This is a genomic window from Mastigocoleus sp. MO_188.B34, assembly GCF_030065675.1.
Classification (GTDB): Bacteria; Cyanobacteriota; Cyanobacteriia; order Cyanobacteriales; family Nostocaceae; genus Mastigocoleus.
Genome location: NZ_JASJDK010000071.1, coordinates 1 through 44,422 on the forward strand (window position 1 = coordinate 1; position 44,422 = coordinate 44,422).

Sequence of the window (44,422 nt, forward strand, 5' to 3'; positions counted from 1 at the left end):
TTGACTGAAGAATAATTTTCTTTTGTTATTTTTGTTGATATCTTTGAAACATTAATCATATCATTCACCATAGAGTTGATATTGTGTGGACAGCGAAAAAATTAAAGAGATACACACTAATGCTATTTATAGATATCTGGTAATTGGTAACTGGTAACTGAGAACTAGTATGCAATTTTATGAAAATATTACTGATTTCAATGAAGAGTAATAGTCCAAAAAATATTATATTTAATCCTCTTAAATCCTCCGATTAAGTTGGATTTTAATGTTATTTAATTCACAATTAATCATTAAGGATTAAAGTTTCAGAGGTCATAAATTTTGTTTGGGCAGTACCAATTAACTTATATAACTGAGTATTAAAATTGATTTTTAACCAGTTGAAAAGTGATAGATAATACAAAATTATGTTTATCTAAAAATATAGACCAAAAGGTAGAGGTAACTTTTTTCTAAATTTGCATTTTTTTCTAAATTTAGATTATTCTTTTTACAACAAATTTATATACAGTTTGTTTTTTCCCTATTTCGGATAAAAACTATTTTTTGCTGTTAATAATTTATTGGTAATATGAGATTTGAATCACGGTGATGTGAATATTATTTTTGTTAATTAAACTGTGATTTAGATCGCAATTATCGGAGGATTTCAGTCACTTATGTAGCAATACCAACAAATTTCTAAATAGATAGATATGAGGATAAAAAATATATCGTTAAGTTTGGGCTGCATAAAGATATATCTAGAAAAGTGTAACTACTTTGCTACATAATTCATGGATTTAAAGTTTTAAGTAGCGCTTTTATATCAATATTTTGAGACTAAATGGTGGCTAAGAATTAGACCTCTCCGGAAATTAAATATGTATAACCCAAAATCCTTGTAGAGACGTAGCAGAGGCGAAGCCGACGCCAAAGGCTCTGCTACGTCTCTACATTCTTTTCCGGAGATATCTATTTATTGTCTAATTCTATTTTTGAAGTACAATAAATCTTCCGGAAGACACATATCTCAAGGAAGATATTTCTTGAAATTATAAAATACTCCTGTCAGAATATCCGATGGTAAAAGGTATCAGCGAAGGGTTTATATGATATGCATCGACTGAAATAACACCATCACAGTTGGATTGGATCTGTTTGCTGTCGCACCAAAGCATCAAGCAGCATTGATAGAAGCGATCATTGAGGAACAAATTCCATCATGGACTTCCAATCCTTATTTTAAATCAGCCAGCGTGCATAAAAGCTTAGATGGAGTTAGAGTATTCACCTACAGTCAGTGGAATCCTAAATTTGACCATCGCAGTTTACCGCGTCCAACAGTTTTTAATGAATTTTTCCCACCTGATTCACTGTTACTGGAGGTGACCGCGAGTAGGTCAGTATCAGCAGAGGTAGAAATTGTCCCAGGGGAAAGGGTGACACATCTTGCTGAATTTCGGATGATACCAGCTAATCAACCCGAAATGGTCAAGCGCACCTCCAGCGAACTCGAACGCGCAATGAGTTCACCAGGGTTACTTTCAGCAACATTTCATCGTAGTTTGGATGGTAACCGGATGTTTAATTACGGTCAATGGGAGAGCCAAGAAGCGTTTGAAGCAATTCTCAAACAACCTGGTTTCAACCCAGATAAACCCTATTGGGAAGGTTTAGCTGGCAACGAATTTCATCTGTACAATGTTGTCCATGTAAAAACTGCAGCATAAGGGGAAGTCAAAATATGTCCTGCGTACACGCTTATCTTGTTTCGGCTAAAAACTTTGCTATATAAGGGTTATAGAATGTGCAAGTTGAGGTATGACATCAAGATGGATGCATTAACTGCTCTACCAATAATTGTTGTACTGCTAGAAATTTCCAATACGCTGACTAATTTATTTAATTCTGCTTTGTCAGCTTCTTTTAGAGAGTTGGTAGAATCGTGAGAAAGCATATGCAATACCAGCGTTTATTTGGTAATTTGTCTGTTTTGTAATTTATATTTCAATACGGTTATCCGCACTACGTGAACAGATAAGCTTAAATTTCTTGGTAGAGACGCGACAGAGGCTAACGCCGACGCCGCAGGCTCTGTCGCGTCTCTACAGTGGTATTTTTTTCAAAAAAAGTCTTAACTGAACTGTATTGATTTATATTTAGCAATTTTTATTGAGTAATTATTGATGGGAAGTCATGCTTTTCAAGTTTATTATTAGCAGCTTGCCAACGCTGCAAATCTTCCAGCAAAATCGGATTAATATCAAACCAAGACTGTTGTCTTGAGTTGTAATAACCTAATACTAATTTATTTTGTAAAAGCTCGTCACAAATAATAAACTCACCTTTACCAGGTAAGCTATGTGTCGTCGTTGTTAATTGACCAGTATGGTGGATTTTATCGAGTTCAGGATAATGGTAATCGCTTAAATTGTATTCTTTACGGATTTCTTGTACTGCTTCTTTTGCAGTTTCTAAATCTATTAAACCCAACCGATTCCGCAACCCGATTTCACAAGCAGTGCGCGCTAATCTCACCAAATCTCGCATTACACCGCCACTTTTCTCACAAATTAATTCCAGCGCATCGGGATTAAATAAACCTTTGTAGCGATCGCCTAAACTAATAAGACGTCTGTTGATAACATTAATCAGAATTTCTCGACCATTTTGATTGGGATTACTTGTGGGACGTAAATTTTCATCGCATTCAAATACTGGGGGATTATTTAAATCCAAACATTTCTGGAAACTTTCCATCGGCTGACGGAAATTTGGAGAATATCGCAAAAAAATTGGGATAGAGTAGATAATATGGGATTCTAATTCTACCAATAGGGGACTAGAAAACATCTCCAAAGCTGTTGCTAAGTCATGACGATCTAAACCATCAACAATAATCACTAATTTTTGCTGCTACTCTTTTTCTGCAGCTTGGATAATATTATTAACTTTAGTAATAATGTCACTTAATGAAGGACGGACATTGAGAGTTTTAGTTACTTCCCTAGTTAAACCACGTTTGAGAATTAATCCAGCTTTTGCAATAAAATCAGGTAACTTTAAACCGTCTTCTTCATTTGCTTTATCTTTATAAACTATAGTTTTGAGGCTATTTTGCAAATCACCTAATAATTTGTCTTTGTTGTGAAATAACCAATTAGGTTGAATCGCCTGACGTGCAATTTCTAAACCAATTAAAACTATAACTTCTGCATAGCCGATATTATATCTATCTAAAGCAGCTTGCGTATCAATCCAAATAACAGTGTAATTATTAGCTAGTTTTTGTTGGAGTCGTCGCAACTCAGTGGTTTTTCCTCCACCCCGATGACCCGCTAATAGAAATTTTGCTGGATCATCTTCCATTTCCAGCAAACTGACAAGTTTATCTACGGGACTATTGTCTCTCTGGACGTAAAAACTTTCCAGATCTTCAGGAGTTACTAGAGCTTCCTCTGGTTTAAATCGCTGGTAAGCAGTTCGCCAAAAACTGGTATTGATCATACTGATGATAGAGTGAACAGAAAATTCTGTGATTACACTTACCTAGTATAATTATTTTTTCATATAGAAGTTGCTAATAACTGCAAACTAAACAGTTATCTTGAGTTTATTTTCATGAACGTTAATTAAACGTTTTGAACTTTATTAGACCTCTCCGGAAATTAAATATGTGTAACCCAAAATCCTTGTAGAGACGTACCAGAGCCTGCGGCGTCGGCGTTAGCCTCTGGTACGTCTCTACATTCTTTTCCGGAGATGTCTATTCAAAGTAATTTGACCATACCCCCCATAAAATCAACATGTAAAGATACTGTGCAGACTTTAAAAAAACGTGTGACAGTTGTGTTAATTGTCAAGCGATCGCTCTTGTATCTTAATGTTATGTGGCGGTGCGTTACGGCGCGAGAATAAAGGTGACCAATGTCAGACATTTTTTCTTTCGCGCCTAAAACACCCTACTTCTTACTCCTTGCTGTTTACTTCTTACTCCTTACTCCTTACTCTTTACTCAATAATGCGTTCCTGTTTTCCGGTAATGAACGGCTGTAACCCCATCATTATTCAGAACTTGACCATTATCTACAGTTGCATATACCAACCAATGGTCGCCAACTTCCATCCGGTCTTTGACAGAACACTCAATATATGCCAAAGAATCCTTCAGGTAGGGAATACCATTTTCGGCTTCTTCGGTCGCAACATCTGCAAAACGATCTTGTCCTGGGGAAAAGGGTTTAAGGAAATGTTTCATTAACCCAAGATGATTCCCTTCCTGCAAAACATTAAGCACAAAGGAATTTCCAGAATGCATTAACGTTTCTACTGCGCGGTCTTTTGCAACAGCAACGGTTAAACCGGGGGGAGTAAAGCTAGCTTGGGAAACCCAAGAGGCTAACATTGCACCGGACATTTCTCCTTGTTTTGCAGTGACCACACACAGAGAACCAACAACCCGTCCCACTGCTTGTTCAAGATTACTTGCAGGTTGAATTTTGGCGCGAACCTTTTTAACTTTTTTCAAAGCTTGAGCGAAGTCAGTTCCTGCTTCTTCACAGGTTTGCAGGGTATGGTCATTAGGTTTAAATTTAACCCTAATTGCATCAAACCCAAATTTATAACCCGCATCTTTGAGTTTGCTCTCAATGATATCGACTGCTTCCCCGCTCCAACCAAAGGAACCGAATACCCCAGCTAGTTTATTTTTTGTTGCAGCGGATAAAACAATACCCAAAGCAGTTTGTATAGGTGTTGGTGCGTGACCCCCCAAAGTTGGAGAACCAATCACAAAACCTGCAGATTTTTCCACTGCTGTGCGAATATCTTCTGGATCGGCAAATTCACAATTAATTGATTCTACACTCACGCCGGATTTAGTAATCCCACGGGCGATCGCTTGGGCTATGGTAGCAGTATTACCGTAAGCTGAAGCGTAAATTAGAGCAACGTTGGTATCTTGTGTTGTCTGTTGTTTACTCCACTGACGATAGGATTTAGTAAGTTCGATTAAACCGTAACGTACTAAAGGACCATGTCCCGGAGCATAAAGTCGAGCCGGAAATTCAGATAATTTATCCAGTGCTTTTTCTACTTGACGGGCGTGGGGTGCCATCAAACAGTCATAATAATAGCGCCGGTCTTCTTGAAATGCTTGCCAACCTTCGTCAAAGACTTGGTCACCGCATATATGTGCGCCAAATAATTTATCAGAGAAGAGAATCTCTGTTCGGGAATCATAGGTGCAAATTTCGTCGGGATAGCGGGGGTTTGGGGTCGGAATAAAGCTTAATTGATGACCTTGACCCAAATCGAGGATTTCATCTCCCCGCATCACCTTAAGCGGTAAATCTTTTGTTTCTGAAGAATCTTCAGTCGCAAGAGCTTTGCGTAAACTTATTGCACCGGGGTTAGAACAAACAAAAGTTATTTGGGGTGCAAGTTCCCATAAAGCTTTTAAAGTTATCGCCCGGTTGGGATTTACATGACCGATAATTACATAATCAATTTTTGTAATATCGATTCTCGACTTTAGTCCATCTAGAAAAATTTCTGTAAAAGTTTCTCCCGGAGGGTCAATTAAAGCAACTTTATCGCTTTCTATTAAATATGTATTAGCAGTAGTCCCCTTAGCAAGGGCATATTCAATTTCAAATCTTAACCTTGCCCAACTGCGCGATCGCAATACTCTGGTATTAGTACCAACTGGGAAAACTTGAACGTCACGAGGTTTTGTTATTGACATAAGTGGTTGGGAATTGGCGACTAGGGATTATGGATTAGCGACTAGGGATTAGGGATTAGGGATTAGCGACTGGGAATTGGAGATAATAAGAAAATTCCTGACTCATTACTCATTACTCATTACTCATTACTCATTACTTATTACCCATATGGCTAACGCCACGCAATACCTACGGTACGCTTACGCTAGGCGCTAACGCCTATCGCCAATCCCCAATCGCCTAATAATGATTTCCTACTTTGCGGTGGTGAACTGCTGTTAAAGCATCGGGTTTGGCGACTCTTCCGTTAGAGATTGTGCTAAATATCACCCAATGGTCGCCACAATCCATTCTACAAGCTACTTCACATTCCATATATGCTAAAGCATCAGCAAGAATTGGCGAACCATTTCCAGCAGTTTGAGTTCTTACACCTTCAAAACGATCCGCACCAGGGGCGAAACGCTTGAGGAAATGTTTCATTAAACCTTGGTAATTACCTTCTTCTAAAACATTAAGAATAAATGTATCACCAACTTGCATCAGGGATTCAATCGCCCTATCTTTCGCAACAGCAATGGAAACTCCTAAGGGTTTAAAGCTGGCTTGGTTTACCCAAGATGCTAACATGGCGCTTTTAACGTCGCCTTTCTTAGCTGTAATAATATACAATCCGCCACTGAGTCTTCCCAAAGCTTTGTCAAGGTCAGCATCTAAAGATTTCATTTGTTTAATGCTTTTCTTGATGGTTACTAACTGTGCTAGGTCAGTACCCGATTCTTCACAGAGTTTATCAGTATTTTCTGTGGGTGTTTCTTTAATTTGAATCGGTTGGAAGGCTGTTTTTAGACCCAAATCCCGGAATTTATTCAGGATGGGATAAACGGGTTCATCGTCACCACCGCCAGTTTCAAATACACCTACAGCTTGTTTTTCTTTGGCAGAACCTAAAATTGTACTTAAGGCTGCTTGAATATTGGAACCACCGGAAGCTGGAGTCATTCCCAAGACAATTCCAGCACAACGTCCGACTAATTCTCTTAACTCTTGTAAATCAACTTCGCCACCCAAGTCTATCATTTCCACTGCTACGCCAGTCTTAGTAATACCTGTAGCAATACCTGCGGCTAATCGATCGCTGTAACCGTATTCAGAAACAAAAAATATCCCGACTGTGGTTTCTGCTTTGGTTTTGTTTTGACTCCAAGTCCGGTAGCGTCCCACTAATTCATCAACATTGTGCCACAAAAGTGGACCGTGACCTGTGGCGATCGCGCCAATGGTTTCCAACTGTCCCATCCGCTTTAAAGCAGACATGACTGAACGGGAGTTAGGAGCCATTAAGCACTCATAATAAAACTTATAATCTGGTGATATTGCCTCTAAATCGTCGTCATAGGTTGCATCAGAGCAATAATGCATCCCAAAAGCATCGCAAGTGTAGAGGATTTGGGTTTTATGGTCGTAACTAAATATTGTATCTGGCCAATGCAAGTTTGGCGCAATTACAAATTCGATTTCGTGTCCGTTTCCTAAATCGATGCGATCGCTATTTTTAACGATTTGTTTTTTAAATGGTTGATGTACGAGATTTTCCAGAAACTGAATTGCGACCTTAGAACCAACAACAGTAATATCTGGTGCAAGTTCTAAAACATCTTTAACTAAACCACTATGATCGGGTTCTGTATGGCTGATAATTAAATAATCAATATCTTTAGGATCTATCAGTCCCTTAAGGGTATCGAGATAAAGCTGACGAAACTTTTCGTGAGAGGTATCTACTAAAGCTATCTTTTCACCACGAATGAGAAACGAGTTATAGGTAGTACCATTTTGCAAACCAAACTCAATATCAAAGCGGTCCCTATCCCAGTCAAGAGAACGAATTGTTGTGGTGTCAGCAGCAATATCGGTAGTTTGTATAGTAAGTCTTTTCTCGCTTTTATCTGTAAGTACTACCATAACTCGTCTCCTATTAAATAAGTATTTATCCCTCCAATCTTATTCTGGCACGAGTTATTTGTAACGTTTGATTAAATTTTCTATGCATGAGTTAAGAAAGTTAAAACAAAGAGTTATGGGGATTGGCGTTAGCGAAGCGTGACGCGACAGCGTCATATGGGGATTGGCGATTGGGTAATGGTGACGGTTAATGTATATTAGTCGCTTGTACATTCTCTAATTTTCGTTAGTATATAATCGTGTTTCTAAATGCATAATGTTTGTTCTTATTTTGCAACAAAAAAGACCGACTGGTCTGTAAAAGACTTTGATTTTCCATATTAATTAGAGGGAGAAAAGTAATGAGTGATTTTTGTGGTCAGGTTGCTCTGGTAACGGGAGCATCGCGAGGTGTTGGTGCAAGCATTGCTCGAATGTTAGCTTCTGCTGGGGCTGATGTGGTAATCAACTACCGTAGCAAAAGTCATCGGGCGTTTGAAGTCGCTGATGCTATTCGTGCAAATGGTCGTAAAGCTCTGCTTACTCAAGCTGATATTACTGATGAGAGTGAAATGACCCAGATGATGAAATTAGTAGAGAAGGAATTTGGTCATCTCAATCTCCTTTTCCTCAACGCAAGTGGTGGAATGGAGAAGAATAAGCCTGATGATTATGCGATGCAAATTAATCTTACCGCCCAGTCCCGTGCGGTTGACTTATTCTTACCCTTGATACCAGAAGGTGGACGCATTGTTTTTATTACCAGTCACCTTGCTCATTTTTATGGTCAAAAACCTGGTTACCCAATGTATGAATCAGTAGCAAAAAGCAAAAAAGCTGGTGAAGAAGCTCTGCGTAATCGCATTCCAGAATTAACAGCCAAAGGAATTAAACTAGTTGTGGTTAGTGGTGACTTTATTGAAGGTACTATTACTCCTAAGCTAATGCAGCGCAAACACCCGGATTTACTCGAAAATCGCCGCAAAAGTGCAGGTTCTTTACCTAATATTGAAGATTTTGCTCGTGCTATTGTTAATGCGGCAATGGATAGCAACTTAGAAAGTGGAGCAACTGTTTTTGTCGGAAGTACTGAGTGGGAAACTGTTTGAGAAGCTATTCGTCATCCTTGTTAGATTTTGCTCTTTTGTTTGATTAGATTAAAATTACCGGTAAGCTTGCGAAAACGCCACATAAAAACTCCAGATGCTACGGTCACACCAATCGATTGTCCAATCCACAAACCTACACCACCCAAACCGAACTGAAATCCTAATAAATAGCCGGTGGTTAACCCAACTCCCCAAAATACTGCAATATTTAGCAACATTGGTATGCGAGTATCCTGCAATCCGTACAACGCTCCCATAGTTGTCTTTTGTACTCCATCAAATACTTGAACGAAAGCAGCTACTGTTAGGATTGATGTGGCAATTTTGACTATATTTGCATTTTCCGGATTATTCACATCCACATATAAACTGATTATTTGTTCTGGATAGGTAAATAACACAACTCCAGTAAACGCCATGAAAATAGCCGCCATAGAAATGCTTACATATCCCGAATTTTTTGCACTTATGATATTTTGCTGTCCCAACCACTGACCAACCCGAGCGGTTGTAGCATAAGACATTCCCAGGGGAACCATAAAAATAATCACAATGGTTTGTAAAACTATTTGATGTGCTGCAAGTACATCAGTTCCTAATACACCCATTAAGTAAGTTACAACCACGAATAATCCGAACTCGAAGGCGATCGCAATAGCCATTGGTACACCAATTCCTACTAATTTCCGAATCATTGGAAGTCGAACTGGAAGTTGAATTTGGGGTCTGAATCTACATAAGTCTGCAAAGATGCGGTAAGTCTGCAATTTTTTGTGTGCCATGATGTAGAACACCACAGCTAGAAACATTAACCACAGACTAACAGCACTTGATAAACCCAAACCTGCTAGTTCCATCCGGGGAAGTCCAAATTTACCAAACCCCAAAATGTAATTACCAAGAATATTGATAAATGTTCCCCCAATTACGATTATCATCACTGGAGCTGCTTGAGAAATTCCGGAGAGAACACCTCGCAGCATTGCGAAGCCTAAAGCCGGGAAAAACCCCCATAATATAATGTCTAAATATTGGTTTGCTAAGGTAATGGTGGTTGGTGATTGTCCAAGTTTGCCCATTAAACTATCAAAACCCCCCACCATTAACATTGTGGGAATACTAAGTATTATGGATAACACCATACCCTGACGAGCTATTAGTCCAACTCGTTTTTTGTGACCTGCTCCAAAAGCTTCAGCTACCAGGGGACTTACACCCATAACAACTCCACTGACAACACCCAGAAACATTTGAAAGGTTAAAGCTGCTAATCCTCCTGCTGCAAGGATTTCTGCTCCTAAATGACCCATCATGATAGAGTCAACAAAACCCGTAGCAGATTGAGCGACTTGAGCGCTTGCGAGGGGAACAGCAAGCTGGAGAAATCCCTTGATTTCACCACGGATGTTAGATTTGATAGGTAATGAGGTCATGATTAAGTATTTGAGAATAATTGCGATTCCTTGAGGCTTGATTAACAGTTTTATTTGTACGTAATATCGTTTCCGTTTGCTTTGGAATGATTTAAAAGGTGATTGAGAAAACTCTACACCTCTGTGCGTACAAAATATATAATTCCGATGCTCACGGATTTGATATAACCCAGGAAAACGCAAAATTAAGCCTGGAATATTTGTTTGTATAATTAGAATTTACGAAAATATGCTAAGGAAATCTCTCTAAATTTTGCTCAACTGTTAAAATCTTGCGATTGATTTTGATAGAGTAGTGCGTGTCAACTAATTTTACTTTACAATTTTCAACTACTCAGCAATCGCAACATGCTAGAAATCCAAGAACTTAAGTCACACAAAGAATTTCAAGAAACATTCCAAATCAAATCTGTTTCTACTAAACTGAAAACTTGCAAAGTCTTAAATGACCCCAAGAAGCAGGAGCTGCTTGAGAAACTGCTTGCAAAGTGGGATAAGGAGTTAGAGAAATTACTGAATTCGTGAATCAGCTTCAATTCAAATAGCTTTGAACCTGTTATATACTCTTGTTAAAACCCACTCTCTGACTGCATCACCAAATTCTTTGTCATCAATAATTTTGGTAAAAATATCCTGATTCAAATCCATTCGCTCAATCAGTTTATCTAGAAATATCTCCTCAAAGCCATATTTGAAATTCTGAATAGAATTATTTTTAGCCTGCTGTTCTAACTGCTTATCTTCAACCAGTGACTGTTCAATCTGGCTAAAGAAGTATTTGTCTGCTTCGGTAAAATCAGTAGCAAATTTTCTGTTCAAAATATCAACAATTTCAGACAGCTTGGCTTTTTCTTCTTTTTCTCTGGGTATTCCAGCTTCTGTGCTGGGTTGGAGGAAAGAGGAGGCATTTTTTTCTAAGACTATCCTACCTTCGCTAATCTTTTGCAATCGGTAATATTCCAAGGCTACTTCATCAGTCAGTTTAAAGATTTCGCTCTGCGTCCGTTTGGGTAACTTGGTTTGTAAAAGACGGGCATAGGCATAGAACTTTTCCAGTTCCTCGTCGGCAAAGGGCATGATTTGAGCCAAAAAGGCATATAAACGGATAAATACCCCCAGGCTGTTTTTAAATTCTTCTTGCTCCTCTTGCTCCAAATTTTCTTTGAAACGTTCTACTGCCTCATCTACAATCCGGTGCAGCTGGCTGTGGTCTTTAGTACTGGCTTTTTCTCTGGATTTGAAAAATACTTTAGCAAACTCATCTATTTCACTATATTCAATGACCTGATAACTATCTAGTCTGCTTTTTAAATCGTACAATCTGTTGGGGTCTGTAGTTGACTCAAGACTGGTTTGCTCGTAATAAGGCTGGAAGGATTGAATGATATCAGCTTCTTCATTGGCAAAGTCTAAAATAAAGGTGTCTTCCTTACCTAGACAAGTACGATTCAGGCGGGAAAGGGTTTGTACCGCTTTCACTCCAGACAGTTTTTTGTCCACGTACATCGTATGCAGCAAAGGCTGATCAAAACCAGTTTGGTACTTATCTGCTACTATTAGGAACTGGTATTCTTTCTCAAACTTTTCTGGTACTTCTTTGTCCCCAAAACCATTAATGTCCGTTTCTGTATATTTAATACCTGTTTCTTTGTCAGTAAAGGCGGTAAAAGCTACTAAGGCTTTTATATCTGTATAACCTTTACGTTTCAAATAGCTGTCAAACTCTTCTTTGTAGCGAACTACATGGGGGCGGGAAGGAGTGACTAACATAGCTTTGGCTTTGCCACCAATTTTGTGCATCACACACTGGCGAAAATGTTCTACTATCACTTCAATTTTTTGAGCCAAATTATGAGGATGCAGGGAAATAAATCTGGCTATAGCCCGACTGGCTTTCCTTTTACTGATTTGCGGGTCATCTTCTATGGCTTTAGATAGCTGGAAGTAAGTTTTATAAGTGGTGTAATTTTGCAAGACATCCATAATAAAATCTTCCTCTATAGCTTGGCGCATAGAATATAAGTGGAAGGGTTCAGGCTGACCTTGGCTGTTAATGGTGCCAAATACTTCCAGAGTTTTTGGCTTGGGTGTAGCGGTGAAGGCAAAAAAGCTTAAGTTTGGCTGCTGACCGCGATCCTGCATTGATTTTCTGATATTATCTTCTTCTGTATTGTCTGCCGCTTCCACTTCACTGGCACCATCTTCTGCTGCCGAGCTACTTAAATCGTTAATACTGAGGGCTTCTTTCATCTTTTTGCTGGTTTCTCCGCCCTGAGAACTGTGAGCCTCATCCACAATCAAAGCGTAATTGCGGCTGGGCAACTGGCTGATTTTATCTAAGACGAAGGGGAATTTTTGCAGGGTGGTAATAATGATATTTGTACCAGTTTCCAAAGCCTGGATTAACTGGGAAGAATCTTTATCAATTTTTCTGACAAAACCTTGTTTATGCTCAAACTGATAAATGGTTTCCTGTAGTTGTCTGTCTAAGACTTTTCTATCTGTAATGACAATTACTGAGTCAAAAACCCGCTTATCCTGACTGTTATACAAACTGGCGAGTTGATAAGCCAGCCAAGCGATAGAATTACTTTTACCACTGCCGGTAGAGTGCTGGATTAAATAATTATGTCCCGCCCCCTTGTCTTTAGCATCCCTGGTGAGACTGTGAACTACATCTAGTTGGTGAAAGCGGGGAAATATCAAGCTTTCTTTCTTAACACTTTTACCGTTAACTTCAATCGTATCCTGTTCCAGGTGCAAAAAACGTCCTATAATGTCCAGCCAGCTGTCTTTTGCCCAGATATTTTCCCACAAATAAGCAGTTTTGTAACCATTAGGATTAGGCGGGTTACCAGCCCCTTTGTTATAACCTTGATTGAAGGGGAGAAAGCGGGTGTTTTTACCGTCAATCCGGGTAGTCATCCAGGCTTCATCCGGATCGAGGGCAAAGTGTACTAACGCCCGTCGCTTGAATTGAAACAGGAGTTCGCGATTATCCCTGTCTGTCACATACTGATTTTTGGCATCCTGCACTTCCTGTCCGGTAAACTGATTTTTAAGTTCTATAGTGGCAACAGGTAAGCCATTAACACTTAGCACTAAATCCAGGGAATTGTTGTTCTTGCTGCTGTAATGCACCTGGCGGGTGACGGTAAGAATGTTTTTGTTGTATAGAGCTAAAGTTTCAGGATTGAGAGAACTGGGGGGTTTGAAGTAAGCCAGTTTGAAGCGTACCCCGTAATCTGTAATACCATGGCGAAGTACATCCAGCATACCCCGAAATTCTAATTCTTTGTAGAGGCGCTGGATAAATTTTGATTCTACCAGTAAGCCATGAATCCCTTCCAGCTTTTGCCACGCTTCTGGCTGGGAGTTTTGAACAAATTCCAGAACAGTAGGTTTGTCAAAGGCTAATTCGCGGCTAAAGTTTTCAGTGTAGCTAAGTTGATAACCACCATCCTTAATTAAGGAGTCAATAATAGCAATTTCAAAAGCTGTTTCACCTATCTGACTAGTCATCTTCACCTACTCCCCATTCTTTAAGTTCTCAATAAAAGACTGGTAGGCAGCCTCACGAAATACATAAATTAGTCTTTCCCGGTCATTTTCAGCAATATCTTCTTTTAAACAACCATTTTCGTAGCAGGAGCAGATAAACTCAAAGTCTCCTAACTGATTAAACTGGCTTAAATTGTCAATGATATTAGGTAATTTATCTTCAATAATAGTTAATGTGTCCGGGTCAAAGTAGCGAACGTCTGGTTTGCTGTGAAAGTCAAAGGCTCGTCCCTGGAAATAAGGTTTACCTTGTATAGATTCCCAGTAAATACCGAAAAATTCTGAAGTGCCTGATTTATAAACTTTAGCAATCTGAGTTGCCCCGTCTACTTCTCTAATATTTTTATCTCTGGACATCTGAACCAGAACCTGCAAAGGTTCCATGTCTAATTTGTCGTTCTCAAAATTTTTGTCTTTATATCTCTTAGAAGCCTTATCAGTTAATTCTTCTGGCTCTCCCATAAAAGCATAAATTCCAGTTTTACTTGATTCTTCAGTATATTCTTTAAATACAAATCCTTCTGCATCCTTAGAGTAGTAAAGTTCCCAGATACGAAAGCGGCCTTCTACCCAACTCCAGCCACCAAAAAGAAATTTTGCTTCAGATCTTAAACAATGAATATCTAAACGAGAAACTTCGTTTACAATTGTATTAACTAATGAAGTAAAAAGAGAAGAGAGATAATCTAATACCCCTTCAATATCAGTACGGTTACTTTGCAGTCTTTTACTTAATTTAATTGAAGAAATAAGGTTTAATATTAATGGATAAGCTCGGGCTGTGCTGCCAGCAAAACAAATTAAACAATCAGGTCTGGGTAACTCAAATAACTTAATTCCCTGATTCCACTTTTCCCCACCGGTTAAGGAACTGTCGGTAGCAAAAACTAACTCTTCGACATTATTCTTTTCCCGAATCCAGGCAGCACACAGAGTCATGCCACTTCCTCCTGCTCAACATTTATCTTACCTGTTACTGCCGCTGTGATGAGGGACTGGCGGTATTCCTGGAGACGGTTAATTTGAGTTCTAATAGCTAAAATAAGTCTATCTATATATTTATTTTGTTCCTGAACCCACCGACTTATTAAAATTTGTTCCTGTCTAGGAGGAAGAGGAACAGGACATTCTTCAAACCCTGTTTTATTGACATATGGAATAGTTGTTGCTGTTGCTACTGATTTAAAGTAAACACTTGAATTTATGATGCAGTTGCGAAGAAAATCTACCTCTATATTTATAGGAATATATGCTTGAAGTTGTTGATTAATTATTACAGTTGACTTCGTAATTGATGCTGTGCCAAAGGTTCCAGTACACCCTGTAACTACCGCACCTATTTGAAGTGGTTTACTCCCAGCTTCTATCAGAGCATCATCTGAAACATAAAATCCTTTATTGGAAGTTTCTATGAACATTGAGCCTATTTCATCTAAAGTAATCCAAGGATAACCATTGTCCTCATTAAGCCTTGGTTTGTTACGTTGAGGTACATATACAGATGCAACTCTTTTAGCGGCTACAACTTTCCAATGCTCTGGAATCTCCCCAATCCAAGGAATCCCAGAATCTTTCATTGCTACATTGGGATTTAGCCCCTTAGTGACTACGTGATTGATGAGGGCTGTACGTTTTTCTTCCAAAAGTTCAATGAGACGTTGTTTTTTGGCAATCAGCTCATCAATTGCAGCAGTTTTGCGATCTAGGAAAGTAGCGATCGCTTTTTGGATGTCTAAGCTTGGAACAGGAAAAGCAAAATCGCTTAATTGATTTTGATACAGGTGGTTAATAGTTGTACCTACTTTAATATAATCAATAAAAGTTTGAAAAATCTTTGATTGAAGTAGCCAGTACATGAAGTGATTAACGTAAACAGCCTTTAAGGGGCGAGTAACAAAGATACCACTATTTAATGTTGCAGGTTCATTTAACCCCTCAACTAAGGCAACTTTTCCAATTGTCCCATCCTTTGTAATCAAAAGGTCGCCTTCTTGGATCTGTATATAAGAATCTTGCTGATACCTTTCTTCTGAAACACGATAGCAGGTTTCCCAATTAACTCGCCCATTTTCAAAATCAGTTCCTGTTACTAAAAGCACACCTTGATTAAGATATTCACTAGATGTTAGACCATGCCAGCCGACACGAGCTTTTAAATAAGTTGCGTGCTTAATACGTTTGATAGACCAGTCAAGCCTGACATCTTTAATCCAGATGGGACGGAAATACTCTTCACTCATTACAAAATCTCCTCCAACATCCCCCTAATCTCTTCTTCCAACTCCTTAATTTCCAATTCAATTTCCTTTAAATCCCTTGGTGGTACATATTCGTAAAAATGGCGGGTAAAGGGAATTTCATAACCTACCTTAGTCTTACTTTCATCCACCCAGGCATCTGGCAGATGAGGCAGCACTTCCCGCTTCATATACTCATTAATATCATCCTTAAGCGGTACATTTTCATAGTCACGTAAATCTGTATCCGCTTCAGCATTTCCATCTTTATCAGTGCAAATATCAGCCGTTTCATCTCTTTCACTTAAACCATTCAAAATGGCTTTTTTTACTGGAGCAGAAACTTTACCATTTACCCCTTTGAGCGCCTTAGTTACATCTTTTTCAAACTCATTGCGGTTTTTATATAATTTATCTCCCAAAGTCTGCAATGCTTGCTTAATCTCAGCCTGCAACTTTTCTCCAGCTTTAATCTCTTCCTTCGCCGCCGCCTCTCCCTTCTTTTTAGAACTGGCTAATTTAGCAAATCCAGTCTCACTTTCCACTTTAGCTATCCGTTCTTGAGTAACCTGAAAATTCAGTCTGAGGGGTCGCTCTACCGTAATTCGCCAGTAACCAAAATCTTTGTTATCAAAAATCTTACTGACAACCACATCCTTTTCTTTCCCATCAACTTCCAGTCTACGCCTTTCATTATCTTGAAAAGCACCATAAATCTTGGTAATTTCGGCAATTTGGTCAGGCTTATTATCTTGCCCATCCCCAATTTCATTTCTTTTATTACCCAGAGAGCGGCTCATTTTCTTGTAATAATTGATAGCGTTAATTAACTGAATCTTGCCTTTTCTCTCTGGTATCTTTTTATTAGTAACAACCCAGATATAAGTATAAATACCTGTGTTATAAAACAGCTGATCGGGTAAAGCTACAATTGCTTCCAGTAAATCATTTTCTATAATCCATCTGCGAATCTCACTTTCACCACTTCCCGCACTGCCAGAAAAGAGAGGAGAGCCATTAAAGACAATGGCAATACGCGAACCACCATTATCCCGCTTCATCTTGGAAATCATGTGCTGCAGAAAGAGGAAGGAGCCATCGGAGATTCTGGGTAAACCTGCTCCAAAGCGCCCGTCAAACCCTTTCTTCTCATACTCTGCCCTCACGTGAGTCTGCACCTTCTTCCACTCCACCCCAAAGGGAGGGTTGGAAAGTATGTAATCAAAAGTCTCGCCTACCAAACCGTCACTGGTAAAGGTGTTGCCAAACTTGATATTGCTCACATTCTGCCCCTTTATCAACATATCTGATTTACAGATAGCGTAGGATTCAGGGTTGATTTCCTGCCCAAAAACCACAGGTTTGGCATCAATATTCAGTTCTTTAATATACTCTTCTGAAACAGATAACATACCTCCTGTTCCACAAGCGGGATCGTAAATGGTTTTCACAATTCCTTCCTGGGTCAGAATATCTCTGTCATTAATAAAGAGCAGATTAACCATTAATCGGATAACTTCGCGGGGTGTAAAGTGTTCCCCGGCAGTTTCGTTGGATAATTCGGAAAATTTGCGGATTAGTTCTTCAAAAACATAACCCATTTCCATATTTGAAACTACATTTGGGTGCAAATCTACTTCTGCAAATTTCTTTATAACTAAAAATAGTAAATCGGCTTCATCTAAACGGGTAATATGGTCATTAAAATTGAAATAATCTATAATTTCGCGCCCAGAGGAAGAAAAATAATTAATAAAATTCTTGAGATTAGGTGCCACATTCTCAGCATCTTTGGTCAGTTCCTCAAAAGTAAAACGGCTAGTGTTGTGAAAGGGAACTCCGGCTTTCTGGTTAAGTAATGGTTCTGGATTTTTTATCTTCAGCGACTTCACTTTATTCTCAAAGAAATCCAGCACTTCTTTTTTAGTTGGTTCTAAAACACAATCCAAACGGCGCAGCACCGTAAAAGGTAGTATGACCTTACCATAATCAGCTTGCTTGTAATCTCCGCGCAGCAAGTCAGCCACACTCCAAATAAAATTGGCTAGTTGTCCTACCTTTTCCGTTCTTGCCATTAAAAATCCCAACTCTAATTTATCTTTTGCGGCATCTTTGAGTTTAGCCAACTACTTATTTAAGCAGATTTATTACTAATAAAACTAGAAACAATAGAAACTATACATCAAATATCAACCAAGGTGGCTATCGTCTTTTTGCTCTACGAGATACTGGTGTTATTGTTTCTCTTGCGGGTCTTGCTATAATTACAAACTTTTATTATGGTCGCCATGTGTGGGTTTACGATTTAGTTACAACCAGCAAAGTTCGCTCCAAAGGCTACGGTCGTCATTTGATGAAGTTTATTGAGGAGTTTGCTCGTCAAGAAAACTGCGAAGTTGTTGCACTATCATCAGGGTTCGAACGAAAAGATGCTCATCGCTTTTACGAAGAGCGCATGAATTATGAGAAATGCGCCTATGTGTTTAAAAAATCTGTGCAATAGGGTTTCAAAATTATTTTTTCCAATCTAATTTTTCCCTATCTAAATAATGGCAAGCGATAAAAAATTACCAAGGTAATACTTCGCCATTAGCATGCCAGAAGGTTCCGGTGTTGTCCATATTTAACTGATCAATACGAGCTAACAATCCTTTCACTGATGTCTCAGTAGTAATTCCAGAATCAGTAAAGTTCGTCATACGTGTCTTAACTAACCCTGGATGAAGAATCGCAACAGGGATACCTTTCGATTTCAAATCTTCAGATAATGATTTACCAGCCATTGACATAGCAACTTTCGACATTCGATAACCATACTGACCGCCAGAAGTATTATCATCAATGGAACCCATGCGGCTAGTCATCATGATGACTTTTGAACCCGACTTTAAGTTAGGAAGCAAAGCTTGAGTCAAACGTAATGGACCAATTGCATTAACTTCAAACTGTCGGCGAATGCTGTCAAAATCTAAGTTATCCAGACCCATTCGTTCTACAATACCAGCATTATTAATTAAAACATCAATAGTTTCACCATCAAGTCGTTTAACCAAACTAGCAACTGAGGATTCATCTGTAATATCGATATCTGTTTCTACTCGTATACCTAAATTCTTTAATTCATCTGATGCTGAACGACATACAGCAATTACATCATCACCTCGTTCTTTGAGTTGATGACAGTATTCTAAGCCTATACCTCGATTTGCTCCAGTTACTAGATAAGTTGCCATATTGATATTTTCCCTGACTTACAGCTTTAGAGTATCAAGTTTTGGGCATTTTATTTTTGATGTCGAAAATAACAAAAGTCCCCCAATAAATTGGACGTAGTGGTTAACGGGGGATTTAGGAAGATCCAAGATATCTTAGATAAATAATATGTATGACTTTTAAATATTTTCTAATCCATAGCAGGATTGTCCTGATCCGAAACGTCGTTTATATGGGTAAACTTCAAAATCAACTGGACATTCGGTTAATTCTACTTTCCCATTGGGCATTAAAGCAAAATTTCTGCTCCAATCGGTCTGATATACCTCAAAAACAACCAGATCGATGAAATCACAAGTTTTGATTATGGGTGTAGCAATAGTATTCAGTAATGCAGGAGAATTCATAACCGAGTTTACCGACGCTCCCCGAATATGGAATTCTTGTTTGTGCAGACGACCTTGGTGATGGTTAGGATAACTAATTGCAAATATTGGAGATTTAACTACTTGAATTTGAGGAATTTTTTCTAGTTTATTTTTAGCATTTTTAGCATCAGTAATAGCTGTAAGGCATTCTTGTGTTAAATTAAAATTTTTATCTTTTGCTTGAGAAGCAATTGTGATACCTTCGGCAAGGACTGGAACAGTACAAACAGTCAAGCTTAATAAACTTATAGCAGTACTTGTAAGTAGTTTTTTCACCATAATCTTTTAAATAGTCAATTTAGTTATGTTTTTAATGAAAAGTGAAGGATAATTTGCCACTTTTTCTAAGAGGCTGTTTAAAAAGTTATATTATTTACCTAACATATCTTGGATTCCCCTAAATCCCCTTGGAAAGGGGGACTTTGCCTAGACTTTGCCCCCTTTTTAAGAGGATTGGGGGATCTAAATAATGATTTTGGGTAATAAACAATACTTTATAAACAACCTCTAATGATTATGCTGAAAACTACAATCTACTCGTGCACTATTTCACAAAAACGATAAAGGATTGCTCATATTTTCTGCAAAACCAAGAATACCGCGATCGCGATGTTCGTAAAGTAAATTCCCTTCTGAATCAAACAGAAAAGTTCCTCCCCGTTGAGTCAAATAAGCTGAGTTAGGAACATAGGTATTCCAATTGCTTAAAACTTCGCTCATATTTCGCAAACGCAGAGTTGCAAGTTCAAAAGGACGTTGAAAACCTTTTCCTCCTGCAAACTTGAAAAAAGAACCTTTGATTGCTGGTAAAGGTGTACCATCTACAACTTCTTCATCACCAATTAACTGGGGAGATTGACGATCGCCCTTATAACCCCGAAATACTTCTGCTAAAGTTCCTGGACTACCAATTCCTGCGCACATCAGCATAAAATTTAACCAAGCATTTTGTCCATCTGAAAATAAAGGAAGTTTTGCAGACAAACCGGGATAAAGTCCCAATAAGGCGTGAATTTTGGCTTCAGGATCTACAAATAATGATTCTTGGGGGAAACCGGTATACTCACAAAATTTTAAACCAGAATTGCGATCGCCAATTCCAATAGCGCGAATAGCTATTTCTTTAGCTTGCAATTTTTCTTTTTCTCTTTGCAGCCACCAAGCATACTCCAGGTTATCAAAATCCCCCAATTGGGACCAAATTAAAACCAGAGTTTGGGGAGCGTTAGAAGAATCATTCAAAATTGGCTGAATCTCTCCATCACTAATTCGCAAGCATTGAGTTTGCTTCAAGATAGAGTAGATATTTTGAGAGTTTGTAGCTTGAGAGTTTGTAGCTTGAGGGTTTTTATCTTGAGAGGTTTTATCTTGAGAGTTTGAGTTAGTTGAGGGATTCATTTTTTATCGGGAGGTGTATCTAGGATTTCAGGGGATATGCAAAAAAAGTTCGATTTTGCAACTCAGCCATTGGGGAAATAGATTTTTAGGTAAGCAACAAGCAGCTTTTTTTCTTCTGCTCTTAATTTTGCTCTTAAGGTTTCATCAGCTTGTGAAGAGACAAATTCGAGAACACAGCAAGCTTCAACCGTTACCATTGAAATTAACTTGATTTGTTCTGGTTCCATCTCTGGAGCGCGAGCAGCAAAAAACGCTTCAAAATAAGGTTCTATCTCACGGTTAATATTTTCCACTATCGCCGTAGCTGTGGGTGAAAAATGATAGTCCAGCAATACCGCACGAAAACCTGGTTGCGACAAGAAATCATCATAATAAGTATCAATAATCTGATCGATTACCGAACTAATTGGTAGATCGCAGTTCAGAGAACTTAACATCTCACTAAAAACTTCCCGCACCCGATCCATGTAAAAGCTAGCTAAAGCTTGAAAAATCGCTGCTTTATCTGGGAAGAAACGGTATAGCGACCCTACAGAAGTTTTCGCTTGTTTCGCGATCGCAGTAGTAGAAGCAGCCTCATAACCCAGCTCACCAAAAACCCGAGCTGCTGCTTCGAGAATTTGAGTGACTCTTTTCTGACTGCGGGACTGCTGGGGTAAACGTCTAAAGCGATCAGTATCTTGGGGAATTTTGAGCATATTCTCAACTCAGATAAATCAGCAAAACAAGCTTTACTTAATTGTAGTGAACGCGAAACTTTTTTCATATATTGACAAACGTGAAATTTTTTTCGTATTTTTAAAAAGTGAAAGTTTTTTCATGTTTTTATTTTTGGTATTACAAATGAAGCGTCGTCAATTGATGTACAGTATCTTCTCTGCTTCAACTGTTGCAGTAGGCTCTCAACTTGTTGGACATCAACCTCCAAGAGCTAGTCAAATGGAAATTAAAAAGACAAGTCAAAAGACATCTACAAAAACAGATTACGAAGTTATCGTCATCGGTGCGGGTGCAGCAGGTTTAGCAGCTGCGCGCTCTCTTCAAGATGCTGGACGTGAAGTTTTGGTACTGGAAGCTCGCGATCGCATAGGTGGAAGGATATACACTGACTACAACTTTGCATCCCATCCCATTGAACGGGGTGCAGAATACATTCAGGGTGAAAATATCATTATCTGGAAAGGGATAAAGCAATATGGGCTAAAAACTCTCCCTGTTTTTGAAGATATTAAGCATGCTTTCACATACTTTAACGGGAAATATTTGTCCGTGAAGCAGCTGTATAAAGACTCTAAACCAAAAGCTTTAGACTTTCTCGTTTCAAGAGATTCAGAACTCTTTGAGTTAGCCGAACAATGGGTAAAAGCGGGTAAACCAGATACCACAGCAGCAAAATTACTAGCTGCAAATAATGTCCGCTTTTCCCCGGAATCCTATCGATTAGTAGATAATTCCTTCAGTAGTGAATACGCTGCAAATCTCCAACAGTTAGGTGTCTATGGTCTCTTGGAAGCAAGCTATGAAGGAGATGGCGATCGCAATTTCCGTTTGAAAAAGGGGTATTCTCATCTGCTCAAACTGTTTGCAAATGACTTGAACATTCGTCACTCTACTCCGGTAAGCAAAATCATTTGGGACTCAGATGGAGTTCAATTGCAAACTGATAAAAATGAGACTTTCACAGCCAAGAAAGTGATAATTACGGTTCCATTAGCTTTATTACAATCAAACACGATTGTCTTCGAGCCAGTATTACCTCCTGGAAAACGGGCTGCGATCGATGGACTGGGTATTGCTCATGTTACTAAACTAATTTTGAAATTTGACAAGCCTTTTTGGTCTAAAGAGACTGAATTCATCTTGACAACTCTGGATACTCAAATGTGGTGGCGATCGGGTTGGGGTCGGAAAAAAGAAGCACCTGTATTAACGGCTTATACTGGAGCGACAAATGCAATTAATTTTAGTGAGATGGGTCGCGATGCTGCGATCAATGCTGGGTTAAGAGATTTAGAGAAAATTTTTAAAATTCCCCTTAAGCGTAGGTTGACTGATGCACTATTTGTAGATTTTAGAACCGATCCTTATTCCCAAATGGCTTATTCCTATGTTCCTGTGGGTGGAACTGGTTTGAGGAAGAAACTTGCTCAACCCGTTGACAACATTCTATTTTTTGCTGGGGAAGCAACTAACGTAAATCGTCCTTCAACAGTACATGGAGCAATTGAAAGTGGTTTAAGAGTAGCTCGGGAAGTATTGAGTATGAAATCGAGTATGGAGAATGTTCGGGAATAATTACAAATCCATAATTACAAATCTATTCTTTAAATATTTGGTATTTATTTTTTCAAACTCTAGAAACAAAGAATCCAAAAAAGCCCAGTTGTTTCATTCACAAGCTGGGCTAATATTTACAGAACCACATTACAGGAAACAAGAATTTACACAGAAATTCTTAACCAAGATTACAAAGCTTAATTCTGTTCTAAATTAACTTTAACTACTTTATTCTTTTCTTCAGTAGTTTTAGGTAGTGTCAAGTTCAAAATACCATCTTTATATTCAGCCGTAGCTTTAGTATTTTGAATGCGAGTATGTAGAGGAATTACACGATAGAACTTGCCATAGGAAAATTCACTTCTAGTATTTCCATCATCCTCTGTTTTAGTTTCAGATTTACGTTCACCACTAATAGAAACAGAGTCTTCCATTACTTGAATGTCTAGGTCTTTTGCTTCCATACCTGGAACTTCAAGCTTTAGATGAAGTGCATCATCGGTTTCTGTGAGTTCGGCTGCTGGAGTTTTAGTAAAATTAGTTAACTCTCTGAAATTTACTGGAATTAAATCATCAAATAAGCGGTTAAAGCTACGTTCTAAACTTTGAAATTCATTGCTTGGGTTATAACGTACTAATCTCATATTTTTACTCCCTCTATTTGCTTACAGAATCTTTAGTTATTTCAAATTTAATTTCTTGCTTCGATTACTATATTAGGGATAATTAATAGGATGGCAAATTCGGTTTTTAACACTTAATAATTGATGATTGCCGAACGATTGAAAAGCCATCAAATTATTACGGTTAATAGGAATATTATTAGTACGGTTTACCCTAAACAGCTTATGGAAATTACGCTATAATTTGCTCTGTTTCTGCTACTAATTGTTTCTAATGACTTGCGCGTAGTCCTATACTTCCACTTCTTGTAAGGTCTTTCCAAATACTTGCAGTAATTAAAACGAAAAATTTATGACCCCAAAATAACCGAGAATGGGAAAGTAAATTTTATTCGTTCTATATCGGAGTAAAGTTATAATGTCTCGCCCGATCGCAATTGCTTTGGGAATATTCCTAGTCATAACAAGCTTTTTAATCCCTTCTGATGCAGCTTTGGCTGCTAATTTGGGAGTGAATAACAGCCATCTTGCAGCTTGTCCAGCTTCCCCGAACTGTGTTGTCAGTCAAGACGGTGATGCAAAACATGCTATTGACCCAATTACTTATCATGTGGATCGCGAGCAAGCAAAAGAAACTTTACTCAAAGTTCTTACCGTTGTTCCCCGTACAGAAGTTATCGAAAAAACAGATAGTTACATCCACGCTCTTTCTAAAAGTCGGATTTTCAAGTTTGTTGATGATGTAGAGTTTTATTTTCCAGATGATGAGAAGGTAATTCATATGCGATCAGCTTCTCGGGTCGGAGAGTCGGATCTTGGTGTTAATCGCAGAAGGATGGAGCAAATTCGTCTAGCTATGGAAGATTTGGATGTTTAAATTTGACGACTTAAATGTGATCGTTTAAATTTGATGTTTGAATTTTCGATTAAGTGAGTATATATCTAGAGACGTACTATGTATGGTACGTCTTTTTTATGACTAAAACCTCACTTTTATTTATGGTGTCGTCATTTTTCAAGCAGGTGATCGCTCGATTCAACACATTACTAACTGTTTAGAACCAAGAGAAAAACAAGGATTTAGTAATGCTTTGATATATTTTCTCAGAGAAATTTTGAAACATCCAATTGAAAAAATGACAAAATGATTGATTGTATTACATCAAATTTCGGTGGAAGTCACTTCACTAGCGAAGTTTAGGAACCAGCAAATTCGCGGTTACTAATATGAGACGGAGAAACAAATAAAGATTTGTTGTTGAATGTACTACAAAAACAATTTACAACATACTACAATATTTATTAGCTATTGTTCTGTCGAAAATATTTTAGGTATGTATTACTGCTTGAAACAAGATAACTTTGGAGATTTTCTCCCGATTAACCATCAAAAAAATCTTATATCCCAAAATCCCATATCTCAAAATCCTATATCTCAAAATCTTATATACAAATTATGCTGCAAATTTCTAACAAAGTTATTATTCCCGACAACGAAATCGAAATAAGTGCAATTCGTTCCCAAGGTGCGGGTGGTCAAAATGTGAATAAGGTTGCTACCGCGATTCATTTACGTTTTGACATTCAGGCTTCGTCTTTACCGGATGATTATAAACAGAAGCTCTTAAAGTTAAATGATAAACGTATTACCCAAGATGGGATTATTATTATTAAAGCTCAAGAATATAGAAGTCAGCTAAAAAATCGAGAAGATGCACTTTCTAGATTAAAAGAATTGATAAAGAGTGCAATGGTAGTTAAGAAAAAACGTAAACCTACTAAACCAACAACAAGTTCTCAAAAAAAACGCCTTGATTCCAAAACTAAGCGCAGTCAGATTAAATCTAATCGGAGAAAGGTTGATGATGAGTAGTAGACAAGCTTTTGAACTAGAGAATCTGATTTTTATTTTTATAGTAGATTGCGAGTCAGTGAGGTACAGGTTAAAAGCTGAAAGTCAGTGGTAAAAGGTATTTATTCTACTCCTGATATTCTTTCCGTTTACTTTGGAATGATTTAAAAGGTGATTGAAAAAACTCTGAACCGAATGGCACTAAGAAAAGCCATTCGAGCCAGAAGTATTTATACATTATTTCCCCACTGGCATTAGTCAGCATCAACTCGCATTTAAGCGGCTTGATGACAACACTACTATATTTTGGCGTATTAAAGCTGAGGTCTTCTCTACAGGAAATTTAGAGGACGACCTCACAAACCTGATGTTAACAAGGATTAGAGACATTATGAGTATATATACACGCGGCAGTGCTGGTTTAACTCCTTCATCTGGTGAGGTACCAGTTCTAATTGGCACTAAAATTTAGGCAAGCAGGTTTCTGCACTGATGCCTGCTTTGATTGCTTCTTGTTTGCGTTCGCTGTAGCGGTTCGTAAGATAATCTGCCTTATCGCGCAAAAGTAAGGTAAATTTATACAATTCTTCCATGACATCAACTACTCGATCGCGATAAGGGGAATCTTTCATGGTTCCTTCTTCGTTAAACTCTTGGTAAGCTTTAGCAACGGAAGATTGATTGGGAATTGTAAACATCCGCATCCAGCGCCCCAAAATTCGCATGGAATTTACGGCGTTAAAAGATTGAGAACCACCACTGACTTGCATTACAGCCAAAGTTCTACCCTGGGTTGGTCTAACTGCTCCTACACTTAAAGGAATCCAGTCAATTTGGTTTTTGAGAATGCCAGTAAGATTACCGTGCATTTCTGGAGATGACCAAACTTGACCCTCAGACCATTGACTTAATTCCCATAATTCTTGAACTTTGGGATGGGATTCGGGTACGCTACCCCGAATCGGTAATTCATGAGGATGAAAAAACTTGACTTGTGCGCCAAATCCACCAATGATTCGGGCTGCTTCTTCTGCTAGAAGCCGACTATAAGAACGTTCTCGTAAGGAACCATACAAGAATAATATCCTAGGTGGATGACTGAAATCGGTCATAATACTTGAATCAACGAAAATCGAAAAAATAACTTTATTGCTGTTGTGGGATGTACTCTAAAAAATGGAGGATTTTTATTGCACTCACTTATAACTCCTTGTCCCTGACTAGCGATGCACGTAAATTGTGATAAATTTAACTAAAATCAACTCCCGAATAATTAGGAGGAACTATCGTCATTCATCCTTGCAACTAAAACAGGACGTGGGTCGCGTAAAGTTGCCTTTTCTGGTTCCCGTGGGAACCAAGCCGCAGTACACTTACAAAACTCAACCAACATCAACATCACCGGTACTTCAATTAAAACGCCCACCACCGTTGCCAAGGCTGCACCGGAATTCAAGCCAAACAGCATTACCGCTGTAGCAATAGCGACTTCAAAGTGATTACTAGCGCCAATTAAAGCAGCTGGTGCAGCATCCTCATAGGATAAATTCAGCTTTAAGCCCGCTACATAAGCAATCAAAAAGATAAAGTTGGTTTGGATAAATAGCGGTACAGCAATTAGTACAATGTGCAGAGGATTTTCTACAATTAATTCACCTTTAAATGCAAACAGTAGCACCAAAGTTAACAGTAAAGCGGTAATGGAAATCGGAGTTAAATACTTTAAAAATCGCCCCTCAAACCATTCCCTACCTTTGTTTTTCAAAATCCAGTAACGGCTAAATATCCCTGCCACTAAGGGCAATCCTACGTAAATCAGTACCGACAATACGATAGTTTGCCAAGGTACGGTTAAATCGTTGGCTGCTAGCAACCACTTACCCAAGGGTGCGTATAAAAATAGCATTGCCAAGGAATTTACCGCTACCATTACCAAGGTATGTCCTTGGTTACTGTAAGAAAGATATCCCCACATCAACACCATTGCAGTACAAGGGGCGATTCCTAACAAAATCGCACCAGCAATGTAGGAGTTTGACAGTGCGACTTCGCTACCGCGAATTATCTCACTTCCCTCAATTAAAGGATGAAATAACCATCCCAAAAAAAACTGAGCAAATGCCACCATTGTAAATGGTTTAATAAACCAATTGACTACTAAAGTGAGAATTACAGGTTTGGGGGCGCGAATGGCATTAACTGCTTGGGTGAAGTCAATTTTTACCATGATTGGATACATCATGAAAAACAAACACACCGCGATAGGAATAGATACTTGAAACACGCTCATCGCATCTAATGCAGTTGCTACTCCAGGAAATATTCTTCCTAGTCCAATCCCAGCAATAATGCATGAAAATACCCAAAATGTAAGGTATTTTTCAAAAAAGCTCAGATTACTCCCAGCCTTGACCGGTGCTTTACTGCCTTGTGAGTTGTTCCTAACCATTGACTAACCCTGAAAATTCAACATCGAAACTAAGGGAATATATCCATAATATCAATTTAAATTGATATGAGAAGTACAATATAGCATAATATTTGCTTGTGAGTATTCCACAAGGGGGAAGTCAAAAATAAAAGGTATTAAACCCCCTCGCAACGAATGAAGTTAGCACATTTTTTGACTTGGACTGAAACCTTTGTTATGTAAAGGTTTGAAAATTTGCTATTTGAGAGTTTAGCTAAAACCTTTGCTATGTAAGGATTATGAAATGTGTAAGTTGAGAGAGACACAAGTCATAGACATATAGAAAGTAAATTAAATAACGAAGAGACGCCCGGAAAGGGCGTCTCTACTACTATTTGACAGCAAACAGAAAAATTTTAATTTTCCATCTAAACTACCAATTTAAAAAACCATCTTCGAAAGTTATTTAAAATTAGATATCGCCACGAATTTCTTCGACAATACCATCACGTAAAACGATTTCCACCTGCATTTTGCTAATCAGGTTATCGCCCTTTTCGACCCTGTAAAAACCTTCTAACTGAAATTGGTTAACTTCTTGATCTAACTCTAGCAATTGTACTTGCTGGAGGTTTTGTAAACTTTGATTTTTCTGTTCTAATAATTCACTTTTCTTTTGATTTACTTGTGTTTGAATATTTTCAATCTGTTGTGCTGTTTGGGGTCCAGGTGGTTGCAGACTCTGCTTTTGGACTTCGGCGATCGCTCGTTGTCCTTGGACGTCAAGTTGCTCTAACTGCTGGTCAGTTTGGGTAATTTGAGTTTGCAGTTGCTGTTGTACTTCTTCTTTCCATAAAGGAGTAACAATTGCTTTGACGTTAACAATGCGCTTGAGAATTAGTTGCTGAGATTTGGAGACGTCCATAAAAGTTTCGCGTTCACTCAATTAGGTTGTTCAGAGATATTATCAGGCAAACATCTGCTCAATCGTATCGTGATAATGTTCTACCACAACATGTCGTCGAATTTTCAGTGTTTGTGTCATCATGCCATTTTCTTTGGAAAATGGCTCTAAAATGAGTTTGAATCGTACAATGCGATCATCCGCTCGATAACCAGGACGATTCCGCACTTCCCGATTCAGTTCTTCCCTGAATAAATCCTGGATCATTCTACCCTCCAGGTTAATTTTTTGACTGCTTCCCTCCGTAACATTGTCTTCTTGTAAACATAGTTCTAAATCTTGATTTTTTGCCCATTGCTCCAGTGTTTCTAGATTTGGGACAATTAAAGCACCAATAAATTTTTTATCTTGTCCTACAAGCATTATTTGGTCAATGTATAGCGATCGCAGACAAGCATCTTCAATTGGTTGGGGTTCGATATTTTCTCCGTTGGTTAATACAATTGTATCTTTTGCCCTTCCAGTCAAAACTAAGTCTTGATAGGAGGTTACCCAACCGAGATCGCCACTATTAAACCATCCTTCTGCATCAATTGCTTTGGCTGTTGCTTCGGGATTTTGATAATAGCCTTGCATGATTTGGGGACCCCGCAATAATACTAAACCCTGCTTTCCTGTTGGTAAAGCTTGGCGGGTTTCGGGGTCTACGATTTTAGTTTCTGTCCCCGGTATGGGCTTTCCGGAGGAACCACGTAAGTTAGTCCTGTGACGTCGTGCGTGGGTTACAGGAGAAGTTTCTGTTAAACCATAACCGACTAAAATTTCTACACCAATAATTTCAAAAAAATTATCGATATGTTTGGGAAGTGCACCACCACCGCTAATCATCTGCTTGATTCTTCCCCCGGTAGCTTCCCGAACTTTTTTATAAACAAGCTGTCCTGCTAATACATGCATGGGATAAAGTGCAGATGCTTGTCCAATGGCTGTTAACCGCTGGGAAAATGAACTATTAAGATGATCTAAGCTTAACAACTGGGCAATTCGTTGTGCTTGGATATATTTCTCGCTAATATTCAAAAATCTACTAATCAAACGTTGCTTTTTCGCAGGTTGTTCGCGAAATTGTTTTTGTACTCCTTCGTAAATTGATTCTAATAAACGGGGTACGCAAATTAGGTAATGGGGCTTAAATTCTTTCAAATCTTTTTTGATCGAACGCAAATTTGTATAAACCTGCTTACAACCTTGGGATAGTAAGAAATATTCTGCACTACGCTCATAAACGTGCCAAGTAGGGAGAATACTTAACACAGTATCTCCAATTTCTGGCTGAACTACTACTCCCAAGTTTCTAACTTGATGGAGCAAATTACCATGGGAAAGCATTACTCCCTTGGGTTTACCTGTAGTTCCAGAAGTATACATTAAGGTTGCTAAATCTTCATGCTTTTTTTTAACTGGTTGTAGTTTTGTTTTTGCACCAAGTTCGAGCAACTGAGTAAAGTTTAATACTTTTATGTTCTCATTTTCGGGGGGGGTTTCATCTGAAAGTAAAATTACTTTATCTATAGGTAAATCTGTCAGACCTTCATACAGTTTTTCAAAGGTCTTGACATCTTCTACTATCAGCCCCGTACTGTCACTATTCCCAATAATGTAGAGTAATTCTTCTCGGTCTGCTTGACAACTGCGTACAGCATTAACCGCTCCAGCTGTCATTATCCCTTGATCTGCTATCAGCCAACGGGGACTATTATCTGCTATCAAAGAAATACAGTCACCTGCTTTGACTCCTAAACCCTGTAAACCGCTAGCAAATGACTGAATGTTCTCAAATAATTCAGCATAAGTGAAAGTCACTCCCGAATCTATATGGGGAGCATGTAAAGCAACATTATCGCCAAATTTCTTGACTGCTAAAGACCAAATCTCCGGTAAAGCATCTACATGAGAATAATCTACCAAACGCTTGAAATAGGTACGTTCTTCTTTAGAGATTTTGGCAACTGGAGAAGATGTAGATGTTTCCGACATAACTCATTACCTAAACTTCAAGTCAAATTATGAATCAGTATATGTTTACAGCATATTGCTCTATTGGAGTATAAATTGCCAAGTTAGAGCGACACCTTATACGTTTAAATTTTATGTAAATTTCTATGCCAATATTGATTACAAATAATAGTGATGTAATTCCGGGCTGAGATTTTAAATTCTTATTTTTTCAAATTTTAATTTTTTTTGATACGGCAGATAACAGAAAATCCTATTGATGGAATAACATGGAATGCAGGTTACTCCGACCCTTATCTTGTAATTAACTTTAGAGCGCAATTACAAACTTTTGAGATGGAAGTAGATGGGAGAAACAGTAACAGATATCTCATAGTTCCAGGTAATTTCTCGTTTGTGCAGCCCGGTTTTAAAATTGGTGGTTTCTATAGGGGTACCCAAATGTGTTATGCGTGCATTACATTTCCATCTGAGCGATTGAACCCACGCTTTGCAGATGGTGAGCCAAAAATTGGGCTGTCGGATCCAGTCATACGAACTTTAGCGGAAGCCTTATATCTTCAACGTCATCGAAACGATCCAGATGCAATTCTTTATCGAGAAAGTGTTACTGAAACATTAATTCAACATTTACAACTAATTCATCTTCAGTCCGATTCTTTAGGGGATATAAAACCATCCAGCCTCGATTATCTTGAAAGTTATATCCGGGAACATCTAGATTGTAAACTTACGGTTTCTCAACTTGCAACCATTGTAGGAACAACCCCTCAAACTCTACAACATTTTGTAAATAAGCGATTTGGTCAGTCTGTATACGAATGGGTGACAACATTACGGTTGGAGCGATCGCTAGATCTTCTGAGTCATAGTCAAATGGGTTTAGCTGCGATCGCGGTGGAAAGCGGTTTTGCTAATCAGTCCCACTGGACTCGTTTATTTCGGCGCAAATTTGGAATAACTCCAGGAAAACTTCGCAAACAGAAGCAAAAATAAAACAATCGACGATGAACTCTTTAACTCTATTCCCATGAGGCGATCGCTTTGTGCATTTTGGGCTTATCGTGCAAAACTTTCCACCGATTGTGATATAAATTGTGGCAACTTGCCTGATATGTTCATTATTTATATAAAATCAGACAAGTAACAGTATTATGAAATATCGCCAACTGGGAAAAACAGATACCCAAATATCAGCTTTGGGTTTGGGATGTATGGGAATGTCGGATTTTTATGGCGGGAAAAAAGCAAATGACGCTGAAAGCATAGCAACCATTCGACATGCCATTGAACTGGGTATAAACTTTATCGATACAGGTGACTTCTATGGTGTAGGACACAATGAAGAATTGATCCGTGCTGCGATAGAGGATATTCCCCGGGAAAAAGTTTTCATTTCGGTTAAATTTGGTGCTTTACGCAATTGGGATGGGAATTTTATCGGTTTTGATAACCGTCCTGTTGCGGTACGTAACTTTTTATCCTACAGTTTGCAAAGGCTCGGCGTTGATTATATTGATATGTATTATCCAGCGAGAATTGACCCGAATTTACCCGTAGAAGAAACCATTGGAACCTTAGGAGAACTCGTCAAAGAAGGTAAGGTTCGTTACGTCGGACTTTCTGAAGCTGGTTCTGAAACATTGCGTCGCGCGGCTAAAGTACATCCCATATCTATGTTGCAAACTGAATATAGTCTGTGGACGCGGGAACCAGAAACCGACGTCTTACCCGTTTGTCGGGAACTTGGGATTAGTTTAGTAGCTTATTCACCCCTCGGACGTGGGTTTTTAACTGGAGCCATTCAGAAGCCCGAAGATTTTGCACCGGATGATTTTCGGCGTCAAGTACCGCGTTACCAGGGTGAGAATTTTCAGCACAATTTACAACTAGTGGAACAAATCAAAGAAATTGCAACGGAGAAAAATTGTACACCAGCGCAATTAGCTTTAGCATGGTTGTTAGCCCAAGGGGAAGACATTATTCCAATCCCAGGGACAAAACGGCGCGAACGAGTTAAAGAAAACTTGCAGGCGATTGAAATTGAATTAACCAATGATGATTTGGGTCGGATTGAAAAGGTTGCACCCCTTGGAGCCGCAGCAGGAACCCGTTATCCTGAAGCAGTGATGCACACTCTTAATCTTTAGTCACGGGAAAATATAGATGTTGAAATGATAATAATTATCAATACGTATCAAGTTTGTAATGATAATTGTTGTCATTTTTTTGTGTAAAAGCTAAATGGAAAATAGTTTTCGATATCAAGCCCAGTATATAGTGACAATAAAAGTGCGATCGCCCTATCAAATATTGCAAATGAAAAATAGTGCTTGCATAATTACTACTTTATGGGTTCTGAAAGCCTAATAAGTACTTGCCATGCTTGCTTCTGTAAAAATGGCAATTTGAATAGTTGTCTATCAAGAAATTCTAATTTACTTAGAACGAAATCAAATCCAGGTGACCCGGCAAAAAGACTCGCTGCAAGGGCTGTCAAGTAGAAATATTTGATTTCAACTTTTTTGAAATATTTTTGAAATAGTTCTAAATCTGTATCTAATAAAGGATGTTCATCTTCAGAACGGATTGCAGGTGTCAAATTACGGAAAAAATTTATCAATATATTATGACCTAGTGGTTCAATAAAGATAGCTTTCCCATTTGCTTGTAAAATCTTCGTCATTGACTGCATTGTCTTTTCAATATCGAGATGATGAAGGATTGCTCCACCACAAATTAAATCAACAGAACTACTATTGAATGTTAGATCTTCTGCATTCATAACTTCAAAGAATAGATTATGGTCTACTCCTTTTTTTTTCGCCTTAGAGCTTGCAATATCAATTGCAATAGTAGAAATATCAATAGCTGTAACTGTGTCAGCTCCATTTTGAGCTAAATCAATTGCATAGCTCCCAACCCCACATCCAATTTCAACAGTTTTTACATTTTTAGAATTTTGAAATATAAATTGCTTATATTCCTGATGTATAGATTTAGTTAATTGATAAAATCTGCTAACTTTTTTAGTTCTTTTTTGTTGGAGATTTTTATCGGAATAACGTTCATCTTGAAAAGCTTTTTCTCGCTGTATCCTGATATTTTTTTGAACCATTATTTTCCTTTTTGACTGATATTCAATTATATTGTTTCAGGTTACTATATTACGCTATTAACCTAAACAGAATGAAATATAAATCCTATATTTATCTATCGTATTTATATCTAATAAATTTAGTGTTCCTATCAAATAAATAAATCCATTTATTTGTTTAGTAAATCAGCAAGATTTGCATTTAAAGTACCTGAATAAGTGAAATTATCTTCATTCATACACTTCAAACATAATTTTTCTAACTTAACAGCTAATTCTTCACAATTATGATATTTTCTAACATAATTTCTTGCATTATCTCCCATAGAAATTCTTTCTTTATCTGAGGCTTTAAGAATAAAATCAATAGCTTCAGCTAGTTTTTTTGGTCTACCTGGTAAAAATGTTATACCTGCTTGAATTTGATTAACTATATTATTTTCTATTGGAGAAGAGAATAAAACAGGTTTTGCTGCATCGAAATAATCATATAATTTATTGGGACTCACTCCATAAGTAAACACTTGTGCATCTGCTAAATGTAATAGGAGCATATCTCCATGAGCAAGCATCCGTTTCAATAATAATTTATCAATGGGAGGATGAAAATGGATATGATTATGTTTTTTTTCTTGAGTTAAATTAATTAATTCTTCGCGTTTTTGTCCTCCACCGATGAATAGTATCGCTATCTGATCGTAAATATTTAAATTATGCTCTCTTAAATAGTCAGCGGTTTCTAATACATTTTCAAGATTATTAGCAACTCCATGTGCTCCTGCATAAATTATTATCTTTCGATTTTTTTCACGTTCTAAAATTTTGAGGAAAGATTCTGGTAGTTTTACATCTTGAAAAATCTTTCTATCATCATTGATTACTATACCGTTAGGAATATGCGTACATTTATCTGATTCTCCTAACAATTCTTGCACTCTTTTATAAGCTAATGGTGGTATTGTAATAATTCCTGTCGCTTTCTCATATAAAAATTTTTCTAGTTTGACTAATATTCTATGCAGCAAGCTATTTGCCTTAATAGCGCCTAGATCTACTAATGAAGATGGCCATAAATCTCGAATTTCCAATAGTAAAGGAATTCTTTTATAAGCAGATAGAAGAAAACCTGTTAAGCCTGTTAATAAGTGTGGAGATGAAGCAATAACAATATCTGGCTTATTTTTTAATTTTAAACTTTGAAGAAGGGCTTTTATGCTGTAATCTAGCATACTTTTAACTCGTTTTCCATCATTACCTTTATAGTTAGTAGTTTTCAGCCAAATAAAATCTACCCCAGAGTAATTTTCCTTGAGTATTTTTTTCCCTGCAGTTCTGTCTTGTTGACGTGTTAAATAATCAAAACCAGAAGCAACAATTGTTACTTGATGACCTCGCTTGACTAAAACCTTGGCTAAATCACCATGACGGGTAATTCCTGGTGAACCGCTTGGGAGTGCATATTGATTAAGAATCAGAATATTCATTGGTTTATATCTAATACATTTTCAATAATCTTTTGTGCTGCATTTCCTTCTCCATACAAAGGTTTTGAATAGTCATGTATGGAATTTCTTAAATTTGTTTCTACTTCCCATATTCTATTTTTGTCTGCACCGACTAGAGTGTTAAAGCCATGTTCTATTAGTTCTACCCATTCTGTCTCATCGCGCAGAGTAACACATGGCTTGTGAAAGAAATACGCTTCTTTTTGTAGACCACCGCTATCTGTAAAGACTCCTCTACAGTTTGACAAGAGGGTAATCATATCAAAATAGTCTACTGGTTCAAGAATTTGAATATTTTGTATATTTTGATTGCCAAGTAATTTACGAGTGCGAGGATGTGACGGTAAAACAACAGTTGTATTTTGAGATATAGTATCCAGTGCTTCCATAATACTACTGAGGCGAGCTGGATTATCTGTATTTTCTGCTCTATGAACAGTGGATAAGTAAAAGTTATTACCTAATCGATCAATAAGGGAATTAATAGCTTCGGTTGGTTGAGCAATTTGTTTGTAAAATAATGCTGCATCGTACATCACGTCTCCAACATTACTCACTTTTATCTGTTTGCGCTCAAATATATTTTCTCTTTCTAAATTTTTAACAGCAGTCTCCGTGGGACAAAATAACCAATGTGAAATCTGGTCTGTTAATATTCGATTAATTTCTTCTGGCATTCTCATATTAAATGAGCGTAGACCAGCTTCTACATGAGCGACTCTAATATGTAGTTTTACTGCTGCTAATGCACCTGCAAGAGTAGAATTAGTATCTCCATAAACTATTACAGCATCAGGCTTTTCTTGAAGTAATACTTCTTCAATTTTTTCTAGCATTCTTCCAGTCATTGCACCATGAGAACCACCACCAACTCTGAGATTGTATTGAGGATGGGGAATCTGCATTTGAGCAAAAAATACCTCTGACATATTGTGGTCATAGTGCTGACCAGTATGAACTATTATTTCTTGGATCGCTTGGTTTGGGTGTTCTAAGTTATGTTTTTTAATTGCACGGGATACTGCTGCTGTTTTAATAAACTGAGGTCTAGCACCAACTATAGTAATAATTTTCATGATTGTAATTCCTTATAGAGGGCTCTTAATTTGTCAGCTTCGTTTTCCCAGTTATATTTTTCTTCAACAGCTTTACGTCCATTTTCACCCATACGCTTTGCTTCATTAGGGTTGTCTACAATCCACTGAATTGCTTTAGCAATTGCTTTTGGATTCATTGGATCTACGCAAATCCCACACTTATTACCTTCAATAATTTCTTTCCAAAGAGGAAAATTGGATGCAATTACAGGAATACCCGCAGACATATACTCAAACATTTTTACTGGTAGTGCATCTAAATAATTAATAATTGGGTGTAATACTACCAATCCAGCAATTGATTTAGCTAAAGTATCAGCAACTCCCTTTCTATCTAAATAACCTAATTCTTTGACATTAGCCCATCCAGACATTGATACTACTTTGTTACGTTGTTCTGTAGAAGAAAAGTTACCAGCAAGTAAGAGTTTAGTGTTTGTTTGTCCTATTGCCTTCACCATCTCATAGATTCCTCGCTGCTCCCAAATACCACCTACATAACAGACAGCTTTTTCTTTTTCTTCCCAGTTGATTTCAGGAATATGTAACTCACTCAGAATAGGATAATTATTTATATTGACTGCATTACATCCAAGTTTTGAGAAGCGATCGCAAATGTATGGTGTTGCCGTAACTATAGCATCGAAATGTTTACATGCAAAATTTTCTATGCTTTCAGTTAGCTTAGATACAATACGTCTAGATAGACGGGGAATATATTCTTTACTTAATATTTGACGTGGTACGTCCTCATGAACATCATAAATAACTTTTTTCCCTTTAGCCTTTAAAATCAATCCAATTGGAATCAGTTCTGGGTCATGAAAATGATAAAGATCTGCATTTATTTCCAGAGCTTTTATATAGACATCCCAAATAGTTTTGATCATGCGTTTTAAAAGATTTGACTTTACTTTAGGGACAGAATATAGATGAATTATTTCTACCAAATTATCAGGTGCACCTGGAGCTATCAGATGCATGTTGTATCCTGTTTTTGCCAAACTATAACACTCTTTAAAATAAATACGAATGTCGTTATAAGGATGAACTGAAGTTAATTTGCAAACATGTAATTTTAGCTGTTTATCAATCATTTTTTAATTAATTAAATATGAAAATTCAATTGGAATTATGGTTAAGTACTTGTGCATAATTAAATATACATTTGTTATTGCGTTAGCGCATATGGAGCGGGAGCGTAGCGGAATTACGCAACAGTAAAGGATTAGAGGTTATTTCAACAATATTCACAAATGCAAATATATGAATATTTTTGCATGAGTACTTAATTGTGAAGTTTATATCTCAATTAATGTCTACAGTATTTTTCCCTTAATATATATGTTTCGATACAGATGTTAGTTTTAATACTAAGCCAAAAACAACAAAAATTAAATAAAATCCTAAAGGATATCTAAATACAAACAGTTCTACTATACTAAATATAAAAATGCTATTAAAAAGCATGTTCATGTAGTAATTAGTAGATTTCCATGAATGCAAAAAATATCTCATACAATAAATGATTAAACACAGGTAACTTAAGAAAGCTGGCATGCCGAAATCCTGAAGCATACCGAAAATGTTATGAATATATGAGCCTTTTCCTCTATCAATCATTCTATCTACATAATTCCCAATAATGGGACTGTACATGATATCTTGGAAACCTATTATAAAGACATTTTTTCTACCTGCTAAAGACGTAGAATTATTAGTTGTTATAAACTCTAAATTTCTATTATAAATTAAAAATGAAAAATCAATATATGACAAAAATGATGTATTAAATAAAAGCAATGAAATGATAATGCTCACAATTAAAATTGATATGAACATATAAATTCGTTTGGCTTTAATTCTAGAAAAAAAACAGTAGTTTATATAAAAAAACACTGGTAGAGATGAGTAAAATGATGCTCTTGAAGAGTTCAAAAACAAAAATATAATACTTGTAATTGTTGTCAAATTTATAGATACAAAAATTATTGCTTCATAACTCAAAATATTATTTTTTATAGGGATTTTTTTAGATTCTTTTTGCGTGTGAACTAATGTAGCTAGTCTACATAATAATAGAATGGATACAAATGCGAATGTATCACCTATCAATTGATAAGAACCAGAAAAATCTTCGTTGTATTTGCCATAAAAAGCCTGAAAATACATGAAATTTGTACTGGAATAAATAATTAAACAAATTATTAACCAAACATCGAATGTTACGAATAAAAAATACTTTTTATCAGCCAAATCTTTTAGCTGTATGCCGAGTGCTAATGCAAATAAAAAATAAGTGATCGCAATCATGTCGCTCTGCGAATCATCAAGATTATAATGATAATAACTGATTAACAAATAAAATAAATTCCACGACAATAAAATAATTAAACTGAACACAAATGGATGATTAAACTTAAGCTTATGGAAATAATTTGCCAATACAATAAATGTAGCAATACAGCAAATAAAATAAATAATATTCCTAATGACGACTATTTCTTTATTCGCTAAATAATTATATAGTGGTAAACATAAACTAAAAAACAAAAATATTAAAATGCTACATAAATTAATAATTTTTTTCATTTCATATTCTCAAAATATTAACTTAATATTTTTAGCTGATATTTCAGATAATTAATATTCATTTTTTTAACAAAAAACAAACATAATAGTAATACTAAAATTGAAGATATAGTCGAGATTTAATTATATTCATTATTTAACATGATGTAGATATTTTCATCTTTTACAGTAAAAGGTATACCAAAATATATTAATTAAATTAAAAATGAATATTTAATTTTTTTTGCCAGTATTTATATGAGCAATTCTAAATAAAATTAGAAAATATAATCCATAGGCAATTACGTTTGTCATACAAAGAAACGCAACTGAAGTTATAAGTGATAATTGGAATATAAACCCTATGTATAAAACCATTATCAAACTCGTTAAAGCAAAAATGTCATAAATTAACTTCCATCTTTGTCTTCCTAAAACAAATACAATTCTGCTCAGGGGACTCACAATGACACCTGCTAATGCCCAAGGTGTCATGATTGTAACTAGTAAACCTGCCTGATTCCAATTTGCACCAAAAACTAAACTAAATAGCTGTGGACTTAATATTGCTATTCCTAAAGTAGGAATAAATCCTATTAAAGCTAGAGTCTTTGCTGTTTGCAAAAAAAAAGATTTTACTTTGGTAGGTTCAAGGTGAGCATATGAAGCAACTTGACTATGAAATGCATCAGCAACACTACGACTAATTAAACTTAAGGGAAGAGTAAGAGTACGTTGGGCAAGTACAAAGTATCCTCCTGCTGTTACCCCGTAAAGCTGAGTGATGATAGGAACAGTCAAGCTTTGGGCTAGTATATTAATTAGTGATGAAGGTAAAGAGTAAGCAGGAAATTCTGAGTAACGACGGGCAACTTGAGCTAATTTCCTTATTTTAATGGGTTGAGTAAGATAAATTATATCCCGTCTAGCATATTTGAGCATTCTTCCAATGCCAAAACCCCGACCAATAATATCACCAATAAATAAACCTAACCATCCAAATGGAAGTAAGCCCAGTTCCACTTGACTGAAAGATCTAACACCACTTTGAATGACTATTACTTTACCAATCAGCTTAAAAAGCTTTTGCCGAATTAACCAATATTTTAATACCTTAAATATTGCTGTTAGCAAGAATGCCAAACATACCCAAAATATGGTTTTAATGGGGATATTACCAAAACCAAAAAGATTAAATCTAACTAGAGCAAAAAAAACTAATGCAGCTATAGGTGTAGTTATGATTGCAAGAGAAAGAGATAAAATAGTTAAATAGGCAGCTTCTTCGTCATTCTTTGCCGCAACAATTCCCGCCTCGTATAATAACGATGCTGCAACTGTAGCAATATTGATAAATGCTGTGAAAAGACCAAACCAACCCATATCTTGAGGAGTATATAAGCGTGTGAGTAAAGGTAAGCTTAAAAAAACTAAACCCTGACCTATTGCAGTACTCCCCGCTAACACTGTTACACTACTTACAAAAGCACTTTGATATGTGAATTTCTTCAGTCGTTGAATTAGACTCTTCATGCTACAGCAGAAATTGTTTTTCTCAAGGCAGAAATTATTTTGTTAGTAACTTCTGCTTGTACTTCTTTTTGAAGTTCCGCCCAGATTGGTAAACTTAACACTTCCCCACTCAGCAACTCACTCATTGGATTAATCTCATGCTGACCCTGATAAACAGGTAACTGGTCTTGTGATATTGGATAATAAATCATTGAACCAATACCCTCAAAAGCCAAAAATTCCTTCACTTCATCACGCTTCCCATCAGTTACCCTAATCGTATACTGATGAAACACATGACCCTTAACCAACTCCGGTGTAATTATCCCTGCGACATCCGCCAACAAATGATTATAAGTTTTTGCAACTCTATATCTACCCTGATTCCAAGTATCTATATACTTTAACTTCACCCTTAAAATCGCAGCTTGTAGAGCATCTAAACGAGAGTTATAGCCGAGCATTTCATTGTGATATTTCTTCTTGGCTCCATGTACCCGTAACGCCCGAGCTAACTCGGCTACTTGGTCATTATCAGTCACTATTAAACCGCCATCGCCGTAAGCACCCAAATTTTTAGAAGGGAAGAATGAGTAAGCTCCAACATCACCAATTGTACCTGTATGTTTACCATTGATCGCCGTGCTCGTATTATCTCCGTAGTAACGTGCTCCAAAAGATTGAGCACAGTCTTCAATCACCTTCAAATCGTGAGCTTGGGCTATATTTATAATTTGTGCCATTGACGCCGGACAACCATAAAGGTGAACAGGCATAATTGCTTTAGTACGGGATGTAATTTTTGCTTTGATAGCCTTTGGATTAATATTAAAGCTTATAGGATCAATATCTACAAATACTGGTTTTGCTCCCACATTACTTATTGATTCAGCAGTAGCAAAAAAGGAAAAAGGAGTGGTAATCACCTCATCCCCTTCAGCAATACCCAAAGCTTTTAAACCAATCACCAAAGCATCAGTACCGGAATTTACCCCTATTGCATGTTTGACACCTAAATATTGAGCAACTTCCTGCTCAAATTCCTTAACTTCCGGTCCCATAATAAATTGACCAGATTCAAGCACGTGGGAAATAGCAGTTTGTATTTCCTCCTTGATACTTTCATATTGTGGTTTGAGGTCTAAAATCGGAATTTTCACGGAATGTTCCTAATTAAATAGTCAATCTAGGATAAACTAGTCATCTTATAATGACAAGCAAAAGAGTTTTTTGCTTTTAAGTATGAGTTATTTAGTTTCTTCATAAAAAACTACGCTTGGAGTCTTTAAACTCACTCTTGATTTAGTAACAAGTAAGTTATTGTATTTAATAAACTTTACTTGACAAACTAATATTCTATTTGCTTTAACTAGCTTGAGTTACTAACTCAGAATTTTTAGCTTCTGAGCTAACTTGTTTTACTTTCTGACCAGATATTAACTGATATTTTCTACCTGTTGAGTCAATTGCACAATCGTTTTCATCAAATTTTAGTACGTCCCCACAAGCACTCATCCAACCAGTTATTTTTGCTGGAACTCCTGTCACCATCGCATAAGCAGGAACATCTTTAGTAACAACTGCACCGGCAGCAACAAATGCATACTCATGCAAAGTGACACCACAAACTATAGTTGCATTGGCACCAATACTTGCTCCTCGTTTCACCAAAGTCTGATGATAATCATCACTAGTGTTTCGGGGAAATTCACAACGGGGTGTCTTAACATTAGTAAACACCATACTTGGACCACAAAAGACATAATCTTCTAAAATTACGCCTTCATATAGAGAAACATTATTCTGAATTTTACAGTTGTTTCCTATAACTACATTGTTAGCAACAAAAACATTTTGTCCTAAGGAACATTTATTACCAATTTTCGCTTTTCCTGAAATATGACAAAAGTGCCAAATCTTGGTTCCTTCACCAATTTCAGCACCTTCATCTATGTAAGATGATTCGTGAACAAAGTAATCAGCCATATACCATCGCCTCCTGTGCTTTTTCCAAAATATCTACCACAGCCAAACCATTCCAACCATCTGAATGTGGTTTTTTACGAGTCTGCAAACATTCTAGAAAATGGGAACACTCAATTCTTAAAGGTTCTGATGCGGTGAAATCCATAACCTGACTTCCTCCATCTCGATTGTTGAGATTCTCGTCAACTCCTTTATGATGCACAGTTACTTGTTGAGCAACTTCATCATAAACTAACATCTGTTCTTCAGTGATAACGGTGGTACTGCGTTGCAATAATGGCCAATACCACGAACAATGGAGATGAGCAGTTTGACCATCTATAAAAGATAAGTCTACATGAATATTATCTTCAATATTTGGTTGTAATATTGCCTGACCCGCAGCTTCCGCTTTTTCTATGGGAGGATTTCCTAGTAAGTCTAATACTACTGAAACATCATGAGGTGCAAAAGACCACCAAACATTCTCTTCCCGACGCACTTTACCAAGCTTTGCTCTTTGAGTTGCGACATGAAGCACCTTCCCAGCTTTACCACTAGTTAAATAATCTCGCATCCAAGCGATCGCAGGTTGATAAAGTAGCAAATGCCCCACCATCAAAATACGCGAGTGTTTGTCAGCATATTCTGCTAAGGCTTTAGCCTCTGCTGTTTTTAGTGTGATAGGTTTTTCGACAAACACATCTTTTCCTGCTTCTAAAGCCGCGATCGCAAACTTATAGTGAGTTGGTGCTGGGGTAGCCAAGACAATTGCAGAAATATCCGACTCTAATACTTGCTGATAGTCAGAATAGGTAACTAATCCAGGATAATCAGCCTCCACTTTAGTTCTCAACTTAGGGTTGGTTTCTGCAACTCCAGCTAAAGCACCTAAAGTATGAAAATTACGAACCAGGTTTTTACCCCAATTCCCAGCACCAACTACAACAACTTGACTCATAATAGGGTCACCTTATCCCGATTGCAGTTCAAATTTCTCGTTACACCCCGCGTATCTAAAACAGCTTTTGCCTGTTCCACAATATTGACGTAATTAATTTGGGTATGATCGGTAGTAATTACGATCAAATCAAAACTTGGTATTATTTCTGGAGTTAAAGTCACAGATTCAAAAGTCTTACCTGATATAGTAATTCCTGGTACATAGGGATCATAGTAAGAAACATCTATCTCATCTTTTAATAAACTATTGATTATATGAATAGCTGGAGATTCTCGCCAGTCCCCCAAGTCTTTTTTATAAGCAACACCAATCATCAATATTTTTGCGTGAACTGGAGCTATACCTAACTTATTTAGAGTTCGCCAGATTTTTTCCCTGACAAATTCAGGCATCCGGCGATTAATTTCCCCTGCTAACGCGATAAAATGGGTTTCAAAGTTAAATTCTTTCGCTTTCCATTCCAAATAGTGAGGATCTAGAGGAATACAATGTCCACCTACTCCAGGTCCGGGATAAAAAGGCATGATACCAAATGGTTTCGTATTGGCTGCATCTAGTACTTCCCAGACATTTAAATCCATGCGATCGCACAATA

General features: G+C 37.2%; 37 protein-coding genes. 8 read left to right on the forward strand and 29 right to left on the reverse strand.

What is annotated here, in order from left to right; genetic code table 11:
- Positions 1-1,133 precede the first annotated feature (1,133 nt).
- On the forward strand, positions 1,134-1,715 hold the full coding sequence (locus QNJ50_RS17150; protein ID WP_300637357.1) for an antibiotic biosynthesis monooxygenase: 582 nt from the start codon (positions 1,134-1,136) through the stop codon (positions 1,713-1,715).
- Positions 1,716-1,783: 68 nt separating this feature from the next.
- Here QNJ50_RS17150 and QNJ50_RS17155 read toward each other — a convergent pair whose 3' ends face one another.
- The 5 genes from QNJ50_RS17155 to QNJ50_RS17175 form a co-directional block, all read right to left on the reverse strand.
- Positions 1,784-1,942, reverse strand: a complete 159-nt coding sequence (locus tag QNJ50_RS17155; protein WP_300637359.1) for a hypothetical protein — start codon at positions 1,940-1,942, stop codon at positions 1,784-1,786.
- A 212-nt stretch (positions 1,943-2,154) separates the two neighbouring features.
- Positions 2,155-2,889, reverse strand: coding sequence for a hypothetical protein (locus QNJ50_RS17160; protein WP_300637361.1), 735 nt, complete (start codon positions 2,887-2,889; stop codon positions 2,155-2,157).
- Between the two features lie 12 nt (positions 2,890-2,901).
- Positions 2,902-3,492, reverse strand: coding sequence for a hypothetical protein (locus QNJ50_RS17165; protein ID WP_300637363.1), 591 nt, complete (start codon positions 3,490-3,492; stop codon positions 2,902-2,904).
- Between the two features lie 508 nt (positions 3,493-4,000).
- On the reverse strand, positions 4,001-5,731 hold the full coding sequence (locus QNJ50_RS17170) for a diflavin flavoprotein (protein WP_300637365.1): 1,731 nt from the start codon (positions 5,729-5,731) through the stop codon (positions 4,001-4,003).
- A 220-nt stretch (positions 5,732-5,951) separates the two neighbouring features.
- Positions 5,952-7,676, reverse strand: a complete 1,725-nt coding sequence (locus tag QNJ50_RS17175; protein ID WP_300637367.1) for a diflavin flavoprotein — start codon at positions 7,674-7,676, stop codon at positions 5,952-5,954.
- A 341-nt stretch (positions 7,677-8,017) separates the two neighbouring features.
- Between QNJ50_RS17175 and QNJ50_RS17180 the strand changes: the two genes are divergently transcribed.
- Positions 8,018-8,764, forward strand: a complete 747-nt coding sequence (locus tag QNJ50_RS17180) for an SDR family oxidoreductase (RefSeq protein ID WP_300637369.1) — start codon at positions 8,018-8,020, stop codon at positions 8,762-8,764.
- Positions 8,765-8,784: 20 nt separating this feature from the next.
- On the opposite strand, the gene QNJ50_RS17185 is transcribed toward QNJ50_RS17180, so the two are convergent.
- From QNJ50_RS17185 to QNJ50_RS17205, 5 genes are all read right to left on the reverse strand, one after another.
- On the reverse strand, positions 8,785-10,197 hold the full coding sequence (locus QNJ50_RS17185; RefSeq protein ID WP_300637371.1) for an MATE family efflux transporter: 1,413 nt from the start codon (positions 10,195-10,197) through the stop codon (positions 8,785-8,787).
- A 537-nt stretch (positions 10,198-10,734) separates the two neighbouring features.
- Positions 10,735-13,719 (reverse strand): type I restriction endonuclease, encoded by a 2,985-nt coding sequence (locus tag QNJ50_RS17190; RefSeq protein WP_300637373.1) that lies wholly within the window; start codon positions 13,717-13,719, stop codon positions 10,735-10,737.
- Positions 13,720-13,725: 6 nt separating this feature from the next.
- A complete protein-coding gene (locus tag QNJ50_RS17195) occupies positions 13,726-14,697 on the reverse strand; it encodes a hypothetical protein (protein WP_300637375.1) in 972 nt (323 codons plus the stop codon).
- On the reverse strand, positions 14,694-15,998 hold the full coding sequence (locus tag QNJ50_RS17200) for a restriction endonuclease subunit S (RefSeq protein ID WP_300637377.1): 1,305 nt from the start codon (positions 15,996-15,998) through the stop codon (positions 14,694-14,696). Before QNJ50_RS17200 ends, QNJ50_RS17195 begins: the two co-directional genes overlap by 4 nt.
- A complete protein-coding gene (locus tag QNJ50_RS17205; RefSeq protein WP_300637379.1) occupies positions 15,998-18,121 on the reverse strand; it encodes a class I SAM-dependent DNA methyltransferase in 2,124 nt (707 codons plus the stop codon). The genes QNJ50_RS17200 and QNJ50_RS17205 overlap by 1 nt, the downstream gene beginning before the upstream one ends.
- A 20-nt stretch (positions 18,122-18,141) precedes the next feature.
- Here QNJ50_RS17205 and QNJ50_RS17210 point away from each other — a divergent pair, with 20 nt between their 5' ends.
- Positions 18,142-18,498: a GNAT family N-acetyltransferase gene (locus tag QNJ50_RS17210; RefSeq protein WP_300637428.1), complete on the forward strand. Its 357-nt coding sequence runs from the start codon at positions 18,142-18,144 to the stop codon at positions 18,496-18,498.
- Positions 18,499-18,562: 64 nt separating this feature from the next.
- On the opposite strand, the gene QNJ50_RS17215 is transcribed toward QNJ50_RS17210, so the two are convergent.
- The 4 genes from QNJ50_RS17215 to QNJ50_RS17230 all read right to left on the reverse strand — a co-directional run bounded on the left by QNJ50_RS17215 (position 18,563) and on the right by QNJ50_RS17230 (position 21,732).
- Positions 18,563-19,228 carry an SDR family oxidoreductase gene (locus tag QNJ50_RS17215; RefSeq protein WP_300637381.1) on the reverse strand — a complete coding sequence of 222 codons (666 nt, stop codon included), beginning with the start codon at positions 19,226-19,228 and terminating at the stop codon, positions 18,563-18,565.
- Between the two features lie 159 nt (positions 19,229-19,387).
- A complete protein-coding gene (locus QNJ50_RS17220) occupies positions 19,388-19,915 on the reverse strand; it encodes a hypothetical protein (RefSeq protein WP_300637383.1) in 528 nt (175 codons plus the stop codon).
- Between the two features lie 270 nt (positions 19,916-20,185).
- A complete protein-coding gene (locus QNJ50_RS17225; RefSeq protein ID WP_300637385.1) occupies positions 20,186-21,034 on the reverse strand; it encodes a peroxiredoxin-like family protein in 849 nt (282 codons plus the stop codon).
- A gap of 62 nt (positions 21,035-21,096) precedes the next feature.
- Positions 21,097-21,732 carry a TetR/AcrR family transcriptional regulator gene (locus QNJ50_RS17230; RefSeq protein ID WP_300637387.1) on the reverse strand — a complete coding sequence of 212 codons (636 nt, stop codon included), beginning with the start codon at positions 21,730-21,732 and terminating at the stop codon, positions 21,097-21,099.
- Between the two features lie 121 nt (positions 21,733-21,853).
- Between QNJ50_RS17230 and QNJ50_RS17235 the strand changes: the two genes are divergently transcribed.
- The gene (locus QNJ50_RS17235; protein ID WP_300637389.1) at positions 21,854-23,329 is read left to right on the forward strand and encodes an NAD(P)/FAD-dependent oxidoreductase; all 1,476 of its coding nucleotides are present in this window, start codon (positions 21,854-21,856) and stop codon (positions 23,327-23,329) included.
- Positions 23,330-23,508: 179 nt separating this feature from the next.
- Here QNJ50_RS17235 and QNJ50_RS17240 read toward each other — a convergent pair whose 3' ends face one another.
- Positions 23,509-23,955, reverse strand: coding sequence for an Hsp20/alpha crystallin family protein (locus QNJ50_RS17240; RefSeq protein WP_300637391.1), 447 nt, complete (start codon positions 23,953-23,955; stop codon positions 23,509-23,511).
- A 397-nt stretch (positions 23,956-24,352) separates the two neighbouring features.
- Here QNJ50_RS17240 and QNJ50_RS17245 point away from each other — a divergent pair, with 397 nt between their 5' ends.
- Together QNJ50_RS17245 and arfB are read left to right on the forward strand one after the other, a co-directional pair.
- A complete protein-coding gene (locus QNJ50_RS17245; RefSeq protein WP_300637393.1) occupies positions 24,353-24,811 on the forward strand; it encodes a DUF1499 domain-containing protein in 459 nt (152 codons plus the stop codon).
- Between the two features lie 579 nt (positions 24,812-25,390).
- Positions 25,391-25,807 carry an alternative ribosome rescue aminoacyl-tRNA hydrolase ArfB gene (gene arfB / locus QNJ50_RS17250; protein ID WP_300637395.1) on the forward strand — a complete coding sequence of 139 codons (417 nt, stop codon included), beginning with the start codon at positions 25,391-25,393 and terminating at the stop codon, positions 25,805-25,807.
- A 440-nt stretch (positions 25,808-26,247) separates the two neighbouring features.
- Here arfB and arsH read toward each other — a convergent pair whose 3' ends face one another.
- The 4 genes from arsH to QNJ50_RS17270 all read right to left on the reverse strand — a co-directional run bounded on the left by arsH (position 26,248) and on the right by QNJ50_RS17270 (position 31,137).
- Positions 26,248-26,898, reverse strand: coding sequence for an arsenical resistance protein ArsH (gene arsH, locus QNJ50_RS17255; RefSeq protein WP_300637397.1), 651 nt, complete (start codon positions 26,896-26,898; stop codon positions 26,248-26,250).
- Positions 26,899-27,059: 161 nt separating this feature from the next.
- Positions 27,060-28,235 (reverse strand): ACR3 family arsenite efflux transporter, encoded by a 1,176-nt coding sequence (gene arsB, locus QNJ50_RS17260; protein WP_300637399.1) that lies wholly within the window; start codon positions 28,233-28,235, stop codon positions 27,060-27,062.
- Positions 28,236-28,668: 433 nt separating this feature from the next.
- Complete coding sequence (locus QNJ50_RS17265; RefSeq protein ID WP_027841905.1) at positions 28,669-29,121, reverse strand: YlqD family protein; 453 nt, start codon at positions 29,119-29,121, stop codon at positions 28,669-28,671.
- A gap of 42 nt (positions 29,122-29,163) precedes the next feature.
- Positions 29,164-31,137: an AMP-binding protein gene (locus tag QNJ50_RS17270; protein ID WP_300637402.1), complete on the reverse strand. Its 1,974-nt coding sequence runs from the start codon at positions 31,135-31,137 to the stop codon at positions 29,164-29,166.
- Between the two features lie 207 nt (positions 31,138-31,344).
- Here QNJ50_RS17270 and QNJ50_RS17275 point away from each other — a divergent pair, with 207 nt between their 5' ends.
- Positions 31,345-32,112, forward strand: coding sequence for an AraC family transcriptional regulator (locus tag QNJ50_RS17275; protein ID WP_300637404.1), 768 nt, complete (start codon positions 31,345-31,347; stop codon positions 32,110-32,112).
- Between the two features lie 158 nt (positions 32,113-32,270).
- Positions 32,271-33,266: an aldo/keto reductase gene (locus QNJ50_RS17280; protein WP_300637406.1), complete on the forward strand. Its 996-nt coding sequence runs from the start codon at positions 32,271-32,273 to the stop codon at positions 33,264-33,266.
- A 194-nt stretch (positions 33,267-33,460) separates the two neighbouring features.
- Here the strand turns inward: QNJ50_RS17280 and QNJ50_RS17285 are convergent, their stop codons facing one another.
- The 10 genes from QNJ50_RS17285 to QNJ50_RS17330 all read right to left on the reverse strand — a co-directional run.
- Positions 33,461-34,234: a class I SAM-dependent methyltransferase gene (locus QNJ50_RS17285; RefSeq protein ID WP_300637408.1), complete on the reverse strand. Its 774-nt coding sequence runs from the start codon at positions 34,232-34,234 to the stop codon at positions 33,461-33,463.
- A 149-nt stretch (positions 34,235-34,383) separates the two neighbouring features.
- Positions 34,384-35,697 (reverse strand): glycosyltransferase family 4 protein, encoded by a 1,314-nt coding sequence (locus QNJ50_RS17290; protein WP_300637410.1) that lies wholly within the window; start codon positions 35,695-35,697, stop codon positions 34,384-34,386.
- Positions 35,694-36,794, reverse strand: a complete 1,101-nt coding sequence (gene wecB, locus QNJ50_RS17295) for a UDP-N-acetylglucosamine 2-epimerase (non-hydrolyzing) (RefSeq protein ID WP_300637412.1) — start codon at positions 36,792-36,794, stop codon at positions 35,694-35,696. Before wecB ends, QNJ50_RS17290 begins: the two co-directional genes overlap by 4 nt.
- Positions 36,791-37,912: a glycosyltransferase family 4 protein gene (locus QNJ50_RS17300; RefSeq protein ID WP_300637414.1), complete on the reverse strand. Its 1,122-nt coding sequence runs from the start codon at positions 37,910-37,912 to the stop codon at positions 36,791-36,793. The genes wecB and QNJ50_RS17300 overlap by 4 nt, the downstream gene beginning before the upstream one ends.
- Positions 37,913-38,150: 238 nt before the next feature.
- Positions 38,151-39,128 (reverse strand): hypothetical protein, encoded by a 978-nt coding sequence (locus QNJ50_RS17305; RefSeq protein ID WP_300637416.1) that lies wholly within the window; start codon positions 39,126-39,128, stop codon positions 38,151-38,153.
- A 492-nt stretch (positions 39,129-39,620) separates the two neighbouring features.
- Positions 39,621-40,919, reverse strand: a complete 1,299-nt coding sequence (locus QNJ50_RS17310; RefSeq protein WP_300637418.1) for an oligosaccharide flippase family protein — start codon at positions 40,917-40,919, stop codon at positions 39,621-39,623.
- A complete protein-coding gene (locus QNJ50_RS17315) occupies positions 40,916-42,058 on the reverse strand; it encodes a DegT/DnrJ/EryC1/StrS family aminotransferase (protein ID WP_300637420.1) in 1,143 nt (380 codons plus the stop codon). Before QNJ50_RS17315 ends, QNJ50_RS17310 begins: the two co-directional genes overlap by 4 nt.
- Positions 42,059-42,263: 205 nt before the next feature.
- A complete protein-coding gene (locus tag QNJ50_RS17320) occupies positions 42,264-42,884 on the reverse strand; it encodes an acyltransferase (RefSeq protein ID WP_300637422.1) in 621 nt (206 codons plus the stop codon).
- A complete protein-coding gene (locus QNJ50_RS17325) occupies positions 42,877-43,824 on the reverse strand; it encodes a Gfo/Idh/MocA family oxidoreductase (RefSeq protein ID WP_300637424.1) in 948 nt (315 codons plus the stop codon). The genes QNJ50_RS17320 and QNJ50_RS17325 overlap by 8 nt, the downstream gene beginning before the upstream one ends.
- On the reverse strand, positions 43,821-44,422 hold a 602-nt coding region (locus tag QNJ50_RS17330), incomplete at its 5' end, for a UDP binding domain-containing protein (protein ID WP_300637426.1). The genes QNJ50_RS17325 and QNJ50_RS17330, both read right to left, overlap by 4 nt.

What these genes read in the sequence shown, in the direction of transcription:
- QNJ50_RS17225 (WP_300637385.1), bottom strand. Translation starts at nt 21,034, where the DNA reads ATGAATCCCTCAACTAACTCAAACTCTCAAGATAAAACCTCTCAAGAT.
- QNJ50_RS17195 (WP_300637375.1), bottom strand. Translation starts at nt 14,697, where the DNA reads ATGACTCTGTGTGCTGCCTGGATTCGGGAAAAGAATAATGTCGAAGAG.
- QNJ50_RS17270 (WP_300637402.1), bottom strand. Translation starts at nt 31,137, where the DNA reads ATGTCGGAAACATCTACATCTTCTCCAGTTGCCAAAATCTCTAAAGAA.
- QNJ50_RS17190 (WP_300637373.1), bottom strand. Translation starts at nt 13,719, where the DNA reads ATGACTAGTCAGATAGGTGAAACAGCTTTTGAAATTGCTATTATTGAC.
- QNJ50_RS17200 (WP_300637377.1), bottom strand. Translation starts at nt 15,998, where the DNA reads ATGAGTGAAGAGTATTTCCGTCCCATCTGGATTAAAGATGTCAGGCTT.
- QNJ50_RS17305 (WP_300637416.1), bottom strand. Translation starts at nt 39,128, where the DNA reads ATGATTGCGATCACTTATTTTTTATTTGCATTAGCACTCGGCATACAG.
- QNJ50_RS17175 (WP_300637367.1), bottom strand. Translation starts at nt 7,676, where the DNA reads ATGGTAGTACTTACAGATAAAAGCGAGAAAAGACTTACTATACAAACT.
- QNJ50_RS17180 (WP_300637369.1), top strand. Translation starts at nt 8,018, where the DNA reads ATGAGTGATTTTTGTGGTCAGGTTGCTCTGGTAACGGGAGCATCGCGA.
- QNJ50_RS17280 (WP_300637406.1), top strand. Translation starts at nt 32,271, where the DNA reads ATGAAATATCGCCAACTGGGAAAAACAGATACCCAAATATCAGCTTTG.
- QNJ50_RS17185 (WP_300637371.1), bottom strand. Translation starts at nt 10,197, where the DNA reads ATGACCTCATTACCTATCAAATCTAACATCCGTGGTGAAATCAAGGGA.
- QNJ50_RS17230 (WP_300637387.1), bottom strand. Translation starts at nt 21,732, where the DNA reads ATGCTCAAAATTCCCCAAGATACTGATCGCTTTAGACGTTTACCCCAG.
- arsH (WP_300637397.1), bottom strand. Translation starts at nt 26,898, where the DNA reads ATGACCGATTTCAGTCATCCACCTAGGATATTATTCTTGTATGGTTCC.
- QNJ50_RS17285 (WP_300637408.1), bottom strand. Translation starts at nt 34,234, where the DNA reads ATGGTTCAAAAAAATATCAGGATACAGCGAGAAAAAGCTTTTCAAGAT.
- QNJ50_RS17245 (WP_300637393.1), top strand. Translation starts at nt 24,353, where the DNA reads ATGTCTCGCCCGATCGCAATTGCTTTGGGAATATTCCTAGTCATAACA.
- QNJ50_RS17240 (WP_300637391.1), bottom strand. Translation starts at nt 23,955, where the DNA reads ATGAGATTAGTACGTTATAACCCAAGCAATGAATTTCAAAGTTTAGAA.
- QNJ50_RS17165 (WP_300637363.1), bottom strand. Translation starts at nt 3,492, where the DNA reads ATGATCAATACCAGTTTTTGGCGAACTGCTTACCAGCGATTTAAACCA.
- arfB (WP_300637395.1), top strand. Translation starts at nt 25,391, where the DNA reads ATGCTGCAAATTTCTAACAAAGTTATTATTCCCGACAACGAAATCGAA.
- arsB (WP_300637399.1), bottom strand. Translation starts at nt 28,235, where the DNA reads ATGGTTAGGAACAACTCACAAGGCAGTAAAGCACCGGTCAAGGCTGGG.
- QNJ50_RS17235 (WP_300637389.1), top strand. Translation starts at nt 21,854, where the DNA reads ATGTTTTTATTTTTGGTATTACAAATGAAGCGTCGTCAATTGATGTAC.
- QNJ50_RS17265 (WP_027841905.1), bottom strand. Translation starts at nt 29,121, where the DNA reads ATGGACGTCTCCAAATCTCAGCAACTAATTCTCAAGCGCATTGTTAAC.
- QNJ50_RS17220 (WP_300637383.1), bottom strand. Translation starts at nt 19,915, where the DNA reads ATGGTGAAAAAACTACTTACAAGTACTGCTATAAGTTTATTAAGCTTG.
- QNJ50_RS17170 (WP_300637365.1), bottom strand. Translation starts at nt 5,731, where the DNA reads ATGTCAATAACAAAACCTCGTGACGTTCAAGTTTTCCCAGTTGGTACT.
- wecB (WP_300637412.1), bottom strand. Translation starts at nt 36,794, where the DNA reads ATGAAAATTATTACTATAGTTGGTGCTAGACCTCAGTTTATTAAAACA.
- QNJ50_RS17155 (WP_300637359.1), bottom strand. Translation starts at nt 1,942, where the DNA reads ATGCTTTCTCACGATTCTACCAACTCTCTAAAAGAAGCTGACAAAGCA.
- QNJ50_RS17300 (WP_300637414.1), bottom strand. Translation starts at nt 37,912, where the DNA reads ATGATTGATAAACAGCTAAAATTACATGTTTGCAAATTAACTTCAGTT.
- QNJ50_RS17290 (WP_300637410.1), bottom strand. Translation starts at nt 35,697, where the DNA reads ATGAATATTCTGATTCTTAATCAATATGCACTCCCAAGCGGTTCACCA.
- QNJ50_RS17215 (WP_300637381.1), bottom strand. Translation starts at nt 19,228, where the DNA reads ATGGCAACTTATCTAGTAACTGGAGCAAATCGAGGTATAGGCTTAGAA.
- QNJ50_RS17320 (WP_300637422.1), bottom strand. Translation starts at nt 42,884, where the DNA reads ATGGCTGATTACTTTGTTCACGAATCATCTTACATAGATGAAGGTGCT.
- QNJ50_RS17325 (WP_300637424.1), bottom strand. Translation starts at nt 43,824, where the DNA reads ATGAGTCAAGTTGTTGTAGTTGGTGCTGGGAATTGGGGTAAAAACCTG.
- QNJ50_RS17310 (WP_300637418.1), bottom strand. Translation starts at nt 40,919, where the DNA reads ATGAAGAGTCTAATTCAACGACTGAAGAAATTCACATATCAAAGTGCT.